General features: G+C 46.6%; 39 protein-coding genes, 1 tRNA gene and 1 pseudogene (1 of these 41 running past the window's edge). 23 read left to right on the top strand and 18 right to left on the bottom strand.

Annotation, left to right across the window (positions count from 1 at the left end; genetic code table 11):
• The 4 genes from NC994_RS09090 to NC994_RS09075 all read right to left on the bottom strand — a co-directional run.
• Nucleotides 1–15: transfer RNA gene (locus tag NC994_RS09090), tRNA-Gly, on the bottom strand (it extends 56 nt beyond the left edge of the window).
• Between the two features lie 80 nt (nucleotides 16–95).
• Nucleotides 96–1,313 carry a hypothetical protein gene (locus NC994_RS09085; RefSeq protein WP_190431948.1) on the bottom strand — a complete coding sequence of 406 codons (1,218 nt, stop codon included), beginning with the start codon at nucleotides 1,311–1,313 and terminating at the stop codon, nucleotides 96–98.
• 43 nt (nucleotides 1,314–1,356) lie between these two features.
• A complete protein-coding gene (gene modB, locus NC994_RS09080) occupies nucleotides 1,357–2,037 on the bottom strand; it encodes a molybdate ABC transporter permease subunit (RefSeq protein WP_190431946.1) in 681 nt (226 codons plus the stop codon).
• Nucleotides 2,038–2,042: 5 nt separating this feature from the next.
• Complete coding sequence (locus NC994_RS09075; RefSeq protein WP_190431939.1) at nucleotides 2,043–5,807, bottom strand: response regulator; 3,765 nt, start codon at nucleotides 5,805–5,807, stop codon at nucleotides 2,043–2,045.
• Between the two features lie 869 nt (nucleotides 5,808–6,676).
• On the opposite strand from NC994_RS09075, the gene NC994_RS09070 reads away from it, so the two are divergent.
• Together NC994_RS09070 and NC994_RS09065 are read left to right on the top strand one after the other, a co-directional pair.
• Nucleotides 6,677–7,342, top strand: a complete 666-nt coding sequence (locus tag NC994_RS09070) for a GNAT family N-acetyltransferase (protein WP_347276927.1) — start codon at nucleotides 6,677–6,679, stop codon at nucleotides 7,340–7,342.
• Nucleotides 7,343–7,793: 451 nt separating this feature from the next.
• Entirely contained in the window at nucleotides 7,794–8,345 is a 552-nt protein-coding gene (locus tag NC994_RS09065) for a hypothetical protein (protein ID WP_190414951.1), read from the top strand.
• 46 nt (nucleotides 8,346–8,391) lie between these two features.
• On the opposite strand, the gene NC994_RS09060 is transcribed toward NC994_RS09065, so the two are convergent.
• Entirely contained in the window at nucleotides 8,392–9,516 is a 1,125-nt protein-coding gene (locus NC994_RS09060) for a histidinol-phosphate transaminase (RefSeq protein WP_190431936.1), read from the bottom strand.
• Nucleotides 9,517–9,541: 25 nt separating this feature from the next.
• A complete protein-coding gene (locus NC994_RS09055; RefSeq protein WP_190430131.1) occupies nucleotides 9,542–10,375 on the bottom strand; it encodes a metallophosphoesterase in 834 nt (277 codons plus the stop codon).
• 473 nt (nucleotides 10,376–10,848) lie between these two features.
• On the opposite strand from NC994_RS09055, the gene NC994_RS09050 reads away from it, so the two are divergent.
• On the top strand, nucleotides 10,849–13,545 hold the full coding sequence (locus tag NC994_RS09050) for a PAS domain-containing protein (RefSeq protein WP_190431934.1): 2,697 nt from the start codon (nucleotides 10,849–10,851) through the stop codon (nucleotides 13,543–13,545).
• An 84-nt stretch (nucleotides 13,546–13,629) separates the two neighbouring features.
• Here NC994_RS09050 and NC994_RS09045 read toward each other — a convergent pair whose 3' ends face one another.
• Entirely contained in the window at nucleotides 13,630–15,315 is a 1,686-nt protein-coding gene (locus NC994_RS09045; RefSeq protein WP_190431926.1) for a DUF262 domain-containing protein, read from the bottom strand.
• Between the two features lie 204 nt (nucleotides 15,316–15,519).
• Nucleotides 15,520–15,840 (bottom strand): TMEM14 family protein, encoded by a 321-nt coding sequence (locus tag NC994_RS09040; protein ID WP_190431924.1) that lies wholly within the window; start codon nucleotides 15,838–15,840, stop codon nucleotides 15,520–15,522.
• 88 nt (nucleotides 15,841–15,928) lie between these two features.
• On the opposite strand from NC994_RS09040, the gene NC994_RS09035 reads away from it, so the two are divergent.
• From NC994_RS09035 to NC994_RS09015, 5 genes are all read left to right on the top strand, one after another.
• The gene (locus NC994_RS09035) at nucleotides 15,929–17,254 is read left to right on the top strand and encodes an ATP-binding protein (RefSeq protein WP_190431922.1); all 1,326 of its coding nucleotides are present in this window, start codon (nucleotides 15,929–15,931) and stop codon (nucleotides 17,252–17,254) included.
• Between the two features lie 63 nt (nucleotides 17,255–17,317).
• Nucleotides 17,318–18,415: a tellurite resistance TerB C-terminal domain-containing protein gene (locus NC994_RS09030; RefSeq protein WP_190431920.1), complete on the top strand. Its 1,098-nt coding sequence runs from the start codon at nucleotides 17,318–17,320 to the stop codon at nucleotides 18,413–18,415.
• A 148-nt stretch (nucleotides 18,416–18,563) separates the two neighbouring features.
• On the top strand, nucleotides 18,564–19,886 hold the full coding sequence (locus NC994_RS09025; protein ID WP_190431918.1) for an ATP-binding protein: 1,323 nt from the start codon (nucleotides 18,564–18,566) through the stop codon (nucleotides 19,884–19,886).
• Entirely contained in the window at nucleotides 19,883–22,066 is a 2,184-nt protein-coding gene (locus NC994_RS09020) for a DEAD/DEAH box helicase (RefSeq protein ID WP_190431916.1), read from the top strand. The genes NC994_RS09025 and NC994_RS09020 overlap by 4 nt, the downstream gene beginning before the upstream one ends.
• A 70-nt stretch (nucleotides 22,067–22,136) precedes the next feature.
• On the top strand, nucleotides 22,137–22,550 hold the full coding sequence (locus tag NC994_RS09015; RefSeq protein WP_190431914.1) for a thioesterase family protein: 414 nt from the start codon (nucleotides 22,137–22,139) through the stop codon (nucleotides 22,548–22,550).
• A gap of 111 nt (nucleotides 22,551–22,661) precedes the next feature.
• Here NC994_RS09015 and NC994_RS09010 read toward each other — a convergent pair whose 3' ends face one another.
• Genes NC994_RS09010 through menA form a run of 3 tightly spaced genes read right to left on the bottom strand, consistent with a single transcriptional unit; the run spans nucleotide 22,662 to nucleotide 26,056 of the window.
• Nucleotides 22,662–24,041, bottom strand: a complete 1,380-nt coding sequence (locus NC994_RS09010) for a 2-succinylbenzoate--CoA ligase (RefSeq protein ID WP_190431912.1) — start codon at nucleotides 24,039–24,041, stop codon at nucleotides 22,662–22,664.
• Nucleotides 24,041–25,126 carry an o-succinylbenzoate synthase gene (locus NC994_RS09005; RefSeq protein WP_190431910.1) on the bottom strand — a complete coding sequence of 362 codons (1,086 nt, stop codon included), beginning with the start codon at nucleotides 25,124–25,126 and terminating at the stop codon, nucleotides 24,041–24,043. Before NC994_RS09005 ends, NC994_RS09010 begins: the two co-directional genes overlap by 1 nt.
• Nucleotides 25,127–25,129: 3 nt before the next feature.
• Nucleotides 25,130–26,056, bottom strand: coding sequence for a 2-carboxy-1,4-naphthoquinone phytyltransferase (menA, locus tag NC994_RS09000; RefSeq protein WP_190431908.1), 927 nt, complete (start codon nucleotides 26,054–26,056; stop codon nucleotides 25,130–25,132).
• Between the two features lie 644 nt (nucleotides 26,057–26,700).
• Between menA and NC994_RS08995 the strand changes: the two genes are divergently transcribed.
• Entirely contained in the window at nucleotides 26,701–28,140 is a 1,440-nt protein-coding gene (locus NC994_RS08995; protein WP_190431906.1) for an isochorismate synthase, read from the top strand.
• A 59-nt stretch (nucleotides 28,141–28,199) separates the two neighbouring features.
• Nucleotides 28,200–29,957, top strand: a complete 1,758-nt coding sequence (menD, locus tag NC994_RS08990; protein WP_190431904.1) for a 2-succinyl-5-enolpyruvyl-6-hydroxy-3-cyclohexene-1-carboxylic-acid synthase — start codon at nucleotides 28,200–28,202, stop codon at nucleotides 29,955–29,957.
• Between the two features lie 74 nt (nucleotides 29,958–30,031).
• Here menD and NC994_RS08985 read toward each other — a convergent pair whose 3' ends face one another.
• Complete coding sequence (locus tag NC994_RS08985; protein WP_190431902.1) at nucleotides 30,032–32,173, bottom strand: P-loop NTPase fold protein; 2,142 nt, start codon at nucleotides 32,171–32,173, stop codon at nucleotides 30,032–30,034.
• Between the two features lie 154 nt (nucleotides 32,174–32,327).
• Here NC994_RS08985 and menB point away from each other — a divergent pair, with 154 nt between their 5' ends.
• The gene (gene menB / locus NC994_RS08980; protein ID WP_190414934.1) at nucleotides 32,328–33,161 is read left to right on the top strand and encodes a 1,4-dihydroxy-2-naphthoyl-CoA synthase; all 834 of its coding nucleotides are present in this window, start codon (nucleotides 32,328–32,330) and stop codon (nucleotides 33,159–33,161) included.
• A gap of 208 nt (nucleotides 33,162–33,369) precedes the next feature.
• Here menB and NC994_RS08975 read toward each other — a convergent pair whose 3' ends face one another.
• Both NC994_RS08975 and NC994_RS08970 read right to left on the bottom strand, forming a co-directional pair.
• Complete coding sequence (locus NC994_RS08975) at nucleotides 33,370–33,687, bottom strand: hypothetical protein (protein WP_190414933.1); 318 nt, start codon at nucleotides 33,685–33,687, stop codon at nucleotides 33,370–33,372.
• 784 nt (nucleotides 33,688–34,471) lie between these two features.
• Nucleotides 34,472–35,041 carry a DciA family protein gene (locus NC994_RS08970; protein WP_190414932.1) on the bottom strand — a complete coding sequence of 190 codons (570 nt, stop codon included), beginning with the start codon at nucleotides 35,039–35,041 and terminating at the stop codon, nucleotides 34,472–34,474.
• A 158-nt stretch (nucleotides 35,042–35,199) separates the two neighbouring features.
• On the opposite strand from NC994_RS08970, the gene NC994_RS08965 reads away from it, so the two are divergent.
• The 11 genes from NC994_RS08965 to NC994_RS08915 all read left to right on the top strand — a co-directional run bounded on the left by NC994_RS08965 (nucleotide 35,200) and on the right by NC994_RS08915 (nucleotide 51,584).
• A complete protein-coding gene (locus NC994_RS08965; RefSeq protein ID WP_190431900.1) occupies nucleotides 35,200–36,597 on the top strand; it encodes a hypothetical protein in 1,398 nt (465 codons plus the stop codon).
• A 161-nt stretch (nucleotides 36,598–36,758) separates the two neighbouring features.
• Complete coding sequence (locus NC994_RS08960; RefSeq protein WP_190414930.1) at nucleotides 36,759–37,514, top strand: PspA/IM30 family protein; 756 nt, start codon at nucleotides 36,759–36,761, stop codon at nucleotides 37,512–37,514.
• A gap of 244 nt (nucleotides 37,515–37,758) precedes the next feature.
• Entirely contained in the window at nucleotides 37,759–38,544 is a 786-nt protein-coding gene (locus NC994_RS08955) for a PspA/IM30 family protein (RefSeq protein ID WP_190431898.1), read from the top strand.
• Between the two features lie 757 nt (nucleotides 38,545–39,301).
• The gene (locus NC994_RS08950) at nucleotides 39,302–39,625 is read left to right on the top strand and encodes a thioredoxin family protein (RefSeq protein WP_190414928.1); all 324 of its coding nucleotides are present in this window, start codon (nucleotides 39,302–39,304) and stop codon (nucleotides 39,623–39,625) included.
• 105 nt (nucleotides 39,626–39,730) lie between these two features.
• Nucleotides 39,731–40,900: an LL-diaminopimelate aminotransferase gene (locus NC994_RS08945; protein WP_190430264.1), complete on the top strand. Its 1,170-nt coding sequence runs from the start codon at nucleotides 39,731–39,733 to the stop codon at nucleotides 40,898–40,900.
• A 767-nt stretch (nucleotides 40,901–41,667) separates the two neighbouring features.
• Nucleotides 41,668–42,858, top strand: a complete 1,191-nt coding sequence (locus tag NC994_RS08940) for an NF038130 family PEP-CTERM protein (RefSeq protein WP_190431896.1) — start codon at nucleotides 41,668–41,670, stop codon at nucleotides 42,856–42,858.
• A 322-nt stretch (nucleotides 42,859–43,180) separates the two neighbouring features.
• On the top strand, nucleotides 43,181–43,834 hold the full coding sequence (locus NC994_RS08935) for a PEP-CTERM sorting domain-containing protein (RefSeq protein WP_190431893.1): 654 nt from the start codon (nucleotides 43,181–43,183) through the stop codon (nucleotides 43,832–43,834).
• 1,128 nt (nucleotides 43,835–44,962) lie between these two features.
• Nucleotides 44,963–45,430 carry a response regulator gene (locus tag NC994_RS08930; RefSeq protein WP_190431891.1) on the top strand — a complete coding sequence of 156 codons (468 nt, stop codon included), beginning with the start codon at nucleotides 44,963–44,965 and terminating at the stop codon, nucleotides 45,428–45,430.
• 572 nt (nucleotides 45,431–46,002) lie between these two features.
• Nucleotides 46,003–47,964: an excinuclease ABC subunit UvrC gene (gene uvrC, locus NC994_RS08925; protein WP_190431889.1), complete on the top strand. Its 1,962-nt coding sequence runs from the start codon at nucleotides 46,003–46,005 to the stop codon at nucleotides 47,962–47,964.
• Nucleotides 47,965–48,143: 179 nt separating this feature from the next.
• Nucleotides 48,144–50,063: a hypothetical protein gene (locus NC994_RS08920; protein WP_190431888.1), complete on the top strand. Its 1,920-nt coding sequence runs from the start codon at nucleotides 48,144–48,146 to the stop codon at nucleotides 50,061–50,063.
• An 84-nt stretch (nucleotides 50,064–50,147) separates the two neighbouring features.
• Nucleotides 50,148–51,584: a serine/threonine-protein kinase gene (locus tag NC994_RS08915; protein WP_190431886.1), complete on the top strand. Its 1,437-nt coding sequence runs from the start codon at nucleotides 50,148–50,150 to the stop codon at nucleotides 51,582–51,584.
• Between the two features lie 143 nt (nucleotides 51,585–51,727).
• On the opposite strand, the gene sds is transcribed toward NC994_RS08915, so the two are convergent.
• Nucleotides 51,728–52,699 carry a solanesyl diphosphate synthase gene (gene sds / locus NC994_RS08910; protein ID WP_190431885.1) on the bottom strand — a complete coding sequence of 324 codons (972 nt, stop codon included), beginning with the start codon at nucleotides 52,697–52,699 and terminating at the stop codon, nucleotides 51,728–51,730.
• 612 nt (nucleotides 52,700–53,311) lie between these two features.
• On the opposite strand from sds, the gene NC994_RS08905 reads away from it, so the two are divergent.
• Nucleotides 53,312–53,440: a hypothetical protein gene (locus NC994_RS08905; protein WP_277877655.1), complete on the top strand. Its 129-nt coding sequence runs from the start codon at nucleotides 53,312–53,314 to the stop codon at nucleotides 53,438–53,440.
• A gap of 108 nt (nucleotides 53,441–53,548) precedes the next feature.
• Here NC994_RS08905 and murI read toward each other — a convergent pair whose 3' ends face one another.
• The 3 genes and pseudogenes from murI to NC994_RS08890 all read right to left on the bottom strand — a co-directional run.
• The gene (murI, locus tag NC994_RS08900; RefSeq protein ID WP_190431884.1) at nucleotides 53,549–54,409 is read right to left on the bottom strand and encodes a glutamate racemase; all 861 of its coding nucleotides are present in this window, start codon (nucleotides 54,407–54,409) and stop codon (nucleotides 53,549–53,551) included.
• Between the two features lie 28 nt (nucleotides 54,410–54,437).
• Nucleotides 54,438–56,414: an N-acetylmuramoyl-L-alanine amidase gene (locus tag NC994_RS08895; protein WP_190414917.1), complete on the bottom strand. Its 1,977-nt coding sequence runs from the start codon at nucleotides 56,412–56,414 to the stop codon at nucleotides 54,438–54,440.
• Nucleotides 56,415–56,918: 504 nt separating this feature from the next.
• Nucleotides 56,919–57,563: pseudogene (locus NC994_RS08890) on the bottom strand (cation:proton antiporter); the annotation flags it as partial.
• Nucleotides 57,564–57,671: the final 108 nt, after the last annotated feature.

Below are 57,671 nucleotides of genomic sequence, written 5' to 3'. Positions count from 1 at the left end.
CTAAACTACACCCGCGAATTGAGGTATGGTCAAACTATAACTAGATTACTATACCACAATTTTTCAGAGCTTGAGTAGGGGAGGCGTGCATTTTTTCACTGGGAGAGAGGAGAAATTCGGATAGAGACTTCCAGCAAGCTGTCAACGGCTCCACCTCCCATGTAAGCAGGTTGAAACCTCCAGCCTTGAATTAGCTCATTGACAAACTGCGAATCGTTTAAATTTCCGCTTCCTTGCAGCACTCGCTGAACTGACGGTTTACCCGTGTTATCAATCAACAATAAAACTTCCAAGACGATAGGCTGGTCGGGAGCTTGCCCAGTTAGCAGCGGATAATCAAGGTCGGGAATTTGTTTCTGCTGTTGCTGCGGTACGGCTAATTGGTTCGGCTCATCAGTGCCAGCGTTACCAGAGCGGACATTGAACAAAGTTGCCACAACGCCTCTACCTTGGGCTGCGGGCACTGCGGGTGCGGGTGACGGTGCGCTTGGTGCCTCCTCAGCAGGCGGTGCGGGTGCAATGGGAGCTGGAGCTGGTGGGGCTGGGCTTGCCTGTACGGGAGGAGCTGGCGGAGGGGTGACAGGAGCTGGGGATGGTTCGACGGGTTGGGACGATGATGGCTGCGGTTGAGATGGCGGTGCAGGTGCGGCGGTTCCTGCATCTTGGGAGGATGACCCCAAGGGACGACCCGTTTCAGGGGGTTGCTGCGGCACCAATGGCGGGCGCAAAGCAGGTGTAGGGATGATGGGTCTGGTCGCAACCACATCAGAATTCGGCTGCTGTCTTTGCGGGGTAGAAGGCGAGTTAGCCGAAGGGTTTTGAGCTTGAGGGAAAGGATTTAAACGGATTCTGAAAGAGCGCTGAATCCTCGGTTGAGAATTTACCGGAGGATTTTCTTGAGGCTGCGCGGGTATCGGCTGCTGTACAGGGCTTCTACCTGGAACGTTAAAATTGCGATCGCTCTCTTGTCTTTGTTGGGGAGTTGCCGCTTGTGGCTCTAACCTCTCTTCGGAATAGGGAACGGAGGTAATTAGCTCAACAGGAATGGGTTCCGTAGCCACATCGACGCTGGCAGATCCCATGATTACCCGCTGCAACATCCACATCCCCAATACATGGACAATTACAGAAATTAGAGTGTAAATACTCCACAGCGTGGATGATGTAGACCGATTCCGGGCATCGACTCGCTGCTGGGAGGCGATCGCATCTGGCTTCTCTAAGGGGGGTGGAGCCGATGCGCTAACGAGATGTAAGTGCCGAGTCGGAGGACTCTGAGCCGGATCGTTGGGGCGCTGGTTTGGTAGTGCCATTCTCAAAACTTGAAGGACTCTTATTGTTAGAAACAGTAGACGTTCACCTGAATCCGCTACGTTCCAGAAAATTTGTCAGAAAAAGAATGAACAGAGACAGCGAACTGAGAATAACCACCAAAATCAAGGCGATGTTGTCGCGTCCCGACTGAACGGCTTCGTAGATTGCCATTGGCATCGTTTGCGTGACACCGGGAATATTCCCCGCAATCATTAAAGTTGCGCCAAATTCCCCTAAAGCGCGGGCAAAACTCAGGACAATTCCCGCAAGGATACCTTTCCAGGCTAAAGGCAACCAAACCCGCCAAAGTATTTGTCCATTCGATTGACCCAAGGTAGCAGCAGCTTGTAAGTAAACGGGGTCAACACTTTCTAAAGCTGCTTTTGTCGTTTTTACCATCAGCGGTAACGCCATAATGCTTGCCGCCAAGACTGCGCCTTGCCAGGTAAAAATGGGCGTCCAACCAGTTGCTTCGTAGAGAGGGCGTCCGATTAACCCCTGGCGTCCAAAGAGAACCAGCAGATAAAATCCCACCACCGTCGGCGGCAAAATTAGGGGCAGCGTGACGATGGCATCCACCCAGTTTCGACCGGGAAAGCGGTAACGTGCCAACAGGTAGCCCAGCAGTCCCCCCGCGATCGCGACGAAGACGGTGGAAATCAGCGCCACCCACAACGATAAGCGCAAAGCGGAGAACAGTGCTGAGGACTGAGGACTCAGCACTTTATTCAGTCCCCAGCACTTTCTTTAAGTTCAACCGCAAAGGTGAGAACGGTCTCATCGATGCCTTTGAGCTTGAGTGGGCTGCACTTGGTCATTTCCTGCTCGTCCAGGTAATCGGCAACGGCAGCAGAAACCAGGATGCAATTCGGCTCCGCTGCTTCTTGAAGGCGAGAGGCAATATTCACGCTAGGGCCGATAGCCGTGTAATCCGACCGTTGATTGCCTCCAAACATTCCCACCACGGCAGTTCCTTGGTGAATGCCGCAGCGGAACTGGACGGGTGCGCGATCGCTCGTGCCGACAATGCCTGCTTCCAACCATTTCTGATTGAGTTGCTCCAAAGAAGCGTGCATTTGCCGCGCCGCACCGATCGCCCGTCGTACCTGCTCGTTGGGTGTCAGTTCCTCTGGGGCACCAAACAGCGCTAAAATTGCGTCCCCCATAAACTTATCCACCGTGCCACCGTTATCAAACACGGCTTTGGTCATTGCTTCTAGATATTCATTCAGCAACTCAGCCACTCGTCGCGCTCGTAAGGTATTTGCCAAACTGGTAAAACCCACGATGTCGCTAAATAAAACCGTAACCAACCTAGGTTCCGGACTCAAATCCAGCTTCAGTTCGCCTTTTGCCGCCTTCTGCACCATCGTTGGAGGTAAAAAGCGCTTCAGCACCGACTCAGTCAGGTAAGAATTCAGCTCCACCACCCGGCGCTCATTTTCCTTGAGCGCTAGCAAATTGTGGACTAACGCTAACAATTCCCGGTCGTTAAATGGCTTAGCCAGATAAGCATCTGCTCCCCTCTCGGTGCCTTCAATCCGAGTATCTTCGTCTACTTTGGCGGTGAGCAAAATAATCGGCGTTCCCTTGAGTTCTGGGTTTTCTCGGAGCATCCGAATCATATCCAAACCGGACACAAAGGGCATCATCAAATCCGTCACGATTAGATCGGGTCGCCTTTCCTTAGCGACGGCGAATCCTTCGTTGCCGTTGCGAGCCATGCAAACTTGATAGCCATCATTTAGCAAAATCCGAGACACATAAGCTCGTAAATCTGGATTGTCGTCCACCACTAAAACGGTGTGAATGACGGAGGAATTGACGCTGGAGGCGGATAGTGGTTGCGACTCCGTAGGTAGTGAATTCGGAGAAGATGCTGCTTCATCCTGTCTCAAAAGTTCCCAGTCTCCAGTTTCTTCTTCCACCTCCAAATCTGCCAGTTCCACAGCAGCGCGATTGGATTGGACTTCAGTTGGCACTTCCAACACCTGATCCAGCGGTAGGTGTGCGGTTCCAGTTTGCAGCCAAACGGTAAAGGTGCTGCCTTCTCGGTAAACCGACTCGACAGAAATTTGACCGCCGTGGAGTTCCACCAATTCTTTCACCAGCGCTAAACCCAAGCCACTGCCTTCATAGGAGCGGTTGACTGACCCTTCCGCTTGACGGAAGCGCTCGAACAGATGGGGGATTTGTTCCGGGCGAATGCCAATGCCAGTGTCTGAAACCTGGATTCGGACGTGATCTCCAGCGGGTTGCACCAGCACGGCTATGGTACCTCCCGCTTCGGTAAATTTCATAGCATTGGATAAAAGGTTGTAGAGTACCTTGTCAAATCTTTCTAAATCTAAATAAACTGGCTGACAGGGTTTCATTTCGAGTGTCAGCTGCAAGCCTTTTTTCTCGCAGTAGGGGCGAAAAGCTTCGACAATGGTTTCGATAAATTCTACTAAGTTACAAGGACGGAAACTGGCTTGCATTCGACCGGCGTCGAGTCGTTGGATATCCAGTAGTTGATTGACCAGTCGCAGTAAGCGGCGGGAGTTGCGTAGGGCGATCGCAGCTTGATCGTAGGGCATATCCTGATGCTGATTAACCGCTGACTCTAACGGCCCTAGCATCAGAGTCAGCGGCGTGCGAAATTCGTGAGAAACGTTCTGGAAAAACTCGGTTTTCTGCCGGTCTAATTCCAGTAACCGCTCCGCCTGCTGCCGAGTTTTTTGATACAGTCGGGACTGCGTGACTGCGATCGCTGCCTGTGCTGCCACCGCCTGAGCTAATTCAACCTCTGAAGCGTGCCAGCGGCGAGGTCGGTTCGTTTGGCGCAAGGTAATGCTACCAATAATCTGACCATCGGAGAGTAACGGGACCACCAACAGCGCCCGCGCCGGACTCCGCAGAGGGAGATCGAACCCGTTCATTTCGGGGTTCCGATCCAGATCGTGGACTGCCACGGGGTTTTGTGTATTTAGCAGCTGTTGCAACACCGGATTTCCGGCAATTGGGACAACCGAGTGGGGTAATTGAGGATTCTTCGCTTGCAGCGAAGTATGATTGCCGAGATGCGGAGCTAATTGCATTTTGGTGACAAATGCTTCGCTCGTACGGTCGAAAATCGGGTCCTCGCTCACCGATGTATCCAGCACCAGGCTTTCTGCCCCGTCATACAAGCCCACGCACTGAACAAACTCATCCTCTCTCCGCCACAGCGACAGGGCACAGCCATCCACTTGCAAGGCTTGTCCCAACTGTTGCGTAATTGCTGCAAAGATGTCCTGCGGGTCAAGGCTAGAGCGGATTGCCGTTGTAATCGTATTGACAAGGGCCTCTCTTTGTGCAAGTCGAGAAACCTGTTCGTAAGCCCGCGCCTGGGAAAGAGCCAGAGCCGCTTGATCCGCCACCATCACCACCAACTGAATCTCATCATCCTGCCAGACGCGCGGCTGTCCGCACTGGTGCAGCGCCAGAACTGCCATCAATTCCAGTTGGCAATACAGCGGCACCACCAAGCTAGAGTGAATATCTGCCTGTCGCATTGCCTCTAGGCGTTGCCTAATTACAGGGGTATCGCCTGGAAGTCGCTCATCTGTTTCGACATCATTAATGACTTCTACATCGTGCGTTTCCCACACTAACTGACTGAGAACTGAGGACTGAAGACTCAAGACTGAGTGGGGATCTTCATTGTGCTGCCCAGTCTCGCTCTCTCCCAAAGAAGACTCAGGGAGCAAAACTGAAGACGGAGCCGTATATTCTAGTGACTCCTGACTCCCGCCTTCTTCCTCCGTCCTTTGTCCTGCCGTTCTCTGTCCTGACGATGGACTCAGTTCGGAAATGATGAGTCCTGAGGATTGCCGCTTGCCTTTTGCCTCTTGTCGCTGATAAATGAATCCTTCATCTGCCATCCCATCCTCCTGGAAGGGACGCAAAATGCACACGCTGACCTCCAGCATATGACCCACGGTTTCCACAATCGTCTGGAGGACTTGCTGAAGGGGCGAACCGCCCCGCCGGTACTGGGCGTTGCGAATGGTATTCGTGACTGTATTGAGCAGCGATTCGCGGCGCAGCGTCCGGCACAGTTCCTCAGTCCGAACCTTCAAAACGTTGTGGGTATCCATTGCCTGCTGCACCAGCGCTTTTAGCTCAGCTGCATCCCAGGGTTTGGTGACGTACTTGAAGACCTTTCCGGCGTTGATAGCTTCCACCAAATCTTCCACATCGGTGTAACCCGTCAAAATAATCCGGATAATATCTGGGTACTGGGTGGCGGTGAGGCTCAGAAATTCTGTGCCGCTCATCAGGGGCATCCGCTGATCCGAGATGATCACGGCAACATCCCCCTCATGCGCCAGAATCTCCAGCGCCGCAGGGCCGTTATCTGCCCTGAGTACCTTATATTCTCGATGAAAAGTGCGATAGAGCAGGTCGAGGTTATCGGGTTCGTCATCGACGACCAGAATTTTGGGCTTTTTACTGGCTTGGGATTTCATGCCCCGCTCTCCTGCTGTAGTATGGTGCAGCTCATGCCTACGCCCATGCAAATGCAAAACAGTCTCCATTTCATGCACAGATTATTCCAGCGATTGAGATGGAAAAGCAGATGGGAGATAAAGATAGACGCTCCCTATCCAAGCTACTATCCGCATCCCACTGTTTCCGAATCCGGAAGCTGTGGAAATTGCCTGGTTGCACCCTAATTAATCTTAATTTTTCAGTTTCAGTACTGCTGTACCTTCTGGTGTCGATTTTCGAGAAACACCCCGGTTCTGGCTCATGCTCCCCGCTCCCCTTGCGGGGAAGCCTTGGTCCTACCCAACAGCGGTTCCTGAGAAATAGGGGTAGGGTGTAGGCAATGCTTATGGTCGTCAGACGACTGACAACGAACCTACCCAGTTCAATAACTTTTTGGGGAGAAAATGCACTTGTCACTTACTTTTTATTTAAAATACCCGCTCTTCATTTCTGACTTTAACGTTTGGGCGTGGATCTCAGTTATAACTACTGCGATCGCGCTTCCATATCCCCTGCTCCGAAATTGATCGATAACAGGCTGTTAGAGAAATACCTGGACGAGCGCTGCTGCTCCGGACAGGATAGCGATGCTGGCTCTACCGTCCGATGCCAATTTTCCCTAGGCCGATGCACTCCTTGTACAATAGTATCCTTGCTGGAACAAAAGAAGCTTTGCCTAAGGTAGGCATTCTTCCCGGCTAGGGCAACCTAGAAACTCTCCAGCCCAGCAACTTGTCAATCTTCCCAGTTAATTCATTTTGCTCCAGTACCCCGATCTTAAACCTGCAAAAATCACTGCAAAATGATCTAGGATGAAACCTGCTAGATATCCAATTTACGCTCGGCTGTGAATCCCTGCTTTCCACTCTTGCACCGCCAACCTGAAAGAGCCGCACAACCGAATGGTGCCTCTCACTTTATCATCCGGGCAGCCCACCAAAATGATGTGACCAGCCTCACCGAGATCCTGGCAGATAGCTTTCACCCTCGGTCAGGAATTTGGGCTTTGGCCTATCCGTTATTTCGACTAGGAATTTACGAAGATTTACGCAATCGACTGCGCTTGATTCCTCCGAATTACATCTGTTTAGCCGCTGTCGCTCCGGGTAGTACCAATCAGGGGAGAGGAGAGGATTCATCCCCGTCCCCAAAAGCACAAGAACGCCAAGGAACAAATGCTGATTCCGTGGTGGGGACGGTTGAAATGGGGCTTCGTCCCTGTTCCTGGCAACCGTGGAGTTCTCAATATCCTTACATCTCGAATTTGGCTGTCCACCGCTCGTGTCGGCGACGGGGAGTCGCGCAGCAGTTACTGCTGCGCTGCGAACGAACCGCAGTGGAATGGGGATTCTGCGACCTCTACCTGCACGTGTTAGAAAACAATCATCAAGCACGGCAGCTTTATCTGAAGGCGGGATATCACCTACACCATAGCGATCCCAGCTGGAGTGACTGGCTGCTGGGGCGTCCTCGACGGCTGTTCTTGCACAAACACTTGCCTTGTGGAAGCTAAAATAACCCTCCCCTCGCCTCCCTGAGATTCTCTAGATTTGAGGATGATTGGGTTGAAAATTGCTAGCTAGAAAAGACGTTTAATCAATTCAATCAGTCTTTAAATCAGTCAGTGACTCTTGCTTGTCGCAACTTCACATTAACTTTAAACAATTGTCACTTTTGGGGGTAGATTATTGAAGAATACCCAACATAGTAAGGTTGTGGGCGACTACTGGCTGGTATATTTCCTGCGCTCGGACAAGATGCCATAAAATAAAATTAAGAATTACCGCTTGGTGACTTATACTAATGTCAAATGTTTTGATAATGTAATTATTGTTTACATACATAATAGATGGCAAACTGAATCTCAAGCTTGCAATCCATCCAGAACTAACAGACTTGGGTTTGTCTCTGTGCTTCCGGTTCGGGTGCATGCCCAAAGAAAAAATATAGCAGTAAGAGTTGACATGGATAGCGACAACCAACAGCGCTACCAGACTGTCCTATACAAAGCGGATGCCAATCAAAGCCCTACCTGTGTCGCCCGCTCTCAAGGCTCTAATGGCATGAATAATGAAAGCCCGAACCCTGACGAGGAATCGTCTGATATCCTTAATCAGCTGCATGATAAACATCTGTTGATCGTGAATAGTCGCCGTCGGAATGGCTTGATCCTCTACAAACACTACCATGCAGAGTTTGCTGGGCCAGGAGCGGCTGTGGGCGGATTGTTTGATGTGGATGCGAAATGGGTGTTGCCAGTGGGCAATTTGTCATTGGTAACTCCTGAATCCGCTCAGGAACGGCAGAATGCTTATTTGATTCGGAGACAGTGGATTAGACTCACGAAACAAATTACGGATAACCCCGTGCCGCTGCAACGAGCACAGAAGATCCTCGAACAGTTTAAGCAGTTCTTTGGCACGGAGACGCTGACGCAAGTACCTGACGATGCCTTTGCGCTGTTGGTGGGGGTGTTGCCAGATACTATCCGCAGGGCACGGGATTTGGAGGATTAATTAAAAATTAAAAACTTCCTAGTTTTTAATTTTTAATTAATCCTGCTTAGTTGATTGCTTTTAAGGCTGCCAGGAGATGCTGGCGCGATCGCTCATTTTCTTCTTCACTGCCTACCGTCAGACGAATGCCGCCGCCGGTGTGACGAACTAAGGTTCCCTGTTCTTTGAGTTGCTGCGCCAATCGAGTCAGGGCTTCCTCTGTCGGGAGACGCAGGTAGATGAAGTTTGAGGCACTGGGCCAAACTTGTAAATCCTGTTGCTCTTTGAGAAAATCGAGTAACTTTTCTCGTTCGCTAAGAATTTGGGGAATGCAGCTAAGTAGCAGTTGCCGCTGGGAAAGGGCAAGTAAAGCGGCAGCTTGGGTGAAGCTGGGGAGATTGTAGGGGAGACGGACTTTTTCGAGGGCGACGATGAGTTCTGGGTGAGCGATCGCATATCCTAGTCGCAGTGCTGCCAGCCGAAACGCCTTGGAAAATGTTCTGAGTACCACCCAGTTTGGATGCTGCGACAATTCACCCACCACGGTTGTCTGGCTAAATTCAAAATAAGCTTCGTCAATGACCACCAAAATATGCTCTGGCAAACTCCGCAGCCATTCCAATTCAGCAGTAGTTAAGGCGTTGGCGGTGGGGGAGTTGGGATGAACGACAAATACCACTCGGATTGGCGGATTCTGGGTTTCCTCAAGGGCTTTTTGGGCAGCGGCAAGATCCATTTCAAAATTCGCTTCCTTACGCCCGACATTCATCACAGGAATGCCTAGGGTATGAGCCAGAATCGCGTACATGGAGAAGGTGGGATCGGCGACCAAAATCGAGCCTTCGTTGCCGAGACAGGTGGCAATCAGGAGGGAACGAATAAGTTCATCGGAACCGTTACCGACAGAGATATTGGCTGGGGTAATGGAGGCATCTAAGGATTCGTTCGCGTATTGGGCGATCGCTTCTTTGAGTTGGGCATGACTGCCATCAGGATAGCGATTCGTCTCAATTAGCTGCTGATAAGTCCATGCCAATTTTTCTTTTAATTCTTTTGGTAAATCAAAAGGACATTCATTGGTATCCAGCCGATCGATTGGAATTGAACCCGTGACTGGACTTCCTGATGCGCCGCCTGGGTGGGGCATATAGGCGCGTAACTGAGATAAATCTGACCGGATGAACGAGAACATAAATTCCTGATCTAACAACTAAAAACTATTTTTGATCCACCAGCGCGATCGCCGTGACTTCTGGCGGACAAAATAGGCGTCCGGGCCAATAGGTTCCCAGCCCCCGATTCACATATAGCTGGTTTTTTCCCACCTGATGCCACCCCTGCGCCCATTCCCAACGCTCTACCACTTTATTGCATTCCTTCATAAAAGGCACCCAACGCTGCATCGGTTTGGGAATCAGGTGACGGAAGTTTTGCAGGAGTTGCGGCGCTGGACCATACCCAGGAATTACTACTTGACCGCCGTGAGTATGACCCGACAGTTGCAAATCCACCCGCCATTCTTGCAAAATCTCGGCAGTATCTGGGTTGTGAGATAAGACGATTCGGGGTGTATCCCGATCGAGTTGATTCATCACTGGCGCTGGATTAAAGTCCCGCGACCAAAAATCAGCAAGTCCGACGAAGGGCAATTCTTTTCCCAATGGATAAGCAATTTCATTGCAGAGTACATGAATCCCAATGCTAGTCAGGGCGTCTTGCACCACTTGTTTTGAATGACGATAATAATTATCGTGGTTGCCCAGTACGGCATAGACACCAGCGCGACCTTGCAAGTGTTTTAGCCGTTGCACTAGGGCGTGAATGGGAGATGGGTCATCAGTCACGAAGTCGCCAGTCAACAAAACCAGGTCGGGTTCGAGTTGATTGCTGACTTCAATTGCCTCTGCGAGTAGTGTTTCGGATAATCGCTTGCCATCGTAGTGCAAATCAGACAGTTGCACTAGCTTTGTGCCTTGCAAAGATGCCGGTAAACCCGCGATCGCTACTGTTAAATTTTCTACGCTTAAAGATTCGGTTAATATCCAGTGCATTTTGTCAACTTTTGCTATCTGGCGATTCCAGGATAGCTCAGAGATGCTATTTGTTGCCTTGCCACCTGATTAAGGAGCGAAAGCAAAAGAATGGATTAAATCTTTTCAAGATTGCTTGACTAGGCTGGGTTATGGGCTTCTTGATTCGCTAGCGTCCTTGCAATAAATACAAAAGCGATCGCTAAATGGTTCTTTTTACAATAGTTCAGAACAAGGTCAGAACATTTATCTGTGAATTTACTGACTTTTTCGTAAAAAACGGACAAATAGTCAATGTAAATACGGTTTTATAATTAGTAAATCTATCCTATGTTTATTAGGAATAAATTTAAGTTTAGCCTATATTTAGGCACGAACGATAAATTGTAGTATTTTGGTAATTTGTGTAAATTTATCTAGGAAAGCTCAAAAGGTTTTTTCTATTAAAAGTTAATAATTAGTCAGTTATTGATATTTGCAAGAGTCCGCTTCTTATGATTAAAAAGACGGAGTTTATCGAATTTCCACAATCCTACTCCAGAAAAGCCGGTATTATTGTCACCCTAATTGGATGTGTTGTTTTACTGGGCTGGATATTAGATATTACAGCCCTTAAAAGCATTTTGCCAGGGCTGGTAAGCATGAAAGCCAACACAAGCATAGCCTTTATTCTGAGTGGATTGTCTTTGTGTTTGTGGCACGACGCGGAACACAGAAGACAAAAGACAAAAGATAACCGGAGAAAGTCTTCGTTTGACCTTTCTCAAGTGTTGGCGATCATCGTCATTTTAATCGGTTTATTGACACTAATTGAGTATGGGTTTGGATGGAATCTAGGAATTGACGAACTGCTGTTTAAAGACCCAGCAGGCGCTGTTGGCACCTCTGCACCAGGGCGAATGTCTCCCAATAGTGCCCTGAGCTTTTTCATGCTTGGCTCTGCCCTTCTGCTGTTATCTAAAAGAGCGTACCGTCCGGCTCAATGCTTTAGCTTAGGCGGGTTTTTGATTGGTTTTCTGGGTCTTTTGGGCTATATCTACGGCATCACCTCGTTGTACGGCAAGAGTTACAACACAGGTGTGGCGTTGCACACAGCGATCGCATTCATCCTGCTTTCCACCGGAGTCCTGTTTGCTTGTCCAGATCGAGGACTAATGACAGTTGTTACAAGCGACAAAGCAGGCGGATTGATGGTGCGGCGGATGTCGCCAGCCGCGATTGGCATTCCCTCAGTGCTGGGCTGGTTCATATTATGCGGCTACCAATCTCAGATTTATGACAGCGAACTTGGGCTGGCTCTTTTTGGCGTCTTTAACGTAGTTATTTTTGCCTTTTTAATTTGGTGGAATGCCAGATTCCTGAATGCGGTTGACAGCCAGCGCCACCGAGCAGAAGCAGCACTGAAACAGGTGAATCAAGAGCTAGAAGATAGAGTTGAGGAGCGCACGATCGAGCTGAGTCAACTGAACGAGCAATTACACCAGCGAATTGCCGAACACCAGGAGACAGAGGAGGCGCTCCAAGTAAGCTATAACCTCTTGAATGCAGTCATTGAAGGAACGACTGATATCATTTTTATCAAGGATCTTCAGGGTCGCTACTTAATGATCAACTCCACTGGTGCCCACCTCCTTGGCAAGTCTGTAGAGGAGATGATTGGGAAGGATGACTCCGAGGTATTTCCACCTGAGGTCGCCCCTCAACTTATGGAGACTGACCGCAGAATTATGGCTTCTGGGACAACTCAGACGTTAGAGGAAATTGTCTATATCAATGACATCGCGGTGACGTATCTCTCAACAAAAAACATCTACCGCGATCCCCAAGGAAACGTTATCGGTTTGATTGGGATGTCGCGAGACATTAGCGATCGTAGGGCGTTGGAAAAAGAATTAGCGCGGCGCGAGCAGCTTTTGAACTCATTTATTAACGTTGCGCCGGTCGGACTCTGTATTCTTGACGACCAGATGCGATATCTGCAAATCAACGAAGCGCTAGCACACTTCAATGGCGTGTCTGTAGAAGAACATTTAGGAAGATCCCTGGCTGAAGTCTTGCCCGACGCTGCACAAGCGATCGAATCGACATTACGCAAAGTACTGACGACAGGCGAAGCGATTCTCAACATGGAGACGTGCGGTGAATTACCTGGCAATCCAGGCGTCCTGATGCACTGGTTGACTTCTCAATTTCCCATACCTGGAGAAGATGGCAAGCCGATGGCTCTTGGTGCCACCGTGATGGATATTACTGCTCGCAAACAAGCTGAGGAAGCCCGTCAGGAGAAAGAAGTTCAGTTAAAAGAAAAAAATCAGCAGCTAGAACATACTCTCCAAGAACTCCAACGTACTCAAGGTCAATTAATTCAAAGCGAAAAAATGTCCAGTTTAGGACAATTGGTTGCAGGGATTGCTCACGAAATTAATAACCCAGTTAACTTTATCTTTGGGAATCTCACCCATGTCAGAGAATACACCCAAGACTTATTAAATCTATTGCGGCTCTATCATCAGCAATACCCGAACTCAACGCCAGAAATTCAGGAAGAGATAGAAGCGATTGACCTAGATTTTATGATAGAAGATTTTCCTAACCTGTTGTCATCAATGAAGGTGGGAGCAGATCGCATCCGGGAAATTGTTCTTAGCTTGCGGAATTTTTCGCGAATTGACGAAGCTGAAATGAAGGCGGTTGATATTCACGAAGGAATTGATAGTACCCTGATGATTCTGCATAACCGCCTGAAAGCAAAACCGGATCATCCCAACATTCAGATAATTAAGGAGTACGGGCACTTACCTAAAGTCGAGTGCTACGCAGGACAGCTCAATCAAGTGTTTATGAATCTGATCGCGAATGCCATTGATGCGTTGGATGAGTATAACAAACAGCGATCGCTTTCCGAAATCAAGGCAAATCCCAGCTGGATCAAAATTCGCACCGAGGTACTAGAGTGCGATCGCGTCGTTATCAAAATTGCGGATAATGGCTCTGGAATGACAGAGGCGGTGAGACAACAGCTATTTAATCCCTTTTTTACTACCAAAGCCATTGGCAAAGGCACTGGACTGGGTTTGGCAATTAGCTACCAGATTGTTGTAGAAAAGCACAACGGTCAATTGCAATGTCTCTCAGCTCCGGGAGGAGGAGCGGAGTTTATTATTGAGATTCCACTTCGGCAGATGGTTTAGGCACATCTAAACTTCAGAAAAAGTAGGAGCGATCGCGCTCTGGACTAGAGAAAATGAGGAAGCGATCGCCTTGGCGTTAGCCTACTACTCTAAGCGCCAGACTTGCTGGAGAACGCCGATAAGCTTTTTCTGCCGCGCCTCAATGACTTCGGGTGTCCATTCCTGTTCCATTAGCACTTGAGTTGTTAGCGCAAAAGGAGAAACACCTTTTTTAGTGGTGAAATACTTTTGCTTTTTCACATCAAAGTCATAATTTTGCGCTTCACTGTTTTTATAACAAGAGAGTAAAGCCAGATTTCCTAAACGATGCACATATTTTTCGCGTTCTTCCAAGCTTGTAAAGGACTTCACCCACAGACTATCATGGGCAGGATTTTGCGGTAATATATGCTCGACAGTAATGGTGGGAAAGTTGTATGAGGCTTCACCTTCTGACAGAGCCGCATCTAGACGTAGCAATACAAATAAACGAATTTTTTGAGTCAGGTAGAGGTCGCCATCCAACATTTTGAGAATATCATTCTTTTCTTCTGATGTAATTTGGAGTGGTGAATCGGGTGTATATAAATCTTCCTCATGCTCAATGGCAGTTAGCAAGCGACGATAGCGTTCAATGCGTTCGTTAATATTTGCCCGTTTAATCATCAAACCCGCCGCAAGACGTTCTAATTCAGTAAAGAATTTCACCAATCGCTCAGGATGGCTGTGGTTACGAGAGAGATAGAGAATAGCTGGAGGTATCCAGTCGGAATTATCGATATCATTTAACTGCTTAAACAGTTTATTTACTTCTTCGGCGTGTTTATCGCTTACATAGTTTGTATTCTTAATTTTGTAGAAAGCATCAGCTAAAGGGCATAAAGTTGTCTTGATAAACTCCTGAGAATTATTCCAAGGTTTAATATGTTCACGGTATTCCTTGAGGATGCTACCAGTGAGTTTTGCCTTACGAGCAATCATGCGAATGTATGAAAAAAGGTCTTCAAACGTCTCCCGACCTAGTTTCTCTTGGATATCTTCCCATTTGCAAGTGTATGCTTCCTTTTGGTCATCAGGAATTTGCCCGATAATCTCGGCTTTTAAAATATCGGGAAGTGACAGGTCTAGACCCCGACCATTCAGCACAGAAAATATCCGATATGCAGATTCTAAGTCTGGTGTTGAAACTACTACCAGAAAACATCTTGTAATAATGAATTGCACGAGCCGAACCCGCTGAGATTCGGAAAATCTCCCTAGCTCTTTCAGGAATAATAGCGCGTTTTCTTTAATATTTTTACGACTATCTGAAAGCGCAGTTGAGTGTAAAGATTCCAGTTTGCTAATACCGCCTTCATCCTGAATGTATTCCTTGAAAAACTCTGCATCTCGCTTTGCCAAAGTCAAACGGTATCGGTTAGGGTAGCCAAGGATTGGGTCGCTTTCTTCGTAGAGCAACTTAGTTAAGGCATTGGCATATTTGGGCTGTACTAACGTCCGCAGAGCTGAAAGTAGTATAGTTAGCGTTGACAGACGTTGTTGACCATCAACAACTTGAGCGTCTGGTTTATCTGCCTTTATTAGTACAATGCTGCCCAGGAAGTAGGGATTTATATCATCAATTGGCTCGTTACCATCACCTAAGGATACAATTAGGTCTTGAAGCAATTCGCCAGCTTGCTCAGTAGTCCAGGCGTAGGGACGCTGGTACAGGGGAATGGTGAAGACAAAATCATTGCTAAATACTTTCTGAATAGGATATTCAGTAGCTTGAATTTTGACGGTACTCATGGGTAGCTCCTTAAGCGACTATGTGGGCAAAAGCTTCGCTAAGGTTAGTGTTCCCTGCCGTCGCTACTAAATTGAAATGTTGCCGGATTCTCTGAGTTTTTTGATGGCTTAGCTGATTTAAGAATGAAGGGTGTTAATTTTGGAGAGCGTGCCAATAAAGCAGGCACGATCGCTTGGGATAGATCCAGAAAGCTAGAAGCGCCGCTACGCGATCGCAACCAGTTGTTGAATCATCACCGCCAGCGCCGCCAAACCTAAGAGCGTCATTAATCCCGCAGGCATAAATTTGCGAGTTTTAAACAACCGGATGGCAAAGACAATGATGAGAACAGCGGTGACAACAGTTGCTAAAATCAGCCCCCACGCTTGTCCCTGCAATAGCATCACGCCGCCGAGAACGAGTAATAAGCCGCTGATACTGCCAGAAATCAGCGACGCTTTGCTTTGAGCTTGAGAGTAGCCCATGATGCCGCCGACAATGGCTAAAATTCCGTAAGCGATCGCGGCGATAGTACCCAGATTCATCTCGTTAAAACCTCATTGCTTGAGTAGAACTTATTTCTAGCGTCGGGAGACAATTTACCATAGCTGAGATACACCACTCAGTTGATTAATGGATACTCAAGCGATCGCTTCAATCGAATTTCTGCAACGTCAAGCTGCTTCTCTGTTACTTTATCAATCCGTCCTCCGTGGGGAAGTCGGCACGGCTTTCCTGAATCTGCTACAAGCCTTAAGCAGCAGCAACACCAATGGACTGGCTTGCCTGCAAGCTTACGGCACTTGGTTTCAAGCTTTAGCCGCCAGAAATCAAGGTTGGCAAGACTACCTAATTACCCAAATTCTCAGAACTGACAATCCTTTTAGCAAGCAAGTCCAGCAATCGTCTTTACTGCCTCCGGCGCTGGTAGCTGCTGCCCAGCACGATTTACAAGCCTTGCAGAGCCTCTACAATTGCAGTAGCGACCAGTTGAGCCGGTGGGTGCAGGCCGCAGCCAAGTTACTCGCGGCACCAGTCGCCTGGAACCAGCAGCAGGATAGGGTAGGTGCAATTCACGAATTGCCCATTTGGGAGAAATTCCAAATGTCAGAAAATTGGGTAGATGTGCTGGAATCTTTAGCCGCTCATTATCAGCAATACGGAACGGGGCTGTTTGCTTCTTATCGGGCGTTACGCTGGCAATCTGGGCAGTTAGTAGGCATTTCCTATGCCGATCCCGTGCAGCTTCCAGAATTAGTCGGCTACGAGTCTCAGAAAGACTCTTTGCTGAAGAATACAAAATTTTTACTTGCCGGTCATCCAGCTTTGCACGTTTTGCTCTACGGCAGTCGTGGTAGCGGCAAATCTTCTTTGGTGAAGGGGTTGTTAAATGAGCCTGATACGGGCAACCTCCGCCTCGTCGAAGTTGCCAAATCTGAGTTGAAAGATTTACCAACCATTGTCGAGCAGTTGCGGGGTGTGCCTCAGAAGTTCATCATCTTTGTTGACGATCTCTCCTTTGAGGAGGATGACGACGCTTTCAAAGCTCTTAAAGTGGTGCTGGAGGGGAATTTAACCGCACGTCCTCAAAATGTGGTGGTTTATGCGACTTCCAATCGGCGGCATCTGATTCGAGAATTTTTTAGCGATCGCCCTCGTCCCAAGGACAATGAAGAAATTCACGCCTGGGATACGGTTCAGGAAAAGCTGTCGTTTAGCGATCGCTTTGGTCTGACTTTAACCTTTGAACCCGCCGATCAGAACACCTACCTAAGCATTGTTCGCCATCTCGCAACCCAAGCCGACATTTCCCTCACTCAGGAAGATTTAGAATATCGTGCCTTACAGTGGGCAACTCGCCACAACGGGCGTTCTGGACGTACAGCACGGCAATTCATTGACTTTCTCAGGGCAGATTTAGCTGTTACTGGTTCAGAATCTCGTAGATTAAACACATAATTAGAATTCTGTTCGTATGAATTAGAACTTGGGAAATGCTGACTTTATCTCACAAAAAATGATATGCGATCGGTTAAGGTAAGCAATCGGATTTTACTAGGTTTAATTGCCTTCGGTGTGAGCTTTTTCCTGAGCCTTATTGCTAACCGAGATTTCCCGAAAGCCTTGGTTACAGGTTTAATTACTCTACCTGCTACTTATGCAGGAGCTATTGTTGTACAAATTAAACAAAGAAAGCAGAAGTTTTTTCTACAAAATGAAATTCAAGCGATTTCCGATGAAAGACAAAACTTAGAAGATGATCTCTATTATTTGGAGTCAAGCCTAAACCAACTGCACGGACAAATAGCAGAAAGTTATAACCGAAGAGAGGTGATTAATCGGGAAGTATCCACTTTAGGAGCTTATAGATACCAACTAGAAGAACAAGGGTTTATTCTCCAAACTCAACTTGAGGTTCTGGAAAGACAAAAAGCAGAAATCAATGAATCCTTGTTGGCAGCAAGAGCGGAAAGACAGAAAACAGAAACCAGCTTAAATTCCCTGAAAACAGAACTCAAGCGGCTGCAAGATCAAGTCACAGATAATCAGAGTCATAAAACAATCCTTGAGCAAGAAGTCACTAACCTTAAAAAACAAAAACGCCCTTTACAATCAGAAGTAGATAATCTACAAACTCAGCTTCAGATATTGGAAGCACAAAGAGCAGCGCTGAATCAATCCCTGGGGCTTTTAAAAGTAGAATTAGGTCAATTGCAAGGGCAAGTATCCTCTTTAAATTTGGAATACAAGCAGTTAAAAAGTGGGGATTTAAATCCCAAAAAACCTCAAAAAATGCAGTCCCAGGCAATTCCTTTTTTAGAAATACAAAAAAAACAATCAGTAGGAAATTTATCAGCGGAATGGAATGCTCTAAAAACAAAACTTACAAATGATGATATTCAGATAATCAAAGCCATAGTAGAGCAAAACAATCCAAGTGCAACGCTCAAGAAAATTGCTGAGATAAATATAACCATGCCTCAACTATTGATAGATGCAATAAACGAACGTGCTATAGATACCATTGGCGATTTTATCATTGAACCAGGTTCAGCATCGATTCCGCCTGCGATCGCAGAAGAACACTTGACAAAAGTGAAGAAGATGCTCGAAACTTAGTTTTATAAAACTAACAATTTATCAAAATTTATTATAAAACCTAAGTAAACCGAATCAAAAACCTCACCTCATTCCTCGTAGGTGAGACAGAATGAGAAACGTCAAAGCTTTGTCCGCCTATATAGCAACAAATAAATTATTTTAAATCATGACAAAAATCAAAATTACCAAAAGAATATCGAATGCTTTAATCAGTTCTCTTGGTGCAGGTGTTGTTCCTAGAATCGGTCTGGAACATATTGCTGTGGGACGCGAAAAAGAAGTCAAAGCTATTTTACAGGATTTCGATAATATTGGCGAAGGCGGTGCCGGGTTTCGCTTCGTTGTAGGACGCTATGGTTCCGGTAAAAGCTTTATGCTACAACTGATTCGCAATCACGCGATGGAAAGAGGTTTCGTAGTAGCTGATGCTGATTTATCTCCCGAACGGCGACTCGCAGGAACTGACGGAAAAGGGGTTGCAACTTATCGGGAATTAATGCAGAATCTTTCCACCAAAATTCGCCCAGAAGGTGGCGCTTTCACACCCATTTTGGAAGGATGGATTAATAATATTCAAAACCAAGTTGCACAAGAAAGCGGGATGAGACCCAACGACACTGGGTTTGACGATAAAGTAGAAGAGAAAATTCGGGAAGTCGTTAAGGATATAGAAGGCTTAGTTCACGGGTTTGACTTTGCGAATGTCATCATCGCCTATTGGCGCGGCTATCGTTCGGAGGATGATGATAAAAAGGAAGCAGCGCTACGTTGGCTTCGAGGGGAATTTGGGACGAAGACTGAGGCAAAAACCGCGCTGGGAGTACGTGTCATCATTGACGATGAAACTTGGTATGACTACATCAAGCTAGTTGCAAAGTTTGTTTCAGATATTGGCTACAAAGGGCTTTTAATTTTGGTGGATGAAGCCGTTCATTTGTACAAAATTACTCATACCGCTTCCCGTCAAAAAAACTACGATAAGCTATTGGCAATGTTCAACGATACGATGCAGGGAAGAGCAGAAAATCTCGGCATTTTTATCGGAGGAACGCCAGAATTTGTGGAGGACAAACGCCGGGGGTTATACAGTGATGAAGCATTGCGATCGCGCTTAAGCAGCCGTGTCAAAGGAGGTCATCAGGATACCTCAGCACCCGTCATCCAGCTAGAAATATTAACCCAGCAAAATATATCCGAGCTTTTGCACCGATTGGTGGATATTCATGCTACTCATTACAACTATAATAAAACTCTGAAACCGAGTGACTTGCAAGAGTTTATGCAAGAAGTTATCAATCGCTTAGGTGCAGACAAATTCTTGACACCCCGTGAAGTTGTCCGCGATTTTATCAGTATTTTGAATATCCTTCAACAAAACCCCAACATCTCTTTCAGAGAACTCATTCATGGTTCCAATTTTAAACCGACTTCTCCTGGCAAAAACCCAGAGGTAGATGGGAATACTGAATTTGCAGAATTTACCCTATGAGCGAACAGGCTTTTGCTAAATTAGCGCCTTTTATTCAAGAATACATTTACACCCAAGATTGGACTGAATTAAGAGACGTTCAAGTTGAAGCCTGTAAGGTTATTTTTGAAACAGATGCTCACTTGTTAATCGCCGCCGGAACCGCATCCGGGAAAACAGAAGCAGCTTTTCTTCCCGTTCTAACTTTATTACATCAAAACCCATCTACAACGATTGGGGCACTTTATATTAGCCCGATAAAAGCGTTAATCAACGACCAATTTGAGCGTCTAAATGACCTTTTAAAAGAAGCAGATATTCCAGTCTGGCACTGGCACGGCGATGTTTCTCAGGCTCGGAAGAAACAACTCCTAAAAGATCCCAAAGGGATTCTGCAAATAACGCCAGAATCTTTAGAAAGTCTCTTAATTAATAAAAATACTCAACTGTTTCGCTTGTTCGGAGACTTACGTTTTGTCATTATTGATGAAATCCATGCCTTTATGGGTTCCGAACGGGGTTGCCAAATTCTCTGCCAGTTGGCACGCCTTTCAAAATTTGTAAAAAATCCCACCCGTCGGATTGGTTTATCAGCTACCCTTGGCGATTATTCACTCGCTGAAGACTGGCTGCGACTGGGAACTGAAACGCCAGTCATTACTCCGGATATCGAGGGAGGAAAACGAAAAATCAATCTGGCTTTAGAGCATTTTTTTGTTTCTCCCGTTGAAACAGATGAGACTGATGATTTAGTTGTTAGTCCTTACTACAGGCATATCTTTGATATCACTAAATCTCGAAAAAGCCTGATCTTTGCTAACAATCGCTCAGATACAGAATCAGTGATTGCCAGCCTGCGTGAAATAGCCGAAGCTGAAGGATTACCAGATATTTATCACGTCCATCATGGCAGTATTTCTACCTCCTTAAGGGAAGCGGCTGAGGATGCGATGCGCGATACCAAAGTTCCATCTGTTACTGCTGCAACTATCACGCTTGAATTAGGAATCGATCTCGGTCAATTAGAGCGAGTCATTCAATTAAACGCGCCTTTATCTGTATCCAGTTTCTTGCAGAGATTGGGACGTTCGGGAAGGCGAGGAAGTGCGGCAGATATGCGGTTTGTTTGCGCGGAGGAAGAACTATCAACAGAGGAATCGCTTCCTAATCAAATTCCTTGGCAACTGTTGCAAGCTATCGCGATTATCCAACTTTACTTAGAAGAACGCTGGATTGAGCCAATCAAGCCGGTTAAATATCCTTTTAGCCTTTTATATCACCAAACAATGAGTATTTTAGCAGCGCTGGAGGAACTCTCTCCCGCAGCTTTAGCTCAGCAAGTTTTAGCCTTACCACCCTTTGCAGCTATATCTAAAGATGATTTTAGGCAATTGCTCCGAAACTTGATAGGAATTGACCACCTTCAGCAGACTGAGGGAGACAAATTAATTATCGGATTAGCTGGGGAGAAAATTGTAAAAAATTTTCATTTTTACGCCGTTTTTTCCGACACGGTTGAGTATGCTGTTAGGGATGAATCGATGGAAATTGGCAGTATCCTGATGCCTCCACCTGTTGGCAATTGCTTTGCCTTGGCAGGGAGAACGTGGGAAGTTTTGGATAGCGATGTTAAAACAAAAACGGTTTTTGTCAAGCAAGCGCAAGGTCAAGCTAAAATTTCTTGGCATGGTGGCAGTAGCAATATTCATACAAAAGTTCTTGAACGGATGCGAAAGGTTCTTTTTGAGGATATGCAGTATAGCTATTTGCAAAGTAATGCTAAAAAGCGCCTGAATGAAGCTCGTCAATTAGCTCGATTTGGGGAATTTGAAAGAAATAATATTGTTTCATTAGGAAGCAAAACTTGCTGCATATTTCCTTGGATGGGTACTGTCGCTTACCGCACCTTGGAAAGGTTTCTAAATTTCTTTGGTAGAGAGTCTCTAGATATCAAGAAGATTGGGGGTCGAGCTCCATACTTTATGACCGTTAAACTTGGAAAGGATGGGGTTGAAGAGCTTGGCTCGGAAATCCTGGCGTTTGGCAATAAAAGGATTACGGCGTTAGATTTAGTTGCTGTTGAAGAACCTTTAAAAATGCAAAAGTATGATGAGTTTATTCCTAGCAAGCTGCTTCGTAAAGCTTTTGCTTTCGATTGTCTAGATGTTGGAGAGCTGAAGAAAATTATTAGTGGTTGGTAGATGAGAGAATAGAAAGGCTAGAAGAAGCGTAAAACAAAGTTTAAGGCGAAGCGATCGCATCTATCTATAAATGTCATTTACTTATACCCGAACGATTCGTTTTCAGGATACCGACGCCGCCGGTGTTGTCTACTTTGCTAATGTCTTGGCAATGTGTCACGAAGCTTATGAAGAATCCCTAGCGGCTTTGGATATCAATCTCAAGTTGTTTTTCAGCAACCCGAATGTTGCGATTCCTATTGTTCATGCCAGCGTTGATTTTTTCAGTCCGATGTATTGTGGTGACAAAGTAGTTATTCAGTTAATTCCTCAACATCTTTCATCTGAAAAATTTGAAGTTAATTACCAATTTATTGCAGAGAATCGGGTAGTCGCACAAGCAATTACTCGGCACGTTTGCATCGATGCAGCTACTAGAAGTAGAAAAGAAATTCCAGCGGAGATGATTCGATGGCTTCAGCAATTGAAGGAAGAAGAGGAATAAACCGCATTAGCGTTCGCGTAGCGGCGCGGATGCGCGAGAGGGATGCGCGAGTAGACGCAAAGGATGCGAAGAGAGAGTTTATAGAGTGCGTTAGACTTCGTTATGCTGTCACTAAAATACCCTACTATAAGCAATTTTTTGTAGCTGTTCGCGGTTCACTTTTCCCTGAGCGTTTCTTGGTAATGTTTCTACTCGCACCCAGTATTTAGGGCGTTTAAATTTGCTCAATTTATCTTCAATTTCTATTTGTAGAGTATAAGTAGAAATGTCTGATTTACTGGGAACATAAACGGCTGTTACAATTTGTCCCCAGTGAGAGTCGGGTAAACCAATTACACAGACATCAGCAACTAAACCTGTAGCTTGAATTGCAGCTTCTACTTCAGAGGGGAAGACGTTTTCGCCACCTGTGATAATTTTGTTACTGCTACGACCGATAATATTTAAATTACTCTGTTCGTCAATAAAGCCTAAATCATCTACTTGGAAATGTTGTTGATTAGGAAATTTTTCAGGATAGTAACCAAGTGCCAAAGAATCAGATTTAACGGTAACAGTTCCTACTTGGTTGATTTCTAATATCTCGCTGCTAGAACTACAAATTGTCACTTTGGCATGGGGGAGAATCTGACCGCAATTGTTAGTACCGTTGAGAAAATATTCTGGTTTGAGGGTGGCAATTTGCGAGGCGGTTTCTGTCATGCCATAAGTGGGTGCTAAGCGGATGCTGTGGCGTCTCGCCTCTTCCAGAAGTTCTATCCACGCAGGGGCACCTCCCAAAAGCACTGTCTGAAAGCTGGATAACCAGGCGGTTAACTCTGGACTTTGTAGGAGACGTTGCAGTTGAGTGGGTACTAAGGATAGAAAACATTCAGATGGATCGATATCGCACTTTTCACTAGATTCTAATTCTTTAAATGGCACAATTGCTAATCTTCCCCCAGAGGTGAAGGAACGCATAAATTGCATCAAACCGCTGACATGATACAGGGGCAATACACAAAAAGAATTTACTTGATTTATTTGAAAATACTGTCTAAAACCTTGTACGGATGCCATTAAGGTTTCCCAGGTGTGGATGGCAAATCGAATCTGCCCTGATGAACCTCCAGTGGGAATCATAATCCAGTTGTTGCTAGTTGCAGAGACGCGATTTTTGTCTCTACAAGATGGGAAGGTTAAACGATAAGGGCAAGCTCCCCAAATTAGGTCTGGTTGGACTAAATCAAAAACTTGTTGCCATTCGTGTTTAACCCAGTTGGGATTACAAATAAAAACTGGACAACCAGCGGCACAGGAAGCGATGAAGCTAGCAATAAATTGGATTGGTTCTCGCTCTGCTAGTAATATTTTTGGTTTATTTTCCGAGTTCGCAAGCGGGGTTAATTGATTAAATAATTGCTCGGCAATATCAATAAATTTGCGACTGTCGTAACCAATCAGCCAGTCATCATTAGCACGTTCTTTAAGATAGTCTAGTGGCGATTCCATCAATTCTTAAATCTGATTTCTTCATCTTCGTCAAACCAGTGGTTGATGCCAAAACCGACTGCTCGATTGTGACGGGATAATTCTGCTGCTAGCTTTAATGCTGCCTGTCTACCCATCGTGGTTTCAAAGACGGAGGAGAAGACGGCATCAATTTCATGTTGTTGGCAAAATTGGCGCAAACGGGATGGAGAACCGGCGATGCAGGGCTTAATGACAAAAATCCCCCGCCAACCTTCACGGTACGCAGTTGCCATCTGGTCAATTGTAGCCACGGATTCATCTAAGGCGATCGCAGTGGCGTAGCACATACTTAATTCCGCCATCCCCTGAAATTGAGCCACAGACAGCGGTTGTTCGAGAAATTCAATTTCTACAGGTAATTCCTCCGCCTTAACATTGTCGCAAGTCCACAGCCACAGGTTTGCTTGCTCGTAACTGAGTCCCCCATTGGCATCCAGGCGCAGTTTTACCCCTTCTGGCAGTGTTTGGGTAAGTCGTTGGAAAATTTTTAGTTCATCTGCAATTGGGTAAACGCCGATTTTCCATTTGAAGGTGCGATATCCTTGGTTCCAAAGTGTCTGCCATTGATTTAAAGCGGCCTCGCCAGCGGGGAGTAAGCCGCTGTACGCATATTCTCTTGTGAGGCTTTCGCTGAACCTCTCCCCCAACCCCTCTCGATCCCCCCTTTCCCCCCTTTTTAAGGGGGGTTGGAGAGAGGCTTTCAATTCCCCCCCGTCCCCAGCAGGGAAGGGGGGCTGGGGGGTTAGGTTTGCCTTATCCTGAAAATGAGAGATATCTTCCCAAGCGGACTCCAAGCCAAATTGACAGGCGGGAAGGGCAGATGGGATGGAGTAAATCATCTCATCGGTAATTTCCTCCGGCAGCTGGCGACAAAATGACAGCGCTTGCTCTAAGGTTTCGGAACCAAACCAGCTCAGGGGGGCGATTTCGCCCCAGCCGACTTGCCCGTTCTCATCAGTGAGGCGGAGGATGATGCCCTCTCGAATGTCCCAGATGCCGTGACTGGTTTGCAAGGGACGCACAAATCTCCGCCGGTAAGGACAAAACTCAAACCGATATTGCATCAGCTATAACGGCAGTACAAACCCCAATCCCAACAGCAGTCCACTCCAAAAATGTAGGGATACTGCGATGAATTTGCTGTTACTGACCTTCTCCGGTTGATCGTGATACTGGTGGACGTGGCGGCATAATTTGATGGCGAAGGGCAAACTTGCAAAGGTTAGCAACGTCCAAACGGGAAAAATTTGCAAAACGACAAACAACCCAGTCAGCGCATAAATACTGCCGCTAAACCAGGACAATAATTGCGATCCTCTCTGAGTGCCTAGGCGGACGATGGGCGATCGCTTCCCGGCTGCCAAATCGTCCGCAACCTGGTGAAAATGGGAGCAAAACAAAATTAAACTCGTGGCAATCCCTACAATAATAGACACTGCAAGGCTGGTCATCGACCATGTGCCGGTTTGACTATAATAAGCCGCCGCCACTGCTAGGGGACCAAAGCAAATAAAGCAGATAATTTCCCCCAAACCCTGGTAGCCTAAGCGAAAGGGAGGTCCCTGATAGCTGTAGCCCAACGCACAGCTCAGGAGTACCAATCCGATGACTGTGAGGTCTTGTTGCCACCATGCGATCGCTAAGATTCCCAGTACACCCAGCCCTAAAAACAGATTTGCTAGCCAAAAAATTAATGATTTGTTACCTGTCAAATTCACCAAGGAGTGGGCTTTGTTCTTATCAATACCCGTCTCCGAATCAAACACATCATTGCTGAGATTCAGCCATGCAATAATCAAAATTGCTGACATTAAAAATGTAGAAAATATTGCTCCCTGAAGCACTTGAGTGTCAGCAAAAGCAACAGATGTTCCCACCCAAATTGGAATGATAGCAACGCTGTACATGGGCGGCTTAATCGCTGCCATCCAAAGACCGGGGTCGCTGATGTTTGCCCCTCCACTGGTGGGATGATTAATCAATTTTGTATTCATTAGTCTCAATCTATGCTACTGCCAAGAAGCTACCAAATTTTACAACTCTAAAGCCGTGATAGGATATTTGCTACAGACTTTGTTACAAGCCCTTTAGTAGGGAGACAGAGGTTTCCAGTTGTGTCTTGACCTATGGAAGACTAGCCTATGTCAAATCTTAAGCAGGTTCTTTCAAAACTAGCTACTTGTTATGACCTCCCGCATATTCTGCTCTGTCAAATCACACATTTTATCTAAACAGTGTAGATTTAGATACAATGTTTAAGACTTATTAAAATCTAATCAATGAAGATGCCCCTGCGGTAATCATCCTGAAATTTAAGTTAAGGAATCATTGAAAGTATGACGACAATCTTAAAAGCAGGCGAAAGTTGTAAACTAGAAATACTACAGAGAAACCAATACATAGGCTTAGCCTTATTCCTCAAAAAATATTTTTGGGGAATTGTTAAGAATTTCAATAAGGTTATTGGTAAGCACACCTTACTTTTAGAAAATAGGGGAAGGCTGGCAGATACGACCAGTTTTCAACGGACTGTCATTATTCTATTGGCTCTTAGGATAGGTTTGTTCGATTACTAACAATAAACCAGGAGCCACAGCTAGTTGTATTAACATCAAATTGCCAACCTATCCTCGCTTCCATGCTAGTCACACCCTATCTTAAAAATCTTTTTCAAGACACTCACGAACTGCATCAATTTCTTTTAGCCTTTAAGCAGACTGCTGTACAAAAAAAACAGACACAGCTCCTCAGTATTTCTCAAGAAATCCCAGCAGTCGATCCGTTGGTTGTCCTTCAGGCGATCGCTAGACCCGATCAATTACACTTTTACTTTGAAAAACCAGCACAAGGAGAAGCGATCGCTGCCATCGACACCGCAGCTGCGCTAACACTAGAAAGCCCCAATCGGTTTAACAAATCCCAGGAGTTTATTCAATCTTGCATTGCCAATACCACGAGTATTGGTGAAGTTAATTTACCTTTTTCGGGCGCTCATTTTTTCTGCGCTTTTACATTTTTTAATGAAAATCTAGGAGCGGATTCTCTTTTTCCTTCCGCCACAGTATTCTTACCCCGATGGCAAATCTCTCTAAAAAATCAGACTTCGGTAGTAGTCGCAAATATTCTGATTGATTCAGAGATAAATATTCAAGATTTAACTGAAAGCTTATGGCGTACATTTCAGGCAATCAGAGTTACTGGTTTAGAAAGATTTCATAGTGCATCTTTTCTAGATATTGCAATTGATGCCAGAAAACTATTTAAAAAACAAGATGTTGCAGATGTAAACCATTTTAAATCATCGGTGGTTAAGGCTTTATCATCAATTCAGGAAGAAAAAATTCATAAAATTGTTTTGGCTCACGCCCTTGATGTTATCTCCCCGATTCCTTTCCAGTTAATTCCCTCCGTCAATCATTTACGAACTCGCAATCCTGATTGCAATATTTTTTCCACCAGTAACGGCAAGGGACAAAGTTTTATTGGTGCAAGTCCCGAACGTTTAATTAGTATTCATGACCATGAATTAGTAACGGACGCTCTGGCAGGTTCAGCACCTAGAGGAAAAATAGCAAGTGAAGATGCGGAATTAGCAAATCGGTTACTAACCAGTGAAAAAGAAAGACGCGAACATCGAGTAGTCATTGATTTTATTCGCGATCGCCTTTCCCAGCTAGGTTTAAATCCTCAAGTATTGTCCCAACCACAGCTATTGAAACTCTTAAATATTCAGCATTTATGGACACCCATTCAGGCGAAAATACCGGCAGGCGTTCATCCCTTAGAAATCCTGGCTGAACTCCATCCGACACCAGCCGTTGCTGGCGTCCCCAGCGAGAGTGCCCAGAAAGAAATTTGCCGCTATGAAACCTTCAATAGGTCATTATATGCCGCGCCGCTCGGTTGGGTAGATCGCCAAGGAAATAGTGAATTTGTTGTGGGAATTCGCTCAGCCCTCATAGATGGCTGTCGTGCCAGACTCTACGCCGGTGCCGGTATCGTTGCTGGTTCCGATCCAGACAAAGAATTAGCAGAAATTCAACTTAAACTCCAGGCACTTCTAAAAGCTTTAGTCTAGCCGGAACTCTCTCTTCTCTCTTTCTTTCTTAGCGTCTTTGCGGTTCATTCTTCTTTTAAATGCCCGTTGATTTTCGTAACACCAACTCCCTCTGGGCTTCCATCCTAACCGAAACATTAAAGCGACTAGGATTAACCACAGCCGTTATTTGTCCAGGTTCTCGTTCAACACCCCTTACTGTTGCTTTCGCTCAAACTGATGAGATAGAAGCCATTCCTGTTTTGGACGAACGATCCGCCGCATTTTTGGCATTAGGAATTGCGAAAAAATCTGGATTGCCGGTGGCGTTAGTTTGCACTTCTGGAACTGCCGGGGCAAATTTTTACCCAGCCGTAATTGAAGCTAGGGAAAGTCGAATTCCGCTTTTAGTTTTAACCGCCGATCGCCCCCCAGAATTGCGAGATTGTCATTCTGGACAGACGATCGATCAGGTGAAATTATTTGGCAATTATCCCAACTGGCAAGCTGAGTTAGCGTTGCCTTCTCTAGAGATGGGAATGCTGGGTTATCTGCGGCAGACAGTGATGTATGCGTGGGAAAGAATGCTCTTTCCGACTCCAGGCTCCGTTCATCTTAACATCCCCTTCCGCGACCCCCTCGCCCCAAGTCCCGACGGTGCTGTAGAGATGCAAAATGGTGCGTCTCTACTAGAAGAAGATTTCTTTGCAAATTGTCAGCCATTAGGAGCAACTTTCAACCTGCAACCTACCACTTTCAACCCCATACAGGAGTGGCGGCAATGTGACAGAGGAATTATTATCGCTGGGACTGCACAACCGAAAATACCGGAAGAGTATGCGATCGCGATCGCGCACCTCTCCAAATCTTTAAAATGGCCTGTATTGGCTGAGGCGCTATCTCCATTAAGGAACTATAGTCAACTGAACCATTATCTAATTTCTACCTATGACTTAATCCTGCGTAATCAGCAGTTAGCGCAAAAACTGACACCAGAAATGGTAATTCAAATCGGTGAATTACCTACCAGTAAAGAACTGCGAAACTGGCTAGATAAAACTCAACCGCGCCGATGGGTAATTGACCCCAGCCACCACAATTTAGATCCCTTGCACGGCAATACAACCCACCTGCGAATCTCCATAGAACACCTATTTCAAACCTACCCAAATGAACTTGTAGAGACGGAAGCGATCGCGTCTTATCTCAGCAGTTGGTGTGAAGCCGAATCAAAGGTCAGGAAAGCCATCGACCAAACGATGGCAACAATGTACACACTTTTTGAAGGAAAAGCCGCTTGGTTACTTTCCAAGACGCTACCACCGGGCACTCCTCTGTTTATTTCTAATAGTATGCCGGTGCGAGATGTAGAGTTTTTCTGGGCACCCAACAATTCCGGGATTCAGCCCTTTTTTAATCGAGGCGCGAATGGCATTGATGGCACCTTATCGACTGCTTTAGGCATTGCACATCGCAATCAAAGCACTGTGATGCTGACAGGTGACTTAGCTTTATTGCACGATACTAACGGCTTTTTACTGAGAAGTAAATTTATAGGGCATTTGACCATAATTTTAATTAACAACAATGGCGGCGGCATCTTTGAAATGTTGCCGATTTCCAAATTTAACCCACCCTTTGAAGAATTTTTTGCCACACCACAGGATATAAATTTTGCTCAGCTTTGTGCTACTTACAATGTAGAGCATGAAGTGATTACATCCTGGGAACACCTGAAGCAACGATTAAACCCATTGCCATCGCAGGGACTCCGGGTTTTAGAGTTGCCAACCAATCGCAAGGTAGATGCCAAATGGCGGAAAGAGAATTTGGGAAAATTGGCAGCAGATATCCTGTGAACGTTAACTCTGGTGAATCATTCAGCCTTTCATGCTAATGGATCGTCAGAATCTTTCTCCTGCTGACTCCTGTCCTATTCTTCAATAAATCGCGCGATCGCATTTTTCTGTTCTTCTGTTAAACAATCCTTTTCAAGAAGGCTCCTAAGCCGGTTAATCGCTAAAGATACGTCAACGTAGGGTTCAAGTAAATTCGGCTCAAGCCCGTAGCCGGTGCTTTGACCCATATTAGACTCAGATTTTCTAAATGCTTTTTCAAAAAACTTCTCAAAGAAATCAACTAGCCCTTCGTCGTTTTTAATCGCCTCTTTAACCCACTGTTTGACTTCATCCTCGCTTGTTTGCTCCCGCCAATAATACAGGATATGTGCTAAACCTGGCGTTTGTAATAGGGAGTTTTGCTGCACGGCATCTTGCACCTTATTTAAGGCAATTTCTTCAAGTTCATCAAGGTGCTGTGCGCTGATAAGTCTTTCTTCTTCTAGATTTGATTCACTAGCTCCAAACTTACCGTGTTGTTGACCTAGGACGACTACTTTGTCCACAATTGTTAAAACTGCCTTACCATCTGACATCGCCTGTTTCAACACCTCAAACCGTGCTGGTTCCTCAAGACGACGCAACAGATGTGAGATGATGCGCTTGATTCTGATATCATTTCCAAAATCAAACATTCCGCACGGTTCGTCTTCAGGACGCAAAAGGCGATCGCCCACATCCAATAAAGCTTGCACAATTGAAGGAATGCTATTTAAAGGAATTTCTTTTTCAGTGTAATCCTCAAGTTGTTCCAAAAATATCCGAACTTGCGTCGTACCCTCAGGACGTTTTTGATTAGCGAGTTCTACAAGAGTTTCTCCAAATGCCTTCGCATCGCCTGCCAAAGCAAGGATGGCTTTCATCTCGGTATTCGATAATTCACCTTCTGGTAACGCCAGACGGAAGTAGACTGGAAATACTTCTAAGCTGCACACGCGCAGTTGTCTGCGCCATGTTAACTCTTGTTGTGCAACGTATTGGGTATTATTACCCCAAATCGCTGATAACTTAGGAAAGAGGATCAATAGCAACCGTTTAACTGGCTCTTTATCCTCATCTTGAAGCTGAGCAAGCCAAGAATTGTAAAGAGATTTTAGTTCGTCTGCTGTAGCACTTACAAAACCTTTGGTATCCGTGTCTCCTGCAAAAGCTTTAGGATTTTTGCGAATGATGTCATATATCGTTGGGCAAAAGACTCGCAGCGACTCAACAGCGATGAAATCCACTGAGTTTACTTCACCTTGAACTGCCGGGTACGTCATGCTTAAGGTGTTTATCAAACGAGTGATATCGCGAGTGTTGGTAATAAATTGGTCTATCCCTTGATAGTAAATATTTCCCCAATAATTTCTATCTAATAGCTGTGTAGGGGTGTCAGCAAGTACGAAATTCAGTTTTTCAAAAAGTAGCCTGCGGAGTAGATTTTTATTGGGAATTGGTAACTCAAAAGGAACTTGAACAAGTTTATCAAGATAGGCTTCTCCAGTTGTCCCCTGCGTGTCTGCAAGTGCTTTGAGGGCAATTTCTTTATCGCAGGCTAGGACATAGACAACATTTGTAAAATTTGGAATGGCTTTGACAACGCGAAACAACTGTCTAATTTCGTCAGTGGCAAGCCTGTCAATATCGTCAATTGTTACCACGATTCGCGGATGCTGCTTTAGCAGTGTGTTTTCGACTTCTTCTTTTAAGTCGGAAGTATCCTTTTGCTTATCGTCAAATATTTTTTCTACTACCTTACCCGCTGGAGCGTAAGGAATAGGAATTTCAGAAAACAGTTTACCGAAATCGGCTAGTCGATCTTTTAAGCCTTTCGGTACAGACTTGAATTCACTCAAAACAGCCTGTAATTGGTCAATGAAGCGCCTTGTGATATCTTCGTGCCCGGAAAACAACCAGGGATTAAAGGGTACGATAATTGGTTGCTCGTTCTCTGGTTTTTCCTTTAGATAGTGAACTAAAAAATTCAACAGCGTCGATTTGCCAGAACCCCAGGAACCGTAGACTGCAATCACGAAGCCTTCCGGAAAGCTCATTTTGCAAATACTGTCTGCTAGATATCTTGCAAAGGTCGCATATCCTAATCGATCTGCTTTCGGATTGGTTAAAGCGTTATCTGACGATAAAGCATTAAAATTCTCAGATTCGACTTCGGAATTCTTCTCAGTCTGTCCCATAAAATGCCTTTTCTTAGCCCTGTCGTCATGATGACACAGCGATCGCTCAAGCCTCCTCTCTCTTGAGGTTCTACCTAGTCACCGTAATTTCAAACACTGGGTTAAAATTCTCAAGCCGAAATACTGCACAACTCGAAATACTGCACAACTCTCTATGCAAATCAACTGGCAAACCGCCAAAACCTACGAAGACATCCTCTATCACAAAGGCGACGGTATCGCCAAAATCACGATTAATCGCCCGCACAAACGCAACGCTTTCCGTCCCAAAACCGTCTTTGAACTTTACAACGCCTTCTGCGATGCTCGCGAAGATACTAGCATTGGCGTCGTATTATTTACTGGCGCTGGCCCTCACACCGATGGCAAATACGCCTTCTGCTCTGGTGGCGATCAAAGTGTGCGGGGACAAGCTGGGTATGTAGACGATGAAGGCATCCCCCGCCTAAATGTCCTAGACTTGCAACGCCTAATTCGTTCCATGCCCAAAGTCGTCATTGCGCTTGTGGCAGGTTATGCCATCGGTGGCGGACACGTCCTGCACCTGATTTGCGACCTCACCATCGCCGCAGATAATGCTGTTTTTGGGCAAACTGGCCCTAAAGTCGGCAGCTTCGATGGTGGATTTGGTGCCAGCTATCTTGCCCGGATTGTTGGGCAAAAAAAGGCGCGAGAAATTTGGTTTCTCTGCCGCCAGTACAGCGCACAGCAAGCACTAGAAATGGGCTTAGTGAATTGCGTCGTGCCTGTAGAACAGCTGGAACAAGAAGGCATCCAGTGGGCTAATGAAATTTTAGAAAAAAGCCCGATTGCCATCCGGTGTCTAAAAGCTGCTTTCAACGCCGATTGCGATGGACAAGCTGGTTTGCAAGAACTCGCCGGTAATGCCACCTTGCTTTATTACATGACTGAGGAAGGAGCCGAAGGCAAGCAGGCATTTTTGGAAAAACGTCCACCCGATTTCCGTCAATATCCTTGGCTGCCTTAGTCGTTCGCAAATGGAAAAACCCGTTTTCTGAAAAAAAACGGGTTTAAAGAGTCATCTTTTGTAAAAAAGTATCCTACAAGGCTCTTAAATCAAAAATCGCACCTTGACTTAAATAAGGTGCGATTCTAAAGCAAATCTTTATTTTTTTAAGAGTTGAAGCAAGTTGCCTTGACAAACTGCAAGGTGAGCTTACTATTCTTTATTTTATTCATACGAGCAGCGCCTCTTCTTCTACTGACTGTTGGGCAGTAGAGACATTCTCGTTAAGCGAGGTAGATTCTTGAGAAGAGTTCAGCGAACATTTGATTGAGAGCGCCTCCGGTGTTTTCAGGGTTTCATCCTGCCAGCGCATCATTACTTCGAGACGTTCCCAAGACGGCGCAAATGCCGGAAGTGCTAAAGAACAGGCTCCCCAGCCGCCTCGAACGGGCACGCCGAGTTGCTGACAAAGACCCCCACGACGCCCTTCGGGCTTGTAATACTGACAATACCGGCAGGCAGAAGTTACAGTATTTAAGGTCTTCATGGGAGTCCTCTTTAGGAGAATTTTTATCTATGCTTTATATTAAAATTCTCTATTAACGGTTGTAGAGTTTGGAATGTTGGAATCTATATTCCCCGTCTATGTTCTAGCGATCCCCAAGTACAAATACTGATTTAGATTTTCTTTAGCTTTGTGTAATAGACAGACACATGAAACATTAAAAACGGACACATCTATCTATAGTAAGTAATCTCGTGAACAATACCATTTTTTAACAAAACCCTATGGGGATCAAGACAAACCTTAAGCCTATCCGTTTCAGAAAAGACTAAATTTAGCTCATTTATTCAGTCGTTTATCTCTTGATTTAAATGACAAACTTTGCATTGCTCGACTAAATTGAGATTTTTGCCTCTAAAATTCTTTGAGTCAGCCTTAGTAAGCAATTAAAATCATTACATTCCCTGTAACCACTTAGGAAGTAAGGATGTCAGCATACGGGCGAAGCAATCGGGAAATAGTATTGATGCCATAAATTCAGGGCATTAGTGGCATACAAGCTTCGCCTGAGAAGACTTTTGTACAGAAGGCTACGCAGGCGTCCAAGTTACAAGATGTAACGGAGAGGAAACTGGCATCTGTAACATACGATACAAAACAACTTCACATTCCGGTCTGAATTAGGAACTAAGCAGATAGACCTAAATAAATTCAAGCGATGCAGATGATTTGTGGGGTTTGAGGGGTGCCACCAGAGAAAGCAAGCGTTGCCCGCGACCTAGTACCAATCGCTGTTTCGGCTTAATGGCACCGAATCTACTGAAAGCTAGCCTTTCCATTGCCTGACAGCACACAGGGCACACACAGCCCAGCGCTGGAGTTCTCCTGGAGGGGTGGGACACTGGCACTGGGGACAAAGCGGTGAATGTTGCGATCGCTCCCGCACACCCTCCGCCCAATGTTGAAAAGCTTGGTGGGGTTCTTTCAGTTGTGCCTTCTGGTTCAACGACGGTGAAGATGTCCCCTCAACAACTCGACTGGGATGCTCTTTCCATGCCACCGATTGTTCCTGTGCATACCAGGAACGATTAGAACCAGGCTTCTTCTGCCACTGAGCCGTCGAAAAGCGAATATCAACCAAATTGCTACCTAGATGGGCATTCAACTTTTGCAGGATTCGCTGACGCTCAAAAGTCAGCGTTTGTGCCCAAGCAGCACTGGATGTAGCAACCGACAAAACGCCCCTCGATATGGAAATCGGTCGCGTTTGAGCCTGCACCGCCACTCCCACCACCGAAGGCCAACACTTGAGTAACCGCTGAAATTCTTGGCTAGCCTGCCACGCCGCCTGATTTTCGATAGCCCCTAAGATATGATGAAGAGATTTAAAAGACATCCAACAAATCCCCAGCTAAATGGCAGAACGATCGATCCTCTTGCTCGATCGTACTCAAAACCAAGACAGCAGATTCGGGTTACGGTTGCCTTCAAGCAGAAAACAACGTGTAATAAAGAGAGCCGTCAGCTCTCCAAGATTCGTCAGTAGCTAAAGCTATGAGTCAAGGTCATTCGGTTGAGTCTTCTACTCGCCCCTCCCCCGCCCAGTCCATCAATCCAGCCTTGCAGGCAGCTCTGGGCAGTCTCGACGTGCAGTTAGAAGAAGAATTATCTCGATACCGACGCGAACGAGGGGGACGTGGGGCGTCGCCTGCCCCCCGCATGAATCACGATCGGGTTCGCAACAAACCTATCGACTTAATTTCCGTGAGTGCTACGGGAGGCAGGAATCAATCACCCGCCCCAGCAAAGCCTCCCGCATCCCCACCGCCACCGCCACCGCCGCCAGCCAGCCCACCACAGGCAGCAAATCTGGAAGGCAAGGGAGTTGAGACAACCATCCAGAATGAAACAGGGTATACACCGCCCGCACCCGCGCCATCTTTTGACTTATCGGCTCCTGGAGCGGAACTAGCGACCTTCGCCACGCCGCCCCAGGAGCCAGCTTGGCATCCAGAACCAGCAGCAGAGCCACCGGAGTTTGTCAATCCAACTTCAACGCACGTCCCTCCCAATGACTATCTGGAATCTTCCGAACAACTTCTGCGAAGTTTGGTGGAAGAAGAGGCGTCAGCTCCTCGTCGCTCAGAACGCAGTTTTCTGGATAGCCTGCTGACTCCACTAGGAGTTGGTTCCTTGTTGTTGTTGCTATTTTCAACTGCCACCTTGGGCTATTTAGTGACGAATCCTGGCAGCCTCAGTTTTCTAGGTTTAGATCGCTTCCAGGAGTCAGGCACTCCCACCGTTGCTCAAAATCCAACGGCAACAACTTCAACGGCAACAAGTCCAACGGCAACAAGTCCAACGGCAACAACTCCAACCACCAATGCCCCAGCAGCCGGAGCTGCGCCAAGTGGCCCAAACCTGGCGACTGACGAGTTTGTGGACGTAAATTTGGATACCTTAAGCACTTTGCCATCTTCCAGTCCAGCTTCAAGATCCAATGTGGCAGGCTTACCCAAAACCCAAGTAGTGGTGCCAACAATTTCCCCTCTACCCAGTTCACCTGCCCCCGCAAACTCCTCATCTGGGCAATCTGGCTCGGTGCCGCTTCCAGGGCTGCCGCCAGCCGCAACAGTGCCCCTTACACCCGCCAGCCCTCTCCCAGGATTGCCGCAACGCCCCGCCTCTGGACAACCGAGTATACAACCGAGTGTGAAACCCTCCCCGACTGCGGCAACTCCTGCGCCGAATCCAGAGGGCTTCTATTATGTGTTTGTAAAATACAATGGCGAAAGCTCTTTGCAACAGGCGCGAAAGGTTGTTCCCGATGCCTATTTATCGCCAGAAGGCACTCAAATTTATCTCGGTGCATTCAAGAAAGAATCTCAGGCTCAAACATTGGTAAAAGAGCTTCAGACACAGGGGATTTCTGCGGCGGTCGATCAGCCTTAAGCTGGAGGTGGTTGAGTTGGAAAGTAACCTAGCATTCTGTTAACGTTGCTACTGGGACTGCGATGCCCTAAGAGGGCGACTGCTTTTAGGGGTTCGCTGCCGTGTTCGCGATCGAGTGACCGCGCTCCACTGAACCCGTGCGTTGTGAATGGAGAACTGACATGGGATTGATCGACCGCATCTTGCGAGTAATTCGAGCCAACATCAACAGTCTGATTGGACAAGCGGAAGATCCAGAAAAAATCCTGGAAGAAACGGTCATGGAAATGCAGGAGAATTTGATTCAACTGCGACAGGCGGTGGCTCAAGCGATCGCTACCCAAAAACGGACTGAGCGACAATGCAACCAAGCGCAGTCTACCTCCCAAGAATGGTACAATCGCGCCCAACTGGCACTGCAAAAAGGTGACGAAAACTTAGCTCGCCAAGCCCTCACCAAGCGAAAATCCTATCAGGAAACCGCAGAGGCAATGCAGGCGCAGATCGAGCAACAAAATCAAGTCGTCGGCAGGCTCAAGCAAGATATGCGATCGCTAGAGAGCAAAATCTCGGAAGCCAAGACGAAAAAAGATATGTACATCGTTCGCGCTCGTTCGGCTCAAGCATCTGCGAAAATTAACGAGATGTTAGGTGGTGTTAACACTGCTAGTTCTCTGACCGCCTTCGAGCGCATGGAAGAAAAAGTCTTGCAACTAGAAGCGCAGTCAGAAGCGATCGCTGAACTCGGAAGCGATGACCTGCAAAAGAAATTTCTCTCCCTGGAAGATGCTGGAGATATTGATACCGAATTAGCTACCATGAAAGCTCAGCTGAGCCAAGGCACCGAAGCACCGCAACTGCCGTCTAGTCAGCAGGCACTTGACCCTAGCCAAGATGCCGAATTACAAAAAATTCGCTCCCAACTGGAAAGTTCTTGATCTGGAAACTACCGCTTTGGACTAGAAGTTTCTAGACTAGGAAGAAAAGTGTTGGGTCTTTAACGATTCCTGAAGGTTGCCCAAGTCACTCTTGCCTAGCGCCCTAGACTAGAAATGGTGTTTGGGGCAATTGCCGATTACTGCACCGATGGAAAACCTGACCTCCTAAATTGAACTTGCTCAAGGCTACTTTCAAAGCCTGGAAATACCTACATTAGTACACGCCAAGAGGATAAACAGCGTCATGGGATTATTCGATCGCATTAGCCGAGTCGTCCGAGCCAATCTTAACGATGTAGTCAGCAAAGCTGAAGACCCAGAAAAAATTCTGGAGCAGTCCATCATCGATATGCAGGAAGACCTGGTGCAGTTGCGTCAGGCTGTTGCTAGATCCATTGCCACCCAAAAACGAACTCAGCAACAATACAACCAAGCCCAAACCGAAGCGAACAACTGGCAAAACCGCGCCCAGTTAGCTCTGCAAAAAGGCGATGAAAATCTCGCTAGAGAAGCGCTGGTACGCAAGAAGACAAACGCTGACACTGCCGCTACTCTGAAAACTAGCTTGGATGGACAAACCACTCAGGTAGACACCCTCAAGCGCAACTTGATTGCCTTGGAAAGTAAAATTTCCGAAGCCAAGACCAAGAAAGATATGCTTAAGGCACGGGCACAAGCTGCTAAGGCTCAGGAGCAGCTACAAAACACCGTGGGACGCTTGGGAACCAGCACTGCAATGGGTGCATTCGAGCGCATGGAAGAAAAAGTTTTGGAACTAGAAGCCCGTTCCACAGCAGCCGCCGAGCTTACTGGCAATAATTTAGATCAGCAATTTGCCATGCTCGAATCCGGCAACGATGTTGATGACGAATTGGCAGCAATGAAAGCGCAGTTAACTGGTTCTTCCACCACCCAAGCGCAACTACCGGCAGGAAACCCAACCACTTCCTCTACTCCTAAATCTAATTCCGCTAATTCCGCAGTTGATAACGAATTAGAAGACCTGAAAAGGCAATTGGATAACCTATAGATTCCTGCACTTTTCGATAACTTATCTACGAATCAAAACTTTGATAGACCGCTCTGCATTCATCTGACACTCGTTGACGATGGGATTAAGAGGGTCTATCTTGTCATAACTGGCTGACTTAAGGAAAACTGTACTGACGCAAGCAGCCTGAAAATAAATTTCTAGCTTAAAGCTAAAGCTTCCTTTAGCTTCCTGGTAAGCCTTTGAACCCGTTTAGATGGGTTTTGAACTTTAGCCAAAACTTTAGTTTAGTGCTGAAGTTAGCAAAATTTCTCTGAAGTTCAGTGCTATTTGACACAGATAAGTTTCACACGATCAGAAGCGTTGCTAGTTGAAGATTTTAGGATGAATTTTCGCTTGCTGGCGTAGGTTTTAGCGAAAGCGAGCAACGTTGATGCTAAAGGGGTAAGGATTGGTGATGCCGAGCGTGCCTAGGTCGATTAGTTAATTTTGAAAAAGTTGTGAATCAGTCGTTATTAATTAGACATAAGTTCGCTAAAAAAATAAAGTTTTAACTACTGGAAATAAGAAAATACAGATACGACTGTCCAGATTACAGCTCTGAATAAAGCTTTTGTACTCAATCAAGTGCGATCGCAAATTTCCTTGATGTACCCCCATTCCCAACGAACCGCCTGAGGTACTGTATTACAATCAGTAAGGCGTAAACCTTGATTGCTTTCCTGCCCACTAGCAACGGTTTTGAATACCGTGTTAAGTAGGTAAAGCAATAATATAAATGTCAATCGGGGGTGACATGAGCAGCACAATCTCAATTAATGATGCAGACTTTGAAACAGAAGTCCTGAAAGCCACTCAGCCAGTATTAGTGTACTTCTGGGCGTCTTGGTGCGGCCCTTGCCGCCTCGTATCGCCAGTCGTGCAAGCCGCTGCGGAAACTTATGGCGATCGCCTCAAGGTCGTGAAAATGGAAAGCGACCCCAATCCCGAATCTGTGGCAAAGTACAAAGTAGAAGGTCTTCCAGCTCTCAGGCTGTTTAAGGACAGTGAGGTGATTGAATCTTATGAGGGAGCGATTGGGAAGCAGAAATTAATGAGTATCCTGGAAACTCACCTGTAAACAGTCAGTAGTCATTAGTCATTCGTCATCGATCGGTGAGAGACAAAAAACACCGGACAACAGACTAAGGGCTAAGGACTAAAGACTAAGGACTAAAGACTAAATATGCAGTTCGCCAAGCGTTTACAACCCCTGCAAACCAATGTGTTTGCCGATATGGATCGGGCTAAGGCAAAAGCCAGGACGGCGGGACAAAATATCATCGATCTATCGCTGGGTTCCTCCGATTTACCGGCGTCAGATCGGGTTATCGACGCGATCGCCCAATCTTTATCTGACCCCAAAACCCACGGCTATTTGCTGTTTCACGGCACTCAAGCTTTTCGCCAAGCTGCCGCTTGCTGGTACACCCAGAAATACGGGATTCCGGTTGACCCGGAAACCGAAGTGCTGACCCTGATTGGTTCCCAGGAAGGCACCGCTCATTTACCTTTGGCAGTGCTGAATCCAGGGGATTTTGCCTTACTGCTTGACCCAGGTTATCCATCCCATGCTGGGGGAGTTTACCTAGCTGGTGGTCAAATTTACCCAATGCCACTACGGGCGGAAAATGGGTTTTTGCCAGTGTTTGAGGAGATACCATTGCCGGTTTTGGCTCAGTCACGGATGATGGTACTGAGCTATCCTCACAACCCCACAACTGCGATCGCGCCCCTATCTTTTTTCCAGACAGCGGTTGATTTTTGCCAGCGTCATAATCTAGTGCTGGTTCACGATTTTCCCTACGCCGACCTGGTATTTGAAGACGTTGCGGTTCCCTCAATCTTACAAGCCGACCCTGAAAAAAGCGTCTCGATTGAGTTTTTTACTTTATCGAAGTCTTACAACATGGGCGGCTTTCGCATCGGCTACGCGATTGGGAATGCAAATCTGATCCGCGCCTTGCGCCAGGTGAAAGCGGCAGTTGATTTCAACCAATACCAAGGAATTTTGAATGGAGCGATCGCAGCCCTAAGTGGCTCTCAAGAGGGTGTTAAAGCGGCAGTTGAAATCTTCCGCCAACGCCGGGATGCCTTTGTCAAAGCGCTTCACAGAATTGGCTGGGAGGTTCCTACCCCATCTGCCACCATGTATGTTTGGGCTAAATTGCCAGAACCGTGGGCACAGGACTCCATCAACTTTTGTACCTATTTGGTAGAAACCACTGGCGTTGCTGCCTCACCCGGTGCCGGTTTTGGTAAATCTGGAGAAGGATATGTACGGTTTGCGCTGGTACACGATCCAGAAGTATTAGAAATGGCGGTTGAAAAGATATCCCCGGTCATGTCTAAGTGAGAATACCAGCGCTCGCTGCCTAAAAGGGCTGCAAGTCTTATCTTGCGTGTGCCAAGTAAATAGTCAAATCAAATGTACAACAACTGATTAGCTTCGCCTCAAAAAGAGAGTGGAGCTATTTTTTCTGCAATCAACATAACCGTAAATCTACGGTCAGTTCACTAACTTCTCCGTAAATTTCTCGAAATAAGAAACAACTGGAAGCGCAAAAACCAGTTAGAAGCAGTAAGTTTTTAGACATTTAATACCACCTATATTCAAATAGATGCTTTGTTGTCAGCAGTCAGCCGTAGGAGAAAGCGGTTGCCACTAATGTATAGATGCGAGCGATCGCCTCTGTAACAACTAATGAGAGGCAATGTCCCTAAAGGTTAGGCAGGTTAAATGCCCCATAGCTTAAAACTCATGGAAACTACCCTTGACAGAATTCATATTTTGGATAACCTTCCTATTTCTAGGTTTTGGTCTCCTATTACTGTGTATTACTACGGTCAGTATACGGGAAAATAAAATTGCTTTTTGCCTTCAATCTTTTACTCAAACTTTACTAAAAATCATCAAAAGTTTATCGATTAAGACTAATTATTTGACTATATTAAATAGAGACAAGTGAATAAACAAAAAACAGGCTAAAAAGACGGGCGCTTGATTGTTGTGCCTGCTTATTTGGAACTGTTAACCCCGATCGAAAACTGACCGCGCCCTAGCTACTGTGCGCGTTATCCAGCAAAACTCATCTAGACAGAAAACTTGTGGAGACACACAAAATGACAGGTACTATCAAGAAAATTTTGCTAAGCGCTTCAGTGTTGGCAAGCCTCAGTGCGATCGCTAGCGCCCCAGCATCCGCTGCATCCATCAAAAATGCTACCGTTACTGGAGCAGCACCCTATCTAACTTACGATGCCGACGCTACAAACACGTTCCAGGTAAACAATACCCCCGGCACTTGGGTTAATGAGCAAAAAGTTCTAGGCGGAAATAGCGCTAATCCAACTGGAAACATCGAGCTATTTTCCAACAGTGAAACCCTGAGCAACTCCACATACGCAAACTACACCGGCGTCTCCAGCTTAGAAGGCACCATCGGTGGTAAGAGCATTACCCTCAGCAGCCTCACCGCAGCGGACTGGAATACCGATGTTGGTGGCACAACTTTGGCTCAGAAATGGTTGAATGATTTAATCATTGCCAACAATCTCAGTCCCTTACTGGGAGCAAATACCCAAACTGAAATTTTGGATGCTTTTGTAGCAGGTGGGGGACTTCAGAGATTTAGCGACCCGAATCTCTCCTACGTCAACCAGGACAATGATGGTACTATCCGCGTTGGGTTGGCTGGTCACCTGAATGGGGCATCTTTGATTCAACAGTCACTTCAACCTACCCAAGCTAAGATCCAGAGTGGCTACAATACACTGGTACAAACTCGCACTCAGGCACAAACGGCACTAAATACAGCAACAATCTCACTTCCTAAGCTGAAAACGACACTCAATGATCTGAATATTCAATTAAACAAGGCCACCACAAGTACTCAAAAAACTCTGATCCAGAATGAGATCAAAAAAGTGAACGGTCTAATTAGTGACGCTAACACTGCCATCGCTACATTACCTGGAACAATTAAGACATTAGATGCCCAAATATTAGGTGTCTCAGCTAAATTAGACCCGCTGACCGCTTTTATCAACAATACCAATCTAGTCATCCAAGCTAGTGAAATCGTTAAGGTTGCCTATAATGGTGGCCCAGCTCAATACCTTTACAGCTTTAGCGCCACAAACTCTGGGCTAGTTGAAAAAGGCGATGGTATCTCTCATAGCGGTAACTATGAAGTCACGCTCAAAGGCGAAGTTCCTCCTTCAGAATCAGTTCCCGAACCCTCAGCCATGCTGGGTCTACTCGGTGTAGGTAGTTTCTTTGCCGTCAAGCGTAAGATGCTGAAAAAAGCCTAAATTGTGCAGTCACTGCGGTTTTACATAAAAAACTAGCAGTGTCAATAGTCAGCTAAAAATCGTAAATTTAATCGGCACCGTCAAGAGAAAGAGACGAGCCGATTTTTTCTTTATACAAACATCACAGTAAATTTACGGTATCTTTACCAACTTCTCCGTAAATACCACTAAATTATGACAGTTGTAGTAAAAAATAGACAGACATATCTGAGGGTGCCAAGAAGTCCAGTACCACCTGAAGCTCAAAACCGACAACACGCTTGATAATCCGGTTGGGGTGGCTGTACGAAAGCACAATCCTAGAACTGATGGAGACACCAAAATGTTAGGAAATGTAAAGTTATCAATCGCTACTGCGGGAGCAGCAGTTGTCACTTTGGGCACAATTGGTATGGCTCCTGTTGAGGCAGCCCAATTGACAAAACTCGATTACTCTGGGAAGGTCAGTGGCACTGTTTCCTTGTTCGGGGATTTCACCGTGGATGTAGACAAGAGCTACGTTATCGATAATCTCAGCGGTAGGCTGCAAGATGCAGGAGATTCAGAACTAACCCTCGATCATCCTTTCGGTTATTTAGGAGATTATTTTGGTAGTTACCTCAGTAATTTGGGTTCCATTGATTCTTTTAGCGGTTTTGGCTCCATCTTCAAGGGTTTAAGTTATAGTCCAACCGATCTTCTTTCTACGTTTAATTTCTCTTACAGCAAGATTACCGATATCTTGACTGTAAAAGGCTATGAGTTCGATAAGATTAAAGTGTGCCTGAGTGGTACCTGTAATATTTCTGGTGAAGGTTTGGCGTTAGGTTCTGTGTCAAGCCCTATTTTTGGAAAAGTCCCTGTTAAAGCATCTGTAAATTTCAAGGTTTCCCAGACAGCAACGCCCCTCGACGTACCCGAACCTTCCGCATTGTTAGGTTTAATTGGTTTGGCTGGGTTCTTTGCTGCTAAGCGCAAGTTGCAGAAAGCAGCATAAATTTTGCACCTTCCACAGTCTTAGCCTAAAAAAGTAGGGAGCTATCTGCTCCCTTTTTTTGTTGCAATTTAAGCGTTGTTGCAATCCGGAATGGCACCTCATCCCTTACCGTAAACAGTGAGGAAGAAATTCTATTTTTCCTTCGCTTCTTTTAGGCATTTTTCCAGGTGATACCATTTCACCAATTGCCTCAAATAGATACTTCTGAGATGCAGGAACCCCCTCAATCCCCCGTTCACGAAGCAAGGCAAGATTCACTCTCCCCGTACCCTCTTTAATCTCCCCGTTTTTCGGAGCCAAGACAAGGAAGAATTCTGATTCACGGGGATTAGAGTAGGGTTCTCAATGATAAATAATGTTTTTAAAAACGAGATGCACCCGAAGGCAGTGTCCCTAGAATCCTTGCTCTTGGAGCTTCTGGAGCATTGTGGGAACGAAACAGCTAACTTGTTGAGGAGTCTAGTTTGAACAACTGAGGGATAAAAAGATGCTTTTCAGGAGTCACTCGTCTTGTACTATGCCCCGCTTAATCTAAAGAGTTTGTTTACCCTAGAGACGCCATTAATGACCTCTGGAACAAATCATCAAAATTGTCTTGCCAGAGTACTCGCCTATCTGAATTCATTCCGACTTTGCTGGGATTGCCATACATTGCAACGCTGCTGAAACTTTTTCAGACGCTAGGAATTCTCTTAGCCAGAGATACACTAAGCCATACTGAAAGGATAAGTATCCTGCTAATACCCCAGCACGTCGATTTTTAAGTCGCCTAAATCTGAACTTTGATCGAATGGCACTGACATAAGAGCCTTGAGATAAATCTCTGGCTTTGTAAAGACGCGAAATGGCACTTCGTACCGCTTCTCGCCTCTAAACCTGTTAAAACAGGTTGAAAGCTTTTGCTTTGGCAGTCTTTGGGTCAGTTTTAACTGACTTTAGCTCTTAGCCCGTTCCCGAAGAGCGTTGCCGTTCGCTGTAGGCGTTCCCGTTCGCGTTAGCGTTCCCAAAGGATAGGATAGGGTATTTCAGTTCAGGACAAAAGTTAAGTGCCATTCAACTTTGATCTATTGTTAACTGGCTAACTTATTAATAAAGTTATAGCTACACTGAGTGCAATGGATTCGGTTAATGCTTATATCACTTTTAACTATCTTCCCAGGCCGATTTAACGGAAGCGGTGAGACAGAACGCTCACAGTTCAACCCGAATTCAGACTTCAGTGCTGAAGCATCTCCTAAGCGAATTTTGCTCGTTGAGGATAACCAAACCAATCGACAGCTGCTAAATGACTATCTTGGTTATCTGGGATACCAGGTTTTCTCCCTAGCTGGGGGGGCTGATTTTTTTCAGACGATGGCTGACTTTCAGCCTCACTTAGTTTTGCTAGACTTAAAATTACCAGACATTGATGGCTATACGCTACTCCAGCAAATCCAAGAAAGACCAGACTCGCTCCACATCCCCGTGTTTGTCGTTTCCGCCTATGCTTTTCAAGCAGATGAAGAGCGTGCCCTTAGTTTGGGGGCACGTCGGTTCTTTGTTAAACCTGTGAATCTAGTTTCTTTGAGACAAGCTATTGCAGAAGAAATTCGTTAGCAACTTCGTAAATTTCTGGCAATTGAATCAATTGTTATTCACTTTTATTTTCGTTAATATATTTTTCCACGGTGAGGCTTAGACTCTGCACAGAAGAACTTATTTTCCTAACCTGAGATTCTACTTGTGCCAATAACAATATTACTGTCTGGAGCTGGTTGAGCGTGTCATCCATAGCGTTCCGATATTGATTCTCAAACTCTTCCAATTTCATGATTTTAACCAGGGTGAGGTGAGTTAGCAAAAAATGTTGTAGCAGCATTTTAAAACCAATTTCAACCTAAAAGCTGAAAGATTGGCATTATTAGTTATAACTTTATCTAACCTGGTAATGACTTCAACAAAGCTTAACTGATTTCCGGAAAGATATCTAGTGTTTAAAAACTAAAAACAATGCGAATTCTTACTGAGTTGTGAAGTTAATAAAAAAAATTAAGTACGGATTTGCACTGATATTTAGAATTAAATAAGAATGGTAGCTACGAAATCTTACTAGCTAGGAAATCCGTTATTGTTTGTTCAAAGGCGCGACCTAAAAATTAACAACTGCTGCTGTCTAGGAGTGTATTAGGATGACAGATCCGCAAACTCTAAGAAATGGGAACGAATTATTTCCTGCTACAACTAAAGCTGGTTATCTATCGACTGAAGGAGCGATCGCATCTACAAAAATTCTGCCGCTCCTCAAAAATCCAGAGCGCCTAGAAAGCCGTCTGAAAGAGATTCCGCCAGAACCAGGAGTCTATTTTATGAAGGATGCTAGCGATCGCATCCTCTACATTGGCAAGTCGAAAAAATTGCGATCGCGAGTTCGCTCTTATTTCCGCGACTCTCAAAAATTGAGCGATCGCATTATGATGATGGTGCGGCAAATCGCAGAGATTGAATTCATCGTCACCGACACCGAAGCCGAAGCACTTGCGCTAGAAGCCAATCTAGTTAAGCAGCATCAACCCTACTTCAACGTGCTGCTCAAAGATGATAAGAAGTATCCTTACGTTCTGGTTACGTGGTCGGAAGAATATCCTCGCATTTTCATTACTCGGAACAGGCGTCTGGGAAAAGAAAAAGATAAGTATTATGGCCCTTTTGTGGATGCAGGTTTGTTGCGAACCACGTTACGAATCGCAAAACGGCTCTTCCCAATCCGCCAGCGTCCGCAACCTTTATTTAAAGATCGTCCTTGCCTGAACTACGATTTAGGGCGGTGTCCAGGCGTCTGTCAAAAGTTGATTTCACCAGAAGAATATCGCAAAACAATCCAAAAAATCGCGATGGTTTTCCAAGGACGAGCCGGAGAACTGATTGATATTTTAACGGCGAATATGGAAAAGGCAGCCGAAGAGCTAAACTTTGAGGTAGCAGCGCGGATGCGCGACCAAATTGCCGGGTTAAGGTCTTTGAGTGCAGATCAAAAAGTGTCTTTGCCAGATGATACCGTTTCGCGGGATGCGATCGCTCTGGCAGCTGACGCCCAACACGCCTGCATTCAATTGTTCCAGATGCGTGCGGGAAAACTGGTTGGTCGTTTAGGCTTTGTGGCGGAAGCTCAATCGGGGACGCCAGGAGCCATTTTGCAGCGGGTATTAGAGGAACATTACGCAAATGCGGAGTCCGTAGAAATCCCGATAGAAATTCTAGTGCAGCACGAGTTGCCAGAAGGGGAAATGCTCACAGAATTTTTAACTGAGCGAAAAGGACGAAAAGTAACGCTACTTGCTCCCCAGCGACAAACCAAGGCAGAATTGATTGAGATGGTGGAGCGCAACGCCCAGTATGAACTAGCGCGGATGCAACGATTAGGCGATCGCAATACTCAAGCAATGGAAGATTTAGCCGCCATTGTTGATCTACCCGACTTACCCCACCGGATTGAAGGCTACGATATCTCCCATATTCAGGGAGCGAATGCTGTCGCGTCTCAGGTAGTCTTCATCGACGCTATACCCGCAAAACAGCACTATCGCCACTATAAAATTAAGAATCCCACCGTTACTGCCGGTCACTCGGACGACTTCGCCAGTCTTGCGGAAGTTATCCAGCGGCGTTTCCGCAAGTATGCTGAAGATCCGCAAATGCAGCGAGTTGGGAATCCCGATTGGCCCGATTTAGTAATGATTGACGGCGGGAAAGGTCAGCTCTCGTCAGTTGTCGCCGTACTGCAAGAAATGAATTTAATGGAAGACTTGCGAGTTGTTAGTCTTGCCAAGCAGCGAGAGGAGATTTTCTCACCGGGTGAGTCTTCACCGTTACAGACGGATGCAGAACAACCAGGGGTGCAATTGTTGCGACGACTGCGGGATGAGGCGCACCGATTTGCAGTCAGTTTCCACCGTCAGCAGCGCAGCGATAAGCTGAGGCGATCGCGTTTAGATGAAATCCCTGGATTGGGCTTTCAGCGACAGAAACAACTCTTGGCGCATTTTCGTTCCATTGATTATATTCGCGAAGCAACTCCAAAGCAGCTAACTGAGGCTCCTGGTGTTGGCCCTAAATTAGCCCAGGAAATCTACGATTATTTCCATCCGGCTTGAAATGCCAAAAGCGATTCACCCTGATTTCAATAGCAATCTTAAGTGATTCATGAAATCCTCTGCTTTCTCTCCCTCTCTTACTTCGCGTCCTCTGCGTCCTTGGCGGTTCGTTAAAAAAATATCTTACAAATCAAAGAGGATTGCTGTAGACAAAATTTAAACCGCAGAGGACGAAAGAGGTGAAAAGCCGTATCTTCATCGGTCTGCTGATAGTTCTAGCGCCCTTCAAGGTGCTAGCTGACGAAGCACACCCGCGTTTATTTCTAACTCAAAGACGGCTCGAACAAATCCGATCGGCAATTCGGGTGCCGCGATCGCATCATCAGCAAGCATTCGATGCCCTGAAAGCGCGAGTAACCCAGAACAACTGGCGCATTTATGATGGCAACCCGAATGACGGCAACTGGAACTATGCCCGTTCCTATCTGGCACGGGAAGCAGCGCTGTTGTACTTATTGACAAATGAAAATGAGTATGCACAGATTGCCTACCAAGCCCTCTACCTCATCCACCGAGATCCAGACCCGGATAACCGCCTGCCGGAAGCGCAGTATGGGCTATCTAGGGCGACGGTGGGACAAAATTTTGCGATCGCCTATGATTGGGCGTATCGCGGTTGGACTCCACAGCAGCGAGATTACATTAAAGACAAAATTAACATCGCCCTCGATACTTGGGAGAATTTCCGCCACCCCAACCTCAGTAATCCAGCAATGGCTTCTAACTGGGTAGCAGTCTGTCGGGGTGGGGAACTGGTGATGATGCTGGCTGTGTACGAGGAAGGCAACCGCGCCAAGCGATACAGTCAGCTCAAGGGGTGGCTAAAAACTCACTTACTCAACGCTTACGGTCAGTTGGGCTTAAGTCAGGAAGGGATTGGTTATGACAGTTATGCAGGGATTTTTTTAGTTCCAGCTGTTTATGCCCTCCGGAGTGTTGGGGATGCTGACCTTGACGCCGATTTTGCCGCGCGACATTTCTGGAAACTGGTCATGTACGCCGGTGGATTTATGATGAATGAATCGGGCGATCGCTACTTTCTTCAATCTGGCGTATCCGGTGCAGGCATCGGTGACGAAGGCTGGACGAGTCTCCTCCTGGGATCGGTACCCCCACGCTTATTGCCTTTCTACCGCTACTTTTACGATCGGCACATGGGAATAGATGCCCCAGGCACCCCAGCCGAGAAATTTGACAAACAGAGGGGCGCAACGATCTGGTCGCTAATCTATTACCCAGAAAGCGCCCCTTCCTTTAATCCAACAGGTGTGTTTCCCTCGTCTGTGGGGGATGAAAAAAGAGGCGCTTACTTTTTCCGCGATCGCTGGCAAGATGAGAATGATATCCTCGTGTCGGTGATGGCAGATAGCGATCGCCACCGCAATGCTTGGGATCAGTCAGAAGCCTTCCAACTTGGCTTACTTACCTACAACACTCACTTCATCGGTGGACCTGCCAAAGTTTCTGGTAATCCTGCCACTTTTAGCTCCCTCTTAGTGGACGGAAAAGCGCAGCGCGATCGCGGTACAACGGGAAGGCATGAATTTTTCAATTCCAACCCAGATGGCGGTTACGTCATCATCGACGGTGGGGAGAAATACGCCAGTTTGGGCTTAAGCAGCGCCAAGCGCCACCTCCTGGTCAAGTTTTCTGAAACTGATAATACTGCTGTACTGGCAACGCTCGATCGAATTCGGGATGAGGAGGCGCATACCTACACCTGGCAACTCAACCTCGGAAACGAGAAAGGTGATGGTGGCGTCACTGCAACGGTTGGAATGGAAGGCGGGTTGTCAACTTTTTTGCTACGCGGCGGTAGTGACAGCTACCTCAAAGGCTGGGTGCTGCACCCAAAAGCAGCAGTAGTAACTGCGGGCGATCCGTTGCAAGTCAGTATTTCCGGGGCAAATGCCGAAATCTGGATTGCTACCTTTGTAGGCAGGGGAATCCCGCCTGTAGCAACTGTCACGGGTACGGGGATGGCAGCCGTTCTGGAAGTGGGTAATGTGCGACTGCGCTACGACGCTGATACCAATCGAACGATCGCCGAATACAGAGACGACGTGAGAGAGGTCGGCAAGACATTTCCGAAACAATAGCTGCCAGTTGTTGCAGCTACTGGTCCTATGCCACCCTTCTGGGAAGAACTACGATAGACTCAACCTGCTGAATCCTGCCTGGGTATGATCTACTGTCCAAATCCCAATTGCCGCGATCGCCTAAATCCAGACGATTATAAATTTTGCCAAAGTTGTGGCTCTGTACTATTACTGAGAAAACGCTACCGTATCCTCAAACCGATTGGTGGTGGCGGATTTGGCAGAACCTATCAGGCAGCAGATACTGACTGCATGAATGCGCCCTGCGTGGTAAAGCAATTTTTACCATCCTCAGAGATTCAAGCCAATCCGAAGGCGCTGGAAAAAGCAACGGCAATGTTTAACCAGGAAGGCGTGCGGTTGTTTCAACTGGGAGAACATCCCCACATTCCCAGACTGCTTGCTTACTTTGAAGAAGATAAGCGCCTGTATCTGGTGCAAGAGTTGATTGCGGGACTCACTTTACGTCAAGAATTGGCTACTCAGGGAGCTTTTAGCGAACAAAAGATTAGACAGCTTTTGGCTGAGTTACTGCCAATTCTCAAATTTATTCACGAACGTGGGGTGATTCACCGGGATATCAAGCTAGAGAATATTATGCGTCGTCACCGAAACGGCAGGTTAGTCCTAATTGATTTTGGCGTCTCCAAACTGGTAACAGAGACGACGATGGGGCAAGTGGGGACAACGGTCGGTACGGTAGGATATACGCCGATGGAACAAATGCACGGTCACGCCTACCCCGCTAGCGATCTCTACAGTTTAGGAGTCACTTGCGTTTGTCTGCTCACCCAATCTCTTCCTACATTAGGTGGTTCTGATGGTCTTTATGAACCGCTAGAGTGTCGCTGGATGTGGCGAGAGCGTCTGCCAGATGGGACAACGATTAGTGAAGAGTTAGGGCAAATTTTAGATAAACTGCTTCAGCCTTTACCGAAGGATCGCTATAAATCGGCTTTGGAGGTGCTGGAAGCCTTGCACTCTAAACTTACTAAACCTTCTGATGTTAGTGTCACGATACCCACGATGGCTTCCTCTCCCGCTCATCTCAGGGCATTGGGGATAAATTACAGCAAACTGCGGGATTTCCTGACCGCCCGCAACTGGAAGGAAGCAGATCGGGAAACACGAATGCTCCTGCTTCAAATTTCCCATCGAGAACCAGAAGGCTGGCTGAGAGTTGAAGATTTTCAAAAGTTTCCCTGCCAACACCTCGGTACGATCGATCGACTCTGGGTAAATTACAGCGACGGACGCTTTGGCTTTAGTGTCCAGAAGCGCATTTGGGAAAAGATTGGCGGAAAACCTAACTTTGACTATGCCACTTGGTGTCGTTTTGGCGACCAAGTGGGTTGGCGTGTCAAAGGCAATTGGTTAAATTACTCGGATCTCACTTTCTCCGGAAATTCTGCCCCATCGGGTCATCTTCCGGCTGGAGGATTAGAAGAGACTGGATTGGGTCGCTGGGATTTGGTGTGTTCTTCTCTGGTGGCGAGACTCGCCAAGTGTAAAATTTGCTAATCGCTGATTGGATTTTGATTCATTCTTAGAAACGTCGATTCAATAACTTACACTCATTCGCGTTCTGTAGGGGCATGCACAGAAAAAGCCCCTACAGCCAATACCCCGATAAAAGAAATCAGGGGTTAATCAATCCACACTCCTTAATAAAGCCGACTCAACACGTACTCAGCCATGTCAATGAGCGCTTGACGACACTCCGAGTGCGGTAAATCTGCTAATTGTTGAACGGCCAGTTGGGCATGATGTGCAGCTAATTCGCGCGATCGCTCGATACCCTGACTTTCTTCAATCAGGGCGATCGCTGCTTCTAAATCCCCCTCCTCTGTAAATTCCCGCTCAATGAGCGCCTCCAGGTAAGGTTTTTCTTCCAAGGCAAATAACACGGGTGCTGTTAGATTGCCACTTTTTAGATCCGATCCGGCTGGCTTACCTAAAGCTTCTGTCGAACCCGTGAAGTCAAAAATATCATCCACAATCTGGAAAGCCAAGCCGAGATGACGTCCGTAGCGATACAAATTTTCTGCCGTCTCCTCCGAGACATCACTGAGTAGTCCAGCCGCCTTCGCACTGTTAGCCATCAACGAGGCAGTTTTGTAGTAACTCTTCTCTAAGTAAGCTTCAAGGGACATACTGGCATCAAAGCGATTCAGCCCTTGCTGAATTTCTCCTTCTGCCATATCCATAATCACTTCTGAGAGTAGTTTCACTACTTCTAAATTATTCAAATTTGCCAAATACCAAGAAGATTGGGCAAATAAGAAGTCTCCCGCCAACACAGCGATGCGATTGCCAAACCGGCTATGAACCGTGGCAATACCGCGTCTTACCTCGGATTCATCCACCACATCGTCGTGTACCAGACTAGCGGTGTGAATCATTTCCGTAATTTCTGCGAGACGTCGGTGACGTGGGGTAATGTCTTGATCCAGCATGGTTGCCCGCGATATCAGCAGGACGATAGCGGGTCTAACGCGCTTTCCTCCTGCCCCAAATAAGTGTTCTGCCGCCGCATACAGGATGGGGTGACGGGCACCAACCAGCTTTTTCAAATTCTCCGTCAGAACACGTAGGTCTGATTCAACAGGGGCAAAGAGGGAGGTCACTGAGGTCATGGATCAGCTGACTCTGGCTTAATAGTTACGAAATTTTACATTCCTGTCATTTATTTTAAGCTAATGCTCCCCTACAGGGAAGTTTTGTTCCTTAGAAGATGCCCCCGCAGCCTTTTTTTGAAATTGTATCGACTTGTAAAGTATCTAAAAAAATCCCTCCTAACCCTTGGGGATCTTGTGTTACTCTAATATGTAAGGATTTGAAAAGCTTAATAGAGTTACTGAGCCAAAAAATTACAGAAAACACTTACGTGTTTGTAATGAATTGGTAAAGGATGGCAGATTTTTGGTAGGCGGTAGCATTTCCGGCTTCCTGCATCTTTTTCTAGCGTTAAGGCTCTAGGAAAACTAGCCATCCGAAAATAAAGGACTTTCAATAGGCACTGTAGATTAGCTTACTATCTACGGGATTGCCGAAAAAATCTCAGATTATTTTTATTAATTTTCTGGGGTTTTAGTTAAATCAAGAATTTTTGGGGCGACAGCGACCTCCAGAATTCCTATGGGCAGCCATATTCTCAAGCATTGACTCAAGTCTTGACTTGGGGCATTGTCTTGGGAAAAGAACTTGTATAAAAATTTACATTCCGCTACTTGTGATTGTGCGACACTATGACGTATAATGATATGCCTCTGATTATCCCATTTTTAGCCACTGGTTATTTATTGACGGTTTACCTGCTGTTGATTCTGGCACAGCGAACTGTGAAAGGTGCGGGTAGGACGAAGTCCATACCCTAGCGATCGCGACAGAAGTATTAGCCGTTTGCACCACGCTCACCTCCTCGATCCGCGATTAGCAGTCAAATCTAGAATTTTGGATTGAAGAACCCATTCTTTAATTGACTGCTACTCGCTTAGCTCTAGCGGTAATTGCCGATGTAGCACTGTCGGTAAATAAACTTTTTCTACCGCAGGCGTACACCCCAGCCACTGTACTGACAGTTGTGCAAACTGTTCGGGACAACCGCTCACGGCAAACCGAGTTGCTAGCGGCGGGCGGGTGTTTCTCAGTCCTAGTAAATCCAGCTCTTGTGCAGCCGCAGCCACTACATGAACTGCCGGATCGCATAGCTTCACCGACCGGGGCAGAATTTTCCTCAGGACGGGTGCTAAGTGGGGATAGTGGGTACAGCCATAAACAAGCGTGTCAATACGATGGTGCAGTAACGGTGCCAAGTACTCCCGCGCCACTTCTAGGGTGTAAGGCTCATGGATGCGGTTTTGCTCAATCACCGGCACAAACTCTGGGCAACCGACTTGCCAAACTTGGGCAGTGGCGTCAACTTCTAAAATCGCGCGACGATAAGCGTTGCTAGCGGCAGTGGCTGGGGTAGCGATGACTCCAATCCGGTTGCCTAGCTCAACAGCCGCGCGGGCACCAGGCAAGATAACTCCCAAAATCGGGATAGGAAACTCAGACCGCACTGCCTCTAAAGCGAGGGCAGAACTGGTGTTGCACGCCATGATCGCCATTTTGACGCCCTGCTGCATCATCCAGATGAGAATTTCGCGCACAAAGTGCAAAATTTCTGCCTGAGCTCGAGTGCCGTAGGGCAGTCGAGCTGTATCGCCAAAGTAAAGAATCGATTCGGATGGCAGCTGCCGGTAGAGTTCCCTCAATACCGTCAGCCCGCCGACTCCGCTATCAAAAATCCCAATTCTGGCTCGTTGAAGAGCCTCATTTGTTTTTTGTTCCTTATTCATCATTAATCAACCACTCCCCACAAACCGGCATTTAGAGACTTTGTTGAATGTACTGTAGAATACCGCGAGCGATCGCTCTTGCCATCTGGCTCTGGTAATTTGGCGAAGCCAACTTCACAGCCTCTTGTGGGCTGGACACAAAACCAACCTCCACTAAAACAGCGGGCATCGAACTCTTCCTCAGTACATAAAATCTCGCCTGCCGCACTCCTCGATCTCGGATATCAACGTTCTGCAAAATACTATTGTGAATGGTTTGCGCTAAACGCCCACCACTAGAGTAATAGTAAGTCTCCAGCCCCTGCACATCAGGACGCCCACCAATGGAATTGGCGTGGATACTGACGAATAAATCGGCATTGGCTCGCTCAGCCATCGTTACTCGTGGTTGCAAGTCTACAAAATAGTCATCCTTTCGCGTCATCACCGCCTGGATGCCCTGTTGCTCTAGCAATGCCGCTACCTGCTGTGCAATCGGCAAAATTACATCGACCTCTCGCAAACCTCTATAACCGATGGCTCCAGGGTCTTTGCCTCCATGTCCGGCATCTACAACCACAACCAATCGTCCAACACGGGGGCGGGGTCGCGAAGGCGGATTGTTATTCTGAGGCGGCGGCACGTTAACAGAACCCGTAGGCGGAACCCGAATAGGGCCTGTGGGAGGAACAACCGAGCCAAGGCGACTTCGTTGTAGTTGCAGTGCTAAAAGTTGGTCGCTCACCTGATTGAGTTCTCCAACCTGTACCCCTGAGGCTGGTTGCACCAGAATAACGACAGTCCGCGAGTCTTGCTGCTGCAAACGCACCCGCCGCACTGAAGTGGTGGCATCCAGTTGAGGTCCCCTAACTCGGTCAGCTAGTTCAGCGGAAGGAATCGTAATTCGATAAACTCCCTCTCTTGCATCCCATCTGCCGGTGTATCTGACAGACGCATCCGCCCGAATTAATAACTGGGTTCCGGAAGAAGCGAGTTCAACCGATTGAATTGTTGCTAACTGATTATTCGGACGGTTGGTGGGGACGGGTTGGCTGGGTGCAGTTGAAGGCGGTCTAGACCCCCCCGAAATGGGAGAGGGTTGATTTCCAGCTAGTGGTGGGCTTTCAATGTCGCCAGCACTCGTACCCTTCGGCAAGATGACAATACCGCCAAAATCGCTAACACTTGCCAGCCAGTCCGGGCTTTCTCTCCTCACGTTCATCGTGACGCGAACGATTGAGGGTGAAGTATCAACTTGGGACAATAAGATGCGACTGACGCCATAGCGATTCACCGTCGAAGAAGGCGATGTAAGACTGCGGGAAAGGGTCGCTCCTCGCAGGTCAAAAGTAATGTTTTTGCGATCGCTACTCCGGTTCACCTTAATAATCTGCGGGCGACCCCCATTCGTCTTTAGGAAAAACCCATCCCGCGTTACCTGCACATCTTCGATTTGAGCAAGCGACCCAACCGTTACGTTTGGAGGTGTCTGACGAATCGGTGGGCGACTCAGCACTGGAGGCGGCGAAGGATTTCTAGGAGCTTGATTGGGAAGCGGTTGCAAAGGGGGCGGCGGAGAATTTCCCAAATCTAGATCTCTGGGTGCTAGATCTCTGGGTGAAGGATTTGACACCTGCGCTACTCGTTCGGGCTTTGGTAATTGCACCGACCACTGGCTGGGGGAAGCTCCTCGAACTAGCACTTTTTCTGGATCGAGGGTGTAACCAGGGTCTAATTCAATCACCATCCGAGTAGTATTACCTTCAAACTGTCCTACTCGCAGAGAACGCAGCGATCCAGCCAACTGCTGAGTCACCGTTGAGCGCCCCAAGCTGGTACCGGGCAGATCGATTACCACACGGGTCGGGTTGGCAAGCAGTTGCGCTCGCGGTTGAACTCCATCATCCGTCCTAAAGTCTAGTCGGTTCTGATTGGCATCAAAACGCCAATACACCAGTCTTGCCGCATTCGCGGGAAGTGAAACGAGAAAAATGCTCAAAAAACTGGGTAATAGCCAGTAAAATCTCACTATCGTTGCTCCTGAAAAAGGCAAAGACCGTAATAATCGGCCTGTACGCTGTAGACCTGTTTCGGATGTTTTCGGTTCACATCCGGTGCATTGCGGTAAACAAAGTAAACGATTTTAGACTGGGTTGAACAATATCACGACTTTGGTCGCAATGCAGAATAATCGACTAGGCATGACTTTTTTCGCTGGAAAAAGCCAATTACCATCGGGAAGATGCCTGGTGTATGGAGTTTCTCATCAGAGATTTTTGTTCTCAGGGCTTGGCAATGATAACGTCTTGATGCTGCCTATTCCCAAGCCGCGCGAGCCAACACTTTTCTCAAAGCGAGAGAAACCTTTTAAATCCGATTAAATCCGATAACCAACCCCAAGGGACGTAGATAAAGTGACTTAAGTTTCACAAAAACCGTTTGCTGTTAGTTTTTTGTCAGTAGGTACTACGGAGTAGGTAGTCGGTGTTGATTGTATACCACCACTACCCACTACCCACACATGAATTAATAACTAATCGCTTTCCTTAGCAGGAACCGATGCAGGCTCTTGAAACACAAACCGTAATAAGGGAGGTGCTAAAAAAGTTGTCAAGATGACCATCATAATAATCGCGGCTTCTGTGGCTTCAGACAAAGCACCGCTGGCAGAACCAACACCGGCAAAGACCAACCCGACTTCGCCTCGTGGAATCATCCCGACGCCAATCGCTAATCGGTTGATCTGAGGTTGACCAAATACGACTAGACCCGTAACAACCTTTCCGAGAATTGCCACGACAATCAGGAACATAGCCATGAACAACCCTTCCCGGTTACTGGGAACCGCTGGATTGAGAACTCCTAGGTCAGTTTTAGCCCCAACCGTTACAAAGAAAATCGGCACCAGCAGATCGGCAATAGGCACTACCTGCTTTTCCAGTTCTTTACGCTTATCCGTTTCGTCTAAGACTAAGCCAGCTGCAAAAGCTCCCAAAATGGCTTCTAGGTGAATAGCGGCTCCCACATAGGCCATCAAGAATGCGAAGATGAAAGCCGGTATAACTAGCCCGCCGCGTGTCTTGAGCTGATCGGCGATCGCTACAAAGGATTTGTTAAAAACCTTACCTAGCAGAATCGCACCTAGTAGAAAACTACTGGCGCTGACGATCAGATATAGCGGTTCTCAGTTGGATGGCATACAGTAAGGGAGTAGCCCAGCCTGCCAGACAATCGCCGATCATGAAAGCCTACTCGCTTGACCTACGCCAAAAAGTGATTGATGCCT

This window comes from Trichocoleus sp. AS-A1 (assembly GCF_039962015.1).
Lineage (GTDB): Bacteria > Cyanobacteriota > Cyanobacteriia > Cyanobacteriales > FACHB-T130 > FACHB-T130.
This window is presented reverse-complemented; position numbering and strand designations above follow the sequence as displayed.

What these genes read in the sequence shown, in the direction of transcription:
- NC994_RS08945 (WP_190430264.1), top strand. Translation starts at nt 39,731, where the DNA reads ATGCAGTTCGCCAAGCGTTTACAACCCCTGCAAACCAATGTGTTTGCC.
- NC994_RS08970 (WP_190414932.1), bottom strand. Translation starts at nt 35,041, where the DNA reads ATGTCTTTTAAATCTCTTCATCATATCTTAGGGGCTATCGAAAATCAG.
- murI (WP_190431884.1), bottom strand. Translation starts at nt 54,409, where the DNA reads ATGATGAATAAGGAACAAAAAACAAATGAGGCTCTTCAACGAGCCAGA.
- NC994_RS08915 (WP_190431886.1), top strand. Translation starts at nt 50,148, where the DNA reads ATGATCTACTGTCCAAATCCCAATTGCCGCGATCGCCTAAATCCAGAC.
- NC994_RS09035 (WP_190431922.1), top strand. Translation starts at nt 15,929, where the DNA reads ATGGATACTCAAGCGATCGCTTCAATCGAATTTCTGCAACGTCAAGCT.
- NC994_RS09005 (WP_190431910.1), bottom strand. Translation starts at nt 25,126, where the DNA reads ATGCAATATCGGTTTGAGTTTTGTCCTTACCGGCGGAGATTTGTGCGT.
- NC994_RS09050 (WP_190431934.1), top strand. Translation starts at nt 10,849, where the DNA reads ATGATTAAAAAGACGGAGTTTATCGAATTTCCACAATCCTACTCCAGA.
- NC994_RS08930 (WP_190431891.1), top strand. Translation starts at nt 44,963, where the DNA reads ATGCTTATATCACTTTTAACTATCTTCCCAGGCCGATTTAACGGAAGC.
- NC994_RS08975 (WP_190414933.1), bottom strand. Translation starts at nt 33,687, where the DNA reads ATGAAGACCTTAAATACTGTAACTTCTGCCTGCCGGTATTGTCAGTAT.
- NC994_RS09065 (WP_190414951.1), top strand. Translation starts at nt 7,794, where the DNA reads ATGGATAGCGACAACCAACAGCGCTACCAGACTGTCCTATACAAAGCG.
- NC994_RS09075 (WP_190431939.1), bottom strand. Translation starts at nt 5,807, where the DNA reads ATGAAATCCCAAGCCAGTAAAAAGCCCAAAATTCTGGTCGTCGATGAC.
- NC994_RS08935 (WP_190431893.1), top strand. Translation starts at nt 43,181, where the DNA reads ATGTTAGGAAATGTAAAGTTATCAATCGCTACTGCGGGAGCAGCAGTT.
- NC994_RS08960 (WP_190414930.1), top strand. Translation starts at nt 36,759, where the DNA reads ATGGGATTGATCGACCGCATCTTGCGAGTAATTCGAGCCAACATCAAC.
- NC994_RS09060 (WP_190431936.1), bottom strand. Translation starts at nt 9,516, where the DNA reads ATGTTCTCGTTCATCCGGTCAGATTTATCTCAGTTACGCGCCTATATG.
- NC994_RS08940 (WP_190431896.1), top strand. Translation starts at nt 41,668, where the DNA reads ATGACAGGTACTATCAAGAAAATTTTGCTAAGCGCTTCAGTGTTGGCA.
- NC994_RS08995 (WP_190431906.1), top strand. Translation starts at nt 26,701, where the DNA reads ATGCTAGTCACACCCTATCTTAAAAATCTTTTTCAAGACACTCACGAA.
- menD (WP_190431904.1), top strand. Translation starts at nt 28,200, where the DNA reads ATGCCCGTTGATTTTCGTAACACCAACTCCCTCTGGGCTTCCATCCTA.
- NC994_RS09040 (WP_190431924.1), bottom strand. Translation starts at nt 15,840, where the DNA reads ATGAATCTGGGTACTATCGCCGCGATCGCTTACGGAATTTTAGCCATT.
- NC994_RS09085 (WP_190431948.1), bottom strand. Translation starts at nt 1,313, where the DNA reads ATGGCACTACCAAACCAGCGCCCCAACGATCCGGCTCAGAGTCCTCCG.
- NC994_RS08950 (WP_190414928.1), top strand. Translation starts at nt 39,302, where the DNA reads ATGAGCAGCACAATCTCAATTAATGATGCAGACTTTGAAACAGAAGTC.
- NC994_RS09015 (WP_190431914.1), top strand. Translation starts at nt 22,137, where the DNA reads ATGTCATTTACTTATACCCGAACGATTCGTTTTCAGGATACCGACGCC.
- NC994_RS08985 (WP_190431902.1), bottom strand. Translation starts at nt 32,173, where the DNA reads ATGGGACAGACTGAGAAGAATTCCGAAGTCGAATCTGAGAATTTTAAT.
- NC994_RS09010 (WP_190431912.1), bottom strand. Translation starts at nt 24,041, where the DNA reads ATGGAATCGCCACTAGACTATCTTAAAGAACGTGCTAATGATGACTGG.
- NC994_RS08955 (WP_190431898.1), top strand. Translation starts at nt 37,759, where the DNA reads ATGGGATTATTCGATCGCATTAGCCGAGTCGTCCGAGCCAATCTTAAC.
- NC994_RS08965 (WP_190431900.1), top strand. Translation starts at nt 35,200, where the DNA reads ATGAGTCAAGGTCATTCGGTTGAGTCTTCTACTCGCCCCTCCCCCGCC.
- NC994_RS09025 (WP_190431918.1), top strand. Translation starts at nt 18,564, where the DNA reads ATGACAAAAATCAAAATTACCAAAAGAATATCGAATGCTTTAATCAGT.
- NC994_RS09055 (WP_190430131.1), bottom strand. Translation starts at nt 10,375, where the DNA reads ATGCACTGGATATTAACCGAATCTTTAAGCGTAGAAAATTTAACAGTA.
- sds (WP_190431885.1), bottom strand. Translation starts at nt 52,699, where the DNA reads ATGACCTCAGTGACCTCCCTCTTTGCCCCTGTTGAATCAGACCTACGT.
- menB (WP_190414934.1), top strand. Translation starts at nt 32,328, where the DNA reads ATGCAAATCAACTGGCAAACCGCCAAAACCTACGAAGACATCCTCTAT.
- uvrC (WP_190431889.1), top strand. Translation starts at nt 46,003, where the DNA reads ATGACAGATCCGCAAACTCTAAGAAATGGGAACGAATTATTTCCTGCT.
- NC994_RS08905 (WP_277877655.1), top strand. Translation starts at nt 53,312, where the DNA reads ATGACGTATAATGATATGCCTCTGATTATCCCATTTTTAGCCACTGGT.
- NC994_RS09045 (WP_190431926.1), bottom strand. Translation starts at nt 15,315, where the DNA reads ATGAGTACCGTCAAAATTCAAGCTACTGAATATCCTATTCAGAAAGTA.
- NC994_RS09030 (WP_190431920.1), top strand. Translation starts at nt 17,318, where the DNA reads ATGCGATCGGTTAAGGTAAGCAATCGGATTTTACTAGGTTTAATTGCC.
- menA (WP_190431908.1), bottom strand. Translation starts at nt 26,056, where the DNA reads ATGAATACAAAATTGATTAATCATCCCACCAGTGGAGGGGCAAACATC.
- NC994_RS09020 (WP_190431916.1), top strand. Translation starts at nt 19,883, where the DNA reads ATGAGCGAACAGGCTTTTGCTAAATTAGCGCCTTTTATTCAAGAATAC.